Source organism: Mesorhizobium comanense (assembly GCF_005503535.1).
GTDB lineage: Bacteria > Pseudomonadota > Alphaproteobacteria > Rhizobiales > Rhizobiaceae > Mesorhizobium > Mesorhizobium comanense.
Window position 1 is genome coordinate 170,744 of the sequence record NZ_SCNN01000011.1, and the last position, 56,950, is coordinate 227,693.

51 protein-coding genes (2 of these 51 cut by a window edge) are annotated in these 56,950 nt (G+C 63.9%); 26 read left to right on the forward strand and 25 right to left on the reverse strand.

Annotation, left to right across the window (positions count from 1 at the left end; genetic code table 11):
- On the reverse strand, nt 1-310 hold the 5' end (the start) of the coding sequence (locus FFS37_RS19850; RefSeq protein WP_232375715.1) for a GntR family transcriptional regulator. 371 nt of this gene lie to the left of the window's left edge; 310 of the gene's 681 nt are visible here — the first part of the coding sequence; its start codon is at nt 308-310; its stop codon lies off the left edge, out of view.
- Between the two features lie 293 nt (nt 311-603).
- On the opposite strand from FFS37_RS19850, the gene FFS37_RS19855 reads away from it, so the two are divergent.
- From FFS37_RS19855 to FFS37_RS19865, 3 genes are all read left to right on the forward strand, one after another.
- Nucleotides 604-2,097 (forward strand): NAD-dependent succinate-semialdehyde dehydrogenase, encoded by a 1,494-nt coding sequence (locus FFS37_RS19855; protein ID WP_137932659.1) that lies wholly within the window; start codon nt 604-606, stop codon nt 2,095-2,097.
- Between the two features lie 35 nt (nt 2,098-2,132).
- Nucleotides 2,133-3,512: an aspartate aminotransferase family protein gene (locus FFS37_RS19860; protein ID WP_137932660.1), complete on the forward strand. Its 1,380-nt coding sequence runs from the start codon at nt 2,133-2,135 to the stop codon at nt 3,510-3,512.
- Between the two features lie 161 nt (nt 3,513-3,673).
- Entirely contained in the window at nt 3,674-5,170 is a 1,497-nt protein-coding gene (locus FFS37_RS19865) for an HAL/PAL/TAL family ammonia-lyase (protein ID WP_137932661.1), read from the forward strand.
- Between the two features lie 28 nt (nt 5,171-5,198).
- On the opposite strand, the gene FFS37_RS19870 is transcribed toward FFS37_RS19865, so the two are convergent.
- Nucleotides 5,199-6,185, reverse strand: coding sequence for a helix-turn-helix transcriptional regulator (locus FFS37_RS19870; protein WP_137932662.1), 987 nt, complete (start codon nt 6,183-6,185; stop codon nt 5,199-5,201).
- A gap of 211 nt (nt 6,186-6,396) precedes the next feature.
- Here FFS37_RS19870 and FFS37_RS19875 point away from each other — a divergent pair, with 211 nt between their 5' ends.
- From FFS37_RS19875 to FFS37_RS19885, 3 genes are read left to right on the forward strand one after another with little or no spacing between them, the layout of a single operon-like run.
- A complete protein-coding gene (locus tag FFS37_RS19875) occupies nt 6,397-8,565 on the forward strand; it encodes a TonB-dependent receptor (RefSeq protein ID WP_232375716.1) in 2,169 nt (722 codons plus the stop codon).
- Between the two features lies 1 nt (nt 8,566).
- Entirely contained in the window at nt 8,567-8,947 is a 381-nt protein-coding gene (locus FFS37_RS19880) for a hypothetical protein (protein WP_137932664.1), read from the forward strand.
- Nucleotides 8,944-10,206 (forward strand): RhtX/FptX family siderophore transporter, encoded by a 1,263-nt coding sequence (locus FFS37_RS19885; RefSeq protein ID WP_137932665.1) that lies wholly within the window; start codon nt 8,944-8,946, stop codon nt 10,204-10,206. Before FFS37_RS19880 ends, FFS37_RS19885 begins: the two co-directional genes overlap by 4 nt.
- Before the next feature lie 35 nt (nt 10,207-10,241).
- Here FFS37_RS19885 and FFS37_RS19890 read toward each other — a convergent pair whose 3' ends face one another.
- From FFS37_RS19890 to FFS37_RS19935, 10 genes are all read right to left on the reverse strand, one after another.
- Complete coding sequence (locus FFS37_RS19890) at nt 10,242-11,681, reverse strand: NAD(P)-dependent oxidoreductase (protein ID WP_137932666.1); 1,440 nt, start codon at nt 11,679-11,681, stop codon at nt 10,242-10,244.
- 53 nt (nt 11,682-11,734) lie between these two features.
- Nucleotides 11,735-13,000 (reverse strand): NAD(P)/FAD-dependent oxidoreductase, encoded by a 1,266-nt coding sequence (locus FFS37_RS19895; protein WP_137932667.1) that lies wholly within the window; start codon nt 12,998-13,000, stop codon nt 11,735-11,737.
- A gap of 23 nt (nt 13,001-13,023) precedes the next feature.
- Nucleotides 13,024-13,806 (reverse strand): HpcH/HpaI aldolase family protein, encoded by a 783-nt coding sequence (locus FFS37_RS19900; RefSeq protein ID WP_137932668.1) that lies wholly within the window; start codon nt 13,804-13,806, stop codon nt 13,024-13,026.
- Nucleotides 13,807-13,823: 17 nt separating this feature from the next.
- Nucleotides 13,824-15,518 carry a GMC family oxidoreductase gene (locus tag FFS37_RS19905; protein WP_137932669.1) on the reverse strand — a complete coding sequence of 565 codons (1,695 nt, stop codon included), beginning with the start codon at nt 15,516-15,518 and terminating at the stop codon, nt 13,824-13,826.
- A gap of 14 nt (nt 15,519-15,532) precedes the next feature.
- The gene (locus FFS37_RS19910) at nt 15,533-17,011 is read right to left on the reverse strand and encodes an aldehyde dehydrogenase family protein (RefSeq protein WP_137932670.1); all 1,479 of its coding nucleotides are present in this window, start codon (nt 17,009-17,011) and stop codon (nt 15,533-15,535) included.
- 99 nt (nt 17,012-17,110) lie between these two features.
- Nucleotides 17,111-17,971 carry an amino acid ABC transporter ATP-binding protein gene (locus FFS37_RS19915; RefSeq protein ID WP_137932671.1) on the reverse strand — a complete coding sequence of 287 codons (861 nt, stop codon included), beginning with the start codon at nt 17,969-17,971 and terminating at the stop codon, nt 17,111-17,113.
- Entirely contained in the window at nt 17,968-18,624 is a 657-nt protein-coding gene (locus tag FFS37_RS19920; protein WP_137932672.1) for an amino acid ABC transporter permease, read from the reverse strand. Before FFS37_RS19920 ends, FFS37_RS19915 begins: the two co-directional genes overlap by 4 nt.
- Nucleotides 18,625-18,698: 74 nt before the next feature.
- Nucleotides 18,699-19,541 carry a transporter substrate-binding domain-containing protein gene (locus FFS37_RS19925; protein WP_137932673.1) on the reverse strand — a complete coding sequence of 281 codons (843 nt, stop codon included), beginning with the start codon at nt 19,539-19,541 and terminating at the stop codon, nt 18,699-18,701.
- Nucleotides 19,542-19,570: 29 nt separating this feature from the next.
- Nucleotides 19,571-20,563: a proline racemase family protein gene (locus tag FFS37_RS19930; RefSeq protein ID WP_137932674.1), complete on the reverse strand. Its 993-nt coding sequence runs from the start codon at nt 20,561-20,563 to the stop codon at nt 19,571-19,573.
- A 3-nt stretch (nt 20,564-20,566) separates the two neighbouring features.
- Complete coding sequence (locus tag FFS37_RS19935) at nt 20,567-21,247, reverse strand: GntR family transcriptional regulator (RefSeq protein ID WP_064987884.1); 681 nt, start codon at nt 21,245-21,247, stop codon at nt 20,567-20,569.
- A 113-nt stretch (nt 21,248-21,360) separates the two neighbouring features.
- Here FFS37_RS19935 and FFS37_RS19940 point away from each other — a divergent pair, with 113 nt between their 5' ends.
- The 3 genes from FFS37_RS19940 (at nt 21,361) to FFS37_RS19950 (ending at nt 26,723) form a co-directional block, all read left to right on the forward strand.
- On the forward strand, nt 21,361-22,791 hold the full coding sequence (locus tag FFS37_RS19940) for an NAD-dependent succinate-semialdehyde dehydrogenase (RefSeq protein ID WP_137932675.1): 1,431 nt from the start codon (nt 21,361-21,363) through the stop codon (nt 22,789-22,791).
- Between the two features lie 156 nt (nt 22,792-22,947).
- On the forward strand, nt 22,948-24,831 hold the full coding sequence (locus FFS37_RS19945) for an ABC transporter ATP-binding protein (RefSeq protein WP_408631440.1): 1,884 nt from the start codon (nt 22,948-22,950) through the stop codon (nt 24,829-24,831).
- The gene (locus FFS37_RS19950) at nt 24,831-26,723 is read left to right on the forward strand and encodes an ABC transporter ATP-binding protein (RefSeq protein WP_137932677.1); all 1,893 of its coding nucleotides are present in this window, start codon (nt 24,831-24,833) and stop codon (nt 26,721-26,723) included. The genes FFS37_RS19945 and FFS37_RS19950 overlap by 1 nt, the downstream gene beginning before the upstream one ends.
- Before the next feature lie 36 nt (nt 26,724-26,759).
- On the opposite strand, the gene FFS37_RS19955 is transcribed toward FFS37_RS19950, so the two are convergent.
- A complete protein-coding gene (locus tag FFS37_RS19955) occupies nt 26,760-28,214 on the reverse strand; it encodes a DHA2 family efflux MFS transporter permease subunit (RefSeq protein WP_137932678.1) in 1,455 nt (484 codons plus the stop codon).
- Between the two features lie 322 nt (nt 28,215-28,536).
- On the opposite strand from FFS37_RS19955, the gene FFS37_RS19960 reads away from it, so the two are divergent.
- A complete protein-coding gene (locus FFS37_RS19960) occupies nt 28,537-28,875 on the forward strand; it encodes a hypothetical protein (protein ID WP_137932679.1) in 339 nt (112 codons plus the stop codon).
- Nucleotides 28,876-29,151: 276 nt separating this feature from the next.
- Nucleotides 29,152-29,472, forward strand: coding sequence for a hypothetical protein (locus FFS37_RS19965; RefSeq protein WP_137932680.1), 321 nt, complete (start codon nt 29,152-29,154; stop codon nt 29,470-29,472).
- An 83-nt stretch (nt 29,473-29,555) separates the two neighbouring features.
- Here the strand turns inward: FFS37_RS19965 and FFS37_RS19970 are convergent, their stop codons facing one another.
- The 8 genes from FFS37_RS19970 to FFS37_RS20005 form a co-directional block, all read right to left on the reverse strand.
- Nucleotides 29,556-30,338: an ABC transporter ATP-binding protein gene (locus FFS37_RS19970; protein ID WP_137932681.1), complete on the reverse strand. Its 783-nt coding sequence runs from the start codon at nt 30,336-30,338 to the stop codon at nt 29,556-29,558.
- A 10-nt stretch (nt 30,339-30,348) separates the two neighbouring features.
- On the reverse strand, nt 30,349-31,212 hold the full coding sequence (locus FFS37_RS19975) for an ABC transporter permease (protein WP_137932682.1): 864 nt from the start codon (nt 31,210-31,212) through the stop codon (nt 30,349-30,351).
- Between the two features lie 27 nt (nt 31,213-31,239).
- Nucleotides 31,240-32,250 carry an ABC transporter substrate-binding protein gene (locus FFS37_RS19980; RefSeq protein WP_137932683.1) on the reverse strand — a complete coding sequence of 337 codons (1,011 nt, stop codon included), beginning with the start codon at nt 32,248-32,250 and terminating at the stop codon, nt 31,240-31,242.
- A gap of 246 nt (nt 32,251-32,496) precedes the next feature.
- Nucleotides 32,497-33,789: a hypothetical protein gene (locus FFS37_RS19985; RefSeq protein ID WP_137932729.1), complete on the reverse strand. Its 1,293-nt coding sequence runs from the start codon at nt 33,787-33,789 to the stop codon at nt 32,497-32,499.
- Nucleotides 33,790-33,895: 106 nt separating this feature from the next.
- On the reverse strand, nt 33,896-34,627 hold the full coding sequence (gene hutC, locus FFS37_RS19990; RefSeq protein ID WP_137932684.1) for a histidine utilization repressor: 732 nt from the start codon (nt 34,625-34,627) through the stop codon (nt 33,896-33,898).
- Nucleotides 34,628-34,659: 32 nt separating this feature from the next.
- Nucleotides 34,660-35,685, reverse strand: a complete 1,026-nt coding sequence (locus FFS37_RS19995) for a zinc-dependent alcohol dehydrogenase (protein WP_137932685.1) — start codon at nt 35,683-35,685, stop codon at nt 34,660-34,662.
- A gap of 15 nt (nt 35,686-35,700) precedes the next feature.
- Nucleotides 35,701-37,023 carry a histidinol dehydrogenase gene (hisD, locus tag FFS37_RS20000; protein WP_137932686.1) on the reverse strand — a complete coding sequence of 441 codons (1,323 nt, stop codon included), beginning with the start codon at nt 37,021-37,023 and terminating at the stop codon, nt 35,701-35,703.
- Between the two features lie 81 nt (nt 37,024-37,104).
- Entirely contained in the window at nt 37,105-37,878 is a 774-nt protein-coding gene (locus FFS37_RS20005) for an SDR family NAD(P)-dependent oxidoreductase (protein ID WP_137932687.1), read from the reverse strand.
- Between the two features lie 222 nt (nt 37,879-38,100).
- Between FFS37_RS20005 and FFS37_RS20010 the strand changes: the two genes are divergently transcribed.
- The 7 genes from FFS37_RS20010 to FFS37_RS20040 all read left to right on the forward strand — a co-directional run bounded on the left by FFS37_RS20010 (nt 38,101) and on the right by FFS37_RS20040 (nt 46,258).
- Nucleotides 38,101-39,204 carry a histidinol-phosphate transaminase gene (locus FFS37_RS20010; RefSeq protein WP_137932688.1) on the forward strand — a complete coding sequence of 368 codons (1,104 nt, stop codon included), beginning with the start codon at nt 38,101-38,103 and terminating at the stop codon, nt 39,202-39,204.
- Nucleotides 39,205-39,333: 129 nt separating this feature from the next.
- Nucleotides 39,334-40,617: an NAD(P)/FAD-dependent oxidoreductase gene (locus FFS37_RS20015; protein WP_137932689.1), complete on the forward strand. Its 1,284-nt coding sequence runs from the start codon at nt 39,334-39,336 to the stop codon at nt 40,615-40,617.
- Between the two features lie 362 nt (nt 40,618-40,979).
- On the forward strand, nt 40,980-42,332 hold the full coding sequence (locus FFS37_RS20020; protein ID WP_137932690.1) for an extracellular solute-binding protein: 1,353 nt from the start codon (nt 40,980-40,982) through the stop codon (nt 42,330-42,332).
- Between the two features lie 93 nt (nt 42,333-42,425).
- Nucleotides 42,426-43,364, forward strand: a complete 939-nt coding sequence (locus FFS37_RS20025) for a sugar phosphate isomerase/epimerase family protein (RefSeq protein ID WP_137932691.1) — start codon at nt 42,426-42,428, stop codon at nt 43,362-43,364.
- Nucleotides 43,361-44,293, forward strand: coding sequence for a carbohydrate ABC transporter permease (locus FFS37_RS20030; RefSeq protein WP_137932692.1), 933 nt, complete (start codon nt 43,361-43,363; stop codon nt 44,291-44,293). The genes FFS37_RS20025 and FFS37_RS20030 overlap by 4 nt, the downstream gene beginning before the upstream one ends.
- Nucleotides 44,293-45,186, forward strand: a complete 894-nt coding sequence (locus FFS37_RS20035) for a carbohydrate ABC transporter permease (protein WP_137932693.1) — start codon at nt 44,293-44,295, stop codon at nt 45,184-45,186. The genes FFS37_RS20030 and FFS37_RS20035 overlap by 1 nt, the downstream gene beginning before the upstream one ends.
- A 1-nt stretch (nt 45,187) precedes the next feature.
- The gene (locus FFS37_RS20040; RefSeq protein WP_137932694.1) at nt 45,188-46,258 is read left to right on the forward strand and encodes a Gfo/Idh/MocA family protein; all 1,071 of its coding nucleotides are present in this window, start codon (nt 45,188-45,190) and stop codon (nt 46,256-46,258) included.
- Nucleotides 46,259-46,286: 28 nt separating this feature from the next.
- Here the strand turns inward: FFS37_RS20040 and FFS37_RS20045 are convergent, their stop codons facing one another.
- A complete protein-coding gene (locus FFS37_RS20045) occupies nt 46,287-47,093 on the reverse strand; it encodes an SDR family NAD(P)-dependent oxidoreductase (protein ID WP_137932695.1) in 807 nt (268 codons plus the stop codon).
- Entirely contained in the window at nt 47,090-47,944 is an 855-nt protein-coding gene (locus FFS37_RS20050) for an NAD-dependent epimerase/dehydratase family protein (protein WP_137932696.1), read from the reverse strand. The genes FFS37_RS20045 and FFS37_RS20050 overlap by 4 nt, the downstream gene beginning before the upstream one ends.
- A 234-nt stretch (nt 47,945-48,178) precedes the next feature.
- On the opposite strand from FFS37_RS20050, the gene FFS37_RS20055 reads away from it, so the two are divergent.
- Genes FFS37_RS20055 through FFS37_RS20065 form a run of 3 tightly spaced genes read left to right on the forward strand, consistent with a single transcriptional unit; the run spans nt 48,179 to nt 50,646 of the window.
- Complete coding sequence (locus FFS37_RS20055) at nt 48,179-48,823, forward strand: cysteine hydrolase family protein (protein WP_137932697.1); 645 nt, start codon at nt 48,179-48,181, stop codon at nt 48,821-48,823.
- 41 nt (nt 48,824-48,864) lie between these two features.
- A complete protein-coding gene (locus FFS37_RS20060; RefSeq protein WP_137932698.1) occupies nt 48,865-49,413 on the forward strand; it encodes a MarR family winged helix-turn-helix transcriptional regulator in 549 nt (182 codons plus the stop codon).
- Nucleotides 49,414-49,452: 39 nt separating this feature from the next.
- A complete protein-coding gene (locus FFS37_RS20065) occupies nt 49,453-50,646 on the forward strand; it encodes an amidohydrolase family protein (protein WP_137932699.1) in 1,194 nt (397 codons plus the stop codon).
- Nucleotides 50,647-50,709: 63 nt separating this feature from the next.
- Here the strand turns inward: FFS37_RS20065 and FFS37_RS20070 are convergent, their stop codons facing one another.
- A complete protein-coding gene (locus FFS37_RS20070) occupies nt 50,710-51,294 on the reverse strand; it encodes an amino acid synthesis family protein (protein WP_137932700.1) in 585 nt (194 codons plus the stop codon).
- Nucleotides 51,291-51,875, reverse strand: a complete 585-nt coding sequence (locus FFS37_RS20075; RefSeq protein WP_137932701.1) for an amino acid synthesis family protein — start codon at nt 51,873-51,875, stop codon at nt 51,291-51,293. Before FFS37_RS20075 ends, FFS37_RS20070 begins: the two co-directional genes overlap by 4 nt.
- Before the next feature lie 254 nt (nt 51,876-52,129).
- Here FFS37_RS20075 and FFS37_RS20080 point away from each other — a divergent pair, with 254 nt between their 5' ends.
- The 5 genes from FFS37_RS20080 to FFS37_RS20100 all read left to right on the forward strand — a co-directional run.
- The gene (locus FFS37_RS20080; protein ID WP_137932702.1) at nt 52,130-53,134 is read left to right on the forward strand and encodes a BMP family lipoprotein; all 1,005 of its coding nucleotides are present in this window, start codon (nt 52,130-52,132) and stop codon (nt 53,132-53,134) included.
- Between the two features lie 152 nt (nt 53,135-53,286).
- A complete protein-coding gene (locus FFS37_RS20085) occupies nt 53,287-54,810 on the forward strand; it encodes an ABC transporter ATP-binding protein (RefSeq protein WP_232375717.1) in 1,524 nt (507 codons plus the stop codon).
- Entirely contained in the window at nt 54,810-55,850 is a 1,041-nt protein-coding gene (locus FFS37_RS20090) for an ABC transporter permease (RefSeq protein ID WP_137932704.1), read from the forward strand. The genes FFS37_RS20085 and FFS37_RS20090 overlap by 1 nt, the downstream gene beginning before the upstream one ends.
- Nucleotides 55,838-56,824, forward strand: coding sequence for an ABC transporter permease (locus FFS37_RS20095; protein ID WP_137932705.1), 987 nt, complete (start codon nt 55,838-55,840; stop codon nt 56,822-56,824). The genes FFS37_RS20090 and FFS37_RS20095 overlap by 13 nt, the downstream gene beginning before the upstream one ends.
- Before the next feature lie 10 nt (nt 56,825-56,834).
- Nucleotides 56,835-56,950: the start of a nucleoside hydrolase gene (locus FFS37_RS20100; protein ID WP_137932706.1), read on the forward strand. The gene runs 898 nt beyond the window's last position; only the first 116 of its 1,014 coding nucleotides appear in the window; it begins with the start codon at nt 56,835-56,837; its stop codon lies beyond the right edge, outside the window.

Consider the following 56,950-nt stretch of genomic DNA (forward strand, 5'->3'; position numbering starts at 1 on the left):
CGGACAGCCGGAGCGCTTCGCATTCGAGCAATTCGCGCACCGCGTAGATTTCGGCGATCTCGGCGCCGTCTATTTTAGCGACATGGGCGCCCTTTGTCGGATGAATGGAAACAATGCCCTCGGCCTCCAACTGGCGAAGCGCATCGCGGATCGGCATGCGGCTGAAGCCGAACCGTTCGGCCAGATCATCCTGACGCAGAGCGATGCCGGCCTTGAGAGCGCCGCTGGCTATCGCCTCGCGCAGGACATTGGCGACCTGCTCGGCGACCGTCAGCGGCCTGTCGATCAGCCCTTCCGTGAATCCGCGCACCCTATGCTCCCTCCACCACGCAGCCTCAGCGTAGAGGAAAACGAACAGGCTGGATATGCGTATCCTCGTGTACGAACCGCGCTGGGTGCGGAAATCCGTCATCAAGCCTGTGAAGAACGACTTCGCCCGTCACTCGCTGTTCTGCTGGCGGCGGCGACATCGAGCCGGAGAGATCGTCTTGGCGATCGACGCAATAGAGAGATTCTCTCTATCGGCGAGCATCCAAACAGCCTCTCTGTCCGCCCGCGATGGATAATCTCCCGACATCCATTTTTGAACGGGAGGCTTCGACCATGTCCGCGCATTTCGCCCGCCCGCATCGCCACCAGGCGCTCGAGCGGCTCGCCGACCGCCGCCTGCTGCGCGAGCTCGCCTATATCGACGGCCATTGGACAGCGAGCGAGACGGCCGAGAGTTTCGAGGTCACCGATCCGGCAACCGGCGACACTGTCGCTTTCGTCGCCGCGCTCGACGCGCGCCAGACGACAAAGGCGATCGATGCCGCCGCGCGTGCCTTCGCCGGCTGGCGATCGCTGCTGCCGCAGGAGCGATCAGGAATTCTGCGAAAATGGTTCGAGCTGATCGTCGCGGCGAAGGACGATCTCGCGCTGCTGATGACGCTCGAACAGGGCAAGCCGCTGCAGGAGTCGCTGGGCGAGATCGACTACGCCGCCTCCTTCGTCGAATGGTATGCCGAGGACGCAAAACGCCTCAATGCCGAAAGCGTCACCAGCCATCTGCCCGACGCGGAAATGATGGTGCGGCGTGAGCCGCTCGGCGTCGTCGGCATCGTCACCCCATGGAATTTTCCCTCGGCGATGCTGACCCGCAAGGCGGCGGCCGCCCTTGCCGCCGGCTGCACCATCGTTGCGCATCCGTCTTCCGAGACGCCGCTGTCGGCGCTGGCGCTGGCCGAACTCGGCGAACGCGCCGGCCTGCCCGCCGGCGTCTTCAACATCGTCACCGGCAATGCCGCGACAATCGTCGGCCGCATGTGCGAGGACGCGCGCGTCCGTGCCATGAGCTTCACCGGTTCTACCGAGGTCGGCAGGCTGATCGCCGCACAGAGCGCGCCGACCATGAAGCGGCTGGTGATGGAGCTTGGCGGCCACGCCCCGCTGATCGTGTTTGCCGACGCTGATCTCGACAAGGCGGTGACCATCGCCATCGACGCCAAGTTCGCCACGTCGGGCCAGGACTGCCTTGCCGCCAACCGCATCTATGTGCAGCGCCCGGTCTACGACCGTTTATGTGCCGCTTTCGGCCGCCGCATCGAACAGCTTCGCACCGGTAACGGCCTTTCCGGCGACATCGACATCGGCCCGCTGATGCATGAGCGCGCCATCAAGAAGGTCGAGGAACAGGTGGCGGATGCGCTCGCCCTCGGCGCGCGTTGCCTGGCCGGCGGCAGGCGCCATTCCGCCGGGCCGCTGTTCTATCAGCCGACGCTGCTCGTGGACGTGCCGGACGATGCGCTGATCATGCGCGAAGAGACGTTCGGTCCGGTCGCCGCCGTAACACCGTTCGACAATGAGGCCGAGGTGATCGCCCGCGCCAACGCCACCGAATACGGCCTTGTCGCCTATGTCGTGACCGAGAATGGCGCGCGCCAGCAACGCATGGGCCGGGCGCTGGACTATGGCATGGTGGCGATCAATCGTGTGAAGATCACCGGCGCGCCGATCCCCTTCGGCGGCGTCAAGCAGTCCGGCATCGGCCGTGAGGGCTCGCGCCATGGGCTGGAGGCTTTCACCGATCTCAAATATCTCTGCCTGGATGTGGCTTAAGCCCGCGCCGGGTCTGTCTTTCAAGGAGTCCAAAAATGCTCGACCAATCCAACGAACTCAACGCCTGGGATCGCGACCATTTCTTTCACCCCTCGACGCATATGGGCACCCACGCGCGGGGAGAATCGCCGACGCGGATCATGGCCGGCGGCGAAGGCGTCACCGTCTGGGACAACAACGGCAGGAAGAGCATCGATGCCTTCGCCGGCCTCTATTGCGTCAATGTCGGATACGGCCGCCAAAAGATATCAGATGCCATTGCCGAACAGGCAAAGAACCTCGCCTATTACCATGCCTATGTCGGGCACGGCACCGAGGCCTCGATCACGCTTTCCAAGATGATCATCGACCGCGCGCCGAAGGGCATGAGCCGGGTCTATTTCGGCCTCTCCGGCTCGGACGCCAACGAGACCAACATCAAGCTGATCTGGTACTACAACAATGTGCTCGGCCGGCCCGAGAAGAAGAAGATCATCTCGCGCTGGCGCGGCTATCACGGGTCGGGCGTGATGACCGGCTCGCTGACCGGTCTCGAACTGTTCCACAATGCCTTCGACCTGCCACGCGCGCCGGTGCTGCACACCGAAGCACCCTATTATTTCCGCCGTGCCGACCGCTCGATGAGCGAGGAGCAGTTTTCGCAGCATTGCGCCGACAAGCTTGAAGAGATGATTCTCGCCGAAGGCCCCGAGACGGTGGCAGCCTTCATCGGCGAACCGATCCTCGGCACAGGCGGCATCGTGCCGCCGCCGGCCGGCTATTGGGACAAAATCCAGGCCGTCCTGAAGAAGTACGACGTGCTGCTGGTCGCCGACGAGGTCGTGACGGGCTTCGGCCGACTGGGCACCATGTTCGGCTCCGACCATCACGGCATCAAGCCGGACCTGATCACCATCGCCAAGGGCCTGACCTCGGCCTATGCGCCGCTGTCCGGCGTCATCGTCGCCGACAAAGTATGGCAGGTTCTGGTGCAGGGATCGGACAAACTCGGCTCGCTCGGCCATGGCTGGACCTATTCGGCGCATCCGATCTGCGTTGCCGCGGGCGTGGCCAACCTCGAGCTGATCGACGAGATGGATCTGGTCAAGAATGCCGGCGAGACCGGCGCTTACTTCCGCGCCGAACTGGCGAAGGCGCTCGGAGGCCACAAGCACGTCGGCGAAGTTCGCGGCGATGGCATGCTGGCGGCGGTCGAGTTCGTCAGGGACCGCGACGACCGCGTGTTCTTCGATCCGTCGCTGAAGATCGGTCCCCAGGTGGCCACCGCGCTCGCGGCGAGCGGCGTCATCGGCCGCGCCATGCCGCAGGGCGACATTCTCGGTTTCGCGCCGCCGCTGTGCCTGAGCCGTGAGGAGGCCGATATCGTGGTGGCCAAGACAGCCGATGCGGTAAAGAGCGTGTTCTCCAGCCTCTGAGCCTGGCCTCGAGCAATCAGTCCGAAAGCCGGAGCGTTCGGCCTGCGGCCCTCCCGTGGCTGTCATAATCGGAATGGCTTGCAGTCCAGGCTGCAAGCCGCCACAAACTGTGATCCAAGCCGCGAGGCCGGCGGAACTGGGTCACAGGATTAAGGCAGGACATGACAAGCCGGATGATACTGCTCGACGCCAAGCCGCTTGGCGTCGGCGACGTCGCCGAGATCGCACGGCGCAAAGCCCGGCTGATGCTGGGCGAGGAGGCGATGCGACGGATTCGCGCGAGCCGCTCGCTCATCGAGCACCTGACGGGGCTCGGCAAGCCAATGTACGGCGTCACGACGGGTCTCGGCGCCTGCGTCGACACACCGCTGGCGCAGGCCGACCTCATCGCCTTCCAGCACAGCGTGCCGCTCAGCCACAGCATGGGCATCGGCCCGGCCTTGCCGATCGAGGCGGTGCGGGCGCTGATGACCGCGCGAATCTCCGGCATGGCTGCCGGCGGTACCGGCACCTCGGAACGCGTGGTGATGGGTCTGGTGGCAGCACTCAATGCAGGCGTTCACCCGGTGATCCCCACATGGGGATCGGTCGGCGCGGCGGATCTCGCCCATCTCGGCCATATGGCAAGGGCGCTGCGCGGTGACGGCGAATGCGAGTTCCAGGGCAGGATCATGCCCTCCCCCGAGGCGCTCTCCCTTGCCGGGCTCGAACCGCTCGACCTGCGCGAGAAGGACGGCCACGCCATTATCGTCGCCAACAGCCTGTCGACCGGCACGGCCTGCCTTTGCCTTGAAGACATCGCCAACCTCATCGACTGGGCGCTCGCCGCGGTGGCGCTCAACTACGAAGCGTTCCGCTCCTCGCTCAGCGCCATCGACGCCGATGCGCTCGCCGCGCGGCCGGCCTTCGGCCAGCAGGAGATCGGCGCAAGGCTGCGCACCGAGCTCGCCGGCAGCGGCCTTTGGAAGGACAAGGCGGCGCGGCGCCTGCAGGATCCACTCAGTTACCGCTGCGTGCCCCAGGTGTGGGGCGGCCTGCTCAACGCATTCGAACAGGCAAGGCTGGCGACCGACATCGAACTGACCCATTCGGGCGACAACCCGGTGATCCTGCCCGACGCCGAGCGCGTCGTCTCGAACGGCAATTTCGACCTCACCGCGATGACGCTCGCCTGGGAGCAGCTTGGCCAGGCGCTGGCGCATTGCGCGGTCGGCACCGCCAACCGCTGCATGAAGCTGATGTCGCCGATCACGGCGGAGCTGCCGCGCTTCCTGTCGGCAAGGGGTGGCAGTCGCCAGGGCTATGCGGAGTTGCAGAAGCCGCTCGCGGCGCTGGAAGCCGAAATCCGGCACCTGGCCAATCCGATGTCGCTCAGCCCGCTCGCCGTTTCCGACGGCATCGAGGATCAGTCGTCAATGGCGCCGCGGGTGGTTGCCAAGACCGCCGAGATCATCGAGCGGATGCGCTACCTCGTTGCTATGGAACTGATCTTCGCGGCAACCGGCGTGGAACTGCGCGGCGTGGTCGACAGTATGGGTGAAGGGCCGAAGCGCACCTTTGCCGCCGTGCGCTCACTCGTCGCCCCGCTCGACGACGACCGCGAGATGAGCACCGACATGACGCGGATGGCGCGAATGGTTTCCGGAGCCCGGGATTGAGCAGATAAGGACGCCGGGTGGGCTTCCTTCAGCCATCCGCCGTGGAAATGCTCTCCGCTCTTTCCCTGACGGCGGAGGGCGCCACGCCATAACGCTTCCTGAAGGTGCGATTGAAGTAGGAAATATCCCCGAAACCGACATCGTAGGCAGTGGCGCCGATCGGACGGGCGGGTCCGTTGCGCAACAGCAGCTTGCGCGCCTCGGCAAGGCGGCGCTCAAGAAGATATTTCGAAAAGGTGGTGCCCTCGCGCTGAAACAGTTTCTGGACATATCTCGGCGTCACATTGAGCACGCCAGCCACCCTGGAGACGTCGAGGTCGCCGTCGCGCAGGTGATCGTCGATGTAGCGCTTTACAGGCAGCAGCCGATCGCGATCCGGCGCCGGCGGGGCTTCCAGATAAGCGACCACAAGCGGCAGGATTTCGTTGAAATGGGCATTCGCCATCTCGGCCTCTCCCGCGGAATGCGGACCGCGCATCAGCAGATAGGCGCCGTAGGTGATCAGAAGCTGGAGCGGCGGGAATGTTCTCGGGATCGGCCGCAGCATCAGCCTGGAAAGCGTGGCGCCTGGAACGCGGAAGGCACCCGCGGGCAGACTGCCGCAATCAAGACGGCCGCCCTCGGGCAGGTACCAGTCATACGGCAACTCGCCTGAGACAAAGAGAAAATCGCCAGGCTCGGCTTCTATCGTTCGTCCGTCCTGCGCGACGATCAAGGGGCCTTCCATGCTTCTCAGCATCAGCACCCTGCCCGAGCCTGGCGTGCCCGAGGCCTTCAGGCGCAGCGGCGACGACGGGAAGAAGCATGTCATGACACTCAAACCGGCCAGGCCGCACCTGATTCCATGCATGCCGGAAAGCACGCCTCTTTCCACCTCGACCGTGGCGCCTCCGATAATCGGAGAGAAATGAGCGGCGCATAGCCGCCGCGCCTCCGCGTCGTCGTGGCCGGCCATGTCGAAGCTGACCGGGCTGGCGCCGCTGGCGTTCGCAGGCGTGTGATATAACTGCAACATTCTCGATCTGGACTGTCTGAGTTCGTTTTCAGCAGTGCCGGTTTCGCTTCCCCCCAAGCGCTCCACCACCCCTGGTCAATAACATGAGTAATTGAGACATGTTTATTCGATCCGGAATGAACGGGCCAGCGATTTGTGGCCCGTTCATTGCGGATGGCAAATTGGGGGTGCCACTATGAATCGCAAGCTGCTCGCGGGGACCTGCCTCGCAGTGCTTCCACTTGTTTTCATCACGCTGCCGGCGCGAGCCCAGGATCAGGCCGAAGACGCGTCCACGACACAACTGAAGACGATCCTGGTGACGGCAGGGCGGACAGAGCAACCGATCTCCAGCATCCCCGGTTCGGTCCAGGTCATCGAAGGCGATGAACTCGCCGCCCAGCTCAAGATGACGAGCGACGCAGCAACGCTGATCTCGAAGCTGGTCCCAGGTTTCTCGATCGCCAACCAGACGATTTCGGGTGCATCGGAAGGCTTTCGCGGACGCGGCGTGCTCGTGCTGGTCGACGGCATTCCTCGCAACACGCCGCTGCGCGATGTTTCGCGCACGCTTTCCCTGATCGATCTCGGCAAGGTCGAGCGCATCGAAGTGGTCAACGGGGCAAGCAGTCTCTACGGCTCCGGCGCGACCGGCGGCACCATCAACTTCATCACGCGCCGCGACGCGTCCGAAAAGCCGACGGTCACGGTCGAGACAAAGGTCAAGGCATTCACCGCCAACATAGGCAAGTCGGCCGCACCGGAAGTTTCGGTTTCGGCCACGCAGAAGATCGGCAAGTTCGATTATCTGTTCTCTGCCAGCGGACAGCGCACGCAACGGACCTATGACGGAGCGGGCCGCGAACTGCCTTCCGACGCGATGCTCGGCCAAGGCGGCGGCGATCGCACCGACTTCGGCAATCTGTACGCAAGACTTGGGTATGAGGACGGCCCGCGCCGCTTCGAAGTGTCGGGCGAACTGGTGCGCATGGACCAGAACCCGGACTGGTTCTCCAATTTCCTGGCCTCGCCCGCGGTGCCGGACTTCACCGCGCCCTATACCGGCGATTCCGTCATGGAGAATTCAAAGTACTTCACGGCGCGCTACACGGACACGGCCTTCGCGCTCGGGTCGCTCGAAGTGAAATCCTTCTACAACGACATGGAGAAGCGCTTCCCGTTCTCGCGCTTCGATCCGTTCGTGAACAACCAGGTCTACTATTCAGGCAATCCGCTGAACCCTCAGGCCAGCTTTGCCCAGACCACACTCTTCAGCAAGCGTGCGGGAGTCACCGCAACCGTCGAAACCCCGCTCGACGTCCTGCTGCAGGGTTCCACGCTGACCTGGGGTCTGGACTTCGTCCACGACAACACCTTCCAGAAACTGGCGAATGGCTGGGACGTCATCAGCCCGATGAAGCAGAATTCAGTCGCCGGCTTCGCCCAGCTGCAGGTTCCGGTGACCGACCGGCTGCGCCTTCAGGGCGGGTTGCGCTACGAGCGCTACTTCCTCGACATCGAGGATTTCAACCGTCCCGCCATCTTCTACATCAACAGACCCTATCCGGCGATCAACGTCATTGGCGGCTCGTTCGACTACGACAACTGGACATTCAACATCGGCGGTACGCTCGACCTGACGCCGGACGTCCAGCTCTATGGCGGCTTCTCGCAAGGGTTCTCGCTGACCGACATCGGCAGCTTCACGCGCCGGGCCGGCGCCAACAGCAGCGCCGAACTGTGCGACGCTTACGGATCATTGGCATGCCCGGGGGCCGGCGCGCCGGACTTCACGGTGAGCTACGCCGACATCGCGCCCAGCCCGCAGGTGGTCAACAATTACGAGATCGGCATTCGCGGCGGCGAAGCCGACTATGGCGGGTCGCTTTCGGCATTCCTTTCCACTTCCGACCAGGGCGTCAATTACGACATCGCGTCCAATCGCGTGTCGCAGCAGAAGGAGGAAATCTGGGGTGTCGAGGCGACGGCCTGGTGGAACCTGACCGGCAACCTGACCGTCGGAGGTCTCGTCGGCTACACCGAGGGCCGCTACGACAAGGACGGCGACGGGAAGATCGACGCATGGCTGCCCAACAACAGGATAGCCACGCCGGTGCACGGCACCGTCTATGGAACCTACGTCTTCGACAATGGGCTCAATCTTCGCGGCGAGGTCCAGTTCTTCGCTGGCCGCGACAAGATCACGACGGTGCCGGAGATCAAGGGCGCGGCGCTGGTCAACATCCTGGCCAGCTACAAGGTCGGCAAGGGCGATCTCAGCTTCGGCGTCGAGAACCTGTTCGACACCGACTACATGAACCCGACGGCGAGCGCGACGCGCAACAACGTCGTCAACGGTTTCGGCCGCACGGTCTCGCTCGGCTACAAGGTCACCTTCTGAGATGGTCAGCTTCGAAATGCATGAGAGCGGGATCGTCGATCTCAGGCTTTACCCTCCGCATGCGGAGACCGATGAGGCCGACTATCTCGCGGCGCTCGATCGCATCGGCCGTCTCGATGGTCCCTACGCCATCGTTGTCGACATTGCCGGTGGCTCCCACCTTTCCCGCGAGGGCGAAATCCGTCAGGCGGCATGGGCAAAGGCGACACGGCAGCGCATCTCGACTTCATGCCGGGCCCTGGCACTGGTGCGGGAAAATCCCAATCCGAGGTCGCGCCAATCCTTCGAGCGCCTGTGGTCGATTCCGGTGCACGTCACCCGCGACCGCGAAGAAGCACGCCAGTTCGTAGCCAGCCACCTCAATACGGCGGGCCGACCATGACCGATCTGGCATCACAGGCCTCGGGAGTACCCATCGGCCGGCGCGATTCCGGGCGACTGCGCCTGTTCGCCGTGCTGGCCGGCCTCTATCTCGCCCAGGGCATTCCGGGCTACCTCCTGGTTGCCGCCGTGCCGCCGATCATGCGTGAACTCGGCGTATCGCGGACCGCCATCGGCATGCTTGCCGTACTGATGATCCCACTGACGGTGAAATTTCTCTGGGCGCCGCTCGTCGACCGGATCAGGCCAATGGCGATCGGGCATCGCCGCGGCTGGATCCTGCCGACGCAGATCGGCACCGCGCTCGCCATCGCGGCCCTCGCCCTGGTCGATCCGACCGACCTGAAAGCGATATTCGCGATAGGCCTGGTGATCGCCATACTGACATCGACGCAGGATATCGCCACCGACGGTTATGCCACGCTGGCGCTACGGCAAGAGGACCGCGCCATGGGCAATGCCATCCAGGGCGGAGCAGTCGCTTTCAGCGTCATCATCGGCGGCACGGTTTCGCTGCTGCTCTATGGCTGGGTCGGCTGGCAGGCGATGGTGCTGACGATCGCAGCGATCTCGGCATTGCCTCTGATCGCAATCGCCTTCATGCCGGAAGACATATCCACGAGAAGCGCGGAAATGAAGGCAAGGCCCTCGCTTTCCAGTTTCCTGAAACGGCCGGAGGCCGTCACCGTGCTGATGATCGCCCTGACCTATCGCGCGAGCGAAGGGCTGGTGAAATCCATGGAAGGCTCCTATCTGGTCGACGCCGGTTTGCCGTTGTCGGCGATCGGATATCTGAGCGGCATCTCGGCGGCGACCGCCGGCATAGCCGGATCCTTCATCGCGGCGCTGCTCGTCCGGCGCTCGGGAGCTGGCGGAACACTGCTTCTGCTTGGCGCGCTGCGCACCGTCTGCTTCCTGCTTTTCGCGCTGCACGCGGCGGGCCAGGTGACAGGCATGTGGACGCTGCTTGGCGCGGCCGGATTTCAGACCCTGATCCGCTACATGGAGATCGTGGCGCTCTACAGCCTGTTCATGGCGGTATCTTCCAAGGACCAGCCTGGAACAGACTTCACCATCCTGTCCTGCGCCCAGATCATCATCTATCTGGTCGGCTCGATGATGGCCGGCGCGATTGCCGACCGCGTCGGCTATTCCGTACTCTTCTTCGCCGCCACGCTTGTTTCCGGCCTCGCTGTAGTCTTGACCGTCCATCTTCTGTCGAGGCTAGCCTCGAAACGCAGCGAACAGGAAGCGACCTGAAATGATGTACGCGGCTGAAAAGCCGCCGCGTCATCCTATTGGTAAGGGCCTCTGAGATTCAGTTTCTCGGCCAGAAGGCAGAAGCTGTCGATCAGCCTGACGAGCTGCTCACCCTTTTCAGCGACGATCTTGCTCTGCGCAGCGGGCTGCGCGTCCGAGAGCCCCCGCCAAAGACCGGCTTGCTGCTCGCAAATATCCGCCAGTGCCGAATATTGGTCGGCGGTCAGTTTCAGCAGATCGCTTGCCGTCACCGGTCCGATACCCGGCGGCGTGCTCGCTCCCATCGAGACATAGCCGGGCGGCACGGTGCCTTTGGCGTTGACCACCCGTTTGCGCAGTATGACATCGAATATCTGGTCGACGGCCTGCCTGGCGCCGGCAACGCGTGACGGATGATCAGTATCGGCGGCGGCGTGCGGCAGAAGTTCAAGCCTGCCGCCATGTCTTTCGACGAGAGCGAGATAGGGCAGCATGGGGCCGGACAGACTGCCGGTCGAGGCATTGCTGAAGAGGTCGGCATCGATGGCCGCGTGGCGCACCTGCCCGACGTCCAGCGCATGAGCGAGCGCGGCAACATCGACGAGTTCGCCACGGTCGTAATTGACCAGCACCGCGCCCCTGTTCAGCCGGGACAAGACGTCCGCGCCGACCAGCCCGGCATTGGCGTAGCGCCCGCTCTGCGCGTCCTGCTTGCCGAGGCCGACATGAATGCTGAGCACATTGGCGCCGTCGGCCGCGTCGGCAAGATCAGCCGCATAGACAAAGCCCTCGGCTTCGATCCATTCGCGATGTCGGGGCCGCGCATGGATCACCACGCGCATGCCAAAGGCGCGGGCGAGTTTGGCAACCTCGCGGCCGATATTGCCGTAGCCGATGAGGGCAATCGTCTTGCCTTCGAGCTTTTCGGTAGGGAAATCGCGCAGTTCCCTGCCGGTGTCGAAAGCGCCGCGCGCCACGCGATCGTGAAGCTCGCCGACCGGAAGGTCGGGCAGCACCTTGAGGATTGCCTTCATCACCATCTGCGCGGTCGCGCGGCTGTTGATGCCTGGTGTGTTCATCAGCACGGCGGTGCCGCCCTCGCCGCTGCCGCCGCCCCACGACAGCGAGCCCATATTGCCGGTGCCGGCGCCGATCCGCACGCCGGCCAGCGGGAAGACGGTCTCGGCCGGCAGGAAGGTCGCGGCCGCAATGACGGCGTCGTAGCGTCCATCGCCAGCGGCTTCGATCAGTTCTTCTCTTGCGCTGAGTTCCGGCTGGTAGAAGAAATGCACCCGGCCTCGCTCGAGACCTGCCTTGTCGCCAAGCGCTGCCGCGTGGAAGCGGCCGCCCTTGGCCTCGATATGGGCGCGCACTTCGTTCGGATCGGGCCTGCCGTCAGGTCCGAAGCGCAGGCCGACCAGATCACAGATCAGGACGGTATAGACGCTTTCCGGGTCGATCGGCTCCACGGCCTGTGCGCTGGTGTTTGCGGTCACGTCGTTTCCCCCATGCAAGGCCTGCTGCGACACCAGGGAGGTGTCCTGGATAATCAGAACCTATCCGCCCGGAACGGCGTCAGATCGATTACCGGCGGCAAACCGGCGGCAAGTTGCGACACGATCTTGCCGGTGACGGCGCCGCCGATGAGACCCTGATGGCCGTGGCCGAAGGCGTAGATGACGTTTTTCGCTTGGGATGCCCGGTCGATCACCGGAATGCTGTCGGGCGTGCCCGGCCGATGCCCCATCCAGCGCGTGACCTCTCCGACCTCAAGTCTTCTGAACATCGGCCGCGCCTGCTTCAGGAGAACGTCCGCCCGGTTCATGTTTGCCGGCGCCTTCAGGCCGGCGAATTCGACATTGCCGGCGATCCGCAGGCCATCCTCCATCGGCGAGGCGACGAACTTGCGGTCGGCCGAGATGGTCTGGATGCGCAGGCCGGTATCGGCGCCCCTGGCCATGATGTGGTAGCCGCGCTCGGTCTCGATAGGGATGCGGTCGCCAAGCTGGCGGGCGAGATCGCCCGACCAGGCGCCGGCGCACAGCACCACGGTCTCGACCGGCATGCGCCCGCCGTCTTCGAGCCGCAACGCCGAGGGACCGTTGGCTCCCATGTCGAAGCCGACCACCCTTGCCCTCACGAAGCGAGCCCCCTGGCGCGCCGCGTGTTCGGCGAGCCTGGCGACAAGCCGACCGGGATTGGGACACTGCCCCTGTTCGGGGAGATAAACCGCGCTCTTGAAGATCGGCGCCAAGGCGGGTTCGAGCTGGCGGATTTCGTCGGCATCGAGGATGTCGACCCTGACGCCGTGCTCGCGCCGCAACCCGAGGCCATAGGCGCCCTTTGAAGGGCCATCGGCCGTTTCATGAACGAAGAGCTGGCCGCGTTTCTGCAACAGGTCCTCGCAGCCGGCTGCCCTGATCAGCGGTTCGTAGCACTCGAATGTGTAGCGGTGCAGCGAACGCATCGCCGTGGATATCTCTTCCACGCGCGGCTTGCGGCTGGCGGCGAGAAAACGCAACAGCCAGGGCAGAGCGTGCGGCAGATAGGCCAGCCGCACGATCAAGGGACCTTCCGGGTCCATCAGCCATTTCGGCACATTGCGCAGCACCCCCGGCATGGAGTTCGGAATGCACGATCCCGGACAGATGCCGCCGGCATTGCCGAAGGAGCATTGCTCCTCCGAGCCCGGCAAGGCCGGATCCACCACCTCGACGGCAAAGCCTTGCTCGAGCAGATAGTTGGCGGTGCAGACGCCGATGATGCCGGCGCCGATGACCGTCACCTTGCCGCGCGGCATGCCTGTCGATGTCATGGCGATCGATCCGGGTATGGCGATCAGGGTGCGATCGCGCTCGGCGTTCCGGCACGGAAGGCCGGCAACGAGCGCGACACCATCTGCTGCAGCATGCGGAAGTCGGAGAGGTAGGCCATGAAGCGGTAGCCCATCCTGCGCATGTCGACGCCATAGGCGACCGAGCCGCAATGGATGCCCGGTATGACGCCGGCTTCCTTGCATTTGGCGGCGATGTATTCGATCGCCTCGTAGACCGCGGGATAGCGCGGATCGAAACCGGGCGCCTCGCCCATGGTCACCGCGAGGTCCGACGGGCCGACGAAGATGGCGTCGAGGTTCGGCGTCTTCAGTATGTCCTCCAGGTTCTTCACCGCCTGTTCGCTCTCGATCATCGCCATGGTGATGATGGTGTCGTTGGCGTGCTGGAAATAGTCCGCGCCGGCATAGAGCGAGGCGCGCAGCGGGCCAACGCTGCGCCCGCCCTTGGGGAAGTAGCGGCAGGCCTTGACGAAGGCATCGGCTTCTTGCGCCGTGTTGACCATCGGGCAGATCACGCCATAGGCGCCGGCATCGAGCACCTTGCCGATGATGGCCGGATCGTTCCACGGCACGCGCACCATCGGCGTCGTATCCGTCGTCGAGATCGCCTGCAGCATGGGAACCGCGTCGACATAGTCGGTGGCGCCGTGCTGCAGGTCGACGGTCAGCGCGTCCCAGCCCTGCTGGGCCATCAGCTCCGCCGAGATCGACGACGGAATGCCGAGCCAGCCCGTCACCACTTCGCCGCCGGCGGCCCAGATGTCCTTCACCTTGTTCTTACGCATGGGAGTCTAGTCCTTTGCTATTGTCGGGAATTCAAAATCAGGTCCGCCGCTTTCTCAGCGATGGCGATGGTCGTGATGTTGGTGTTGGCGGCGATGATCGTCGGCATGACCGAGGCATCGACGACGCGCAGCCCCTGCACGCCGCGCACGCGGCATTCGGCGTCGAGCACCGCCAGCGGATCGCCGTCGGCGCCCATCTTGCAGGTGCCAGAGACATGCCAACCCGACCAGACGGATTGCCTGACCCAATCGGCGATCAGGTCCTCGTTGGCCAGCATCGCCTGGATACGGTCTGTCGTGCCGAATTTGCGCTTGAGCAAGGTTTCGCGGAAGAACGGCGCGTAGTCGAACAGATATGCGGCCGTCGCGGTCTTGATCCAGTTGGATGGCTTGCGCACGCTGAGCGCGCGCGCCTCGTCGCTGTAGCCGGCCAAGAACCAGGTGTTGACGTGCTGCTGGACCTCGGGCGACTGCATGATCCTGCAAATGCGCTTGAAGCCGTCGACAAGGCGCATCAGGTCACGGCCGTCGGACGCCATGTTCAGATCGACGATCGGCTCATCGGTCTGGACCGCAGACTTCAATGTCACGGTGCCGCGCGAATAGGATTTGTTGACACAGACATTGAGTGCGCCCATCGCCTTGCCGAGCGGGTGCCAGCCGGCGCGGTTGACGGGCATCAGCAGCATGTCGCCGGGATGGCAGTCGGCATAGTTCGAGGAATATCTGACGCCGAGAAAAATGTGGCGCCGCTGGCCGGGCTTCAACCGCGCCGACTTCTTGAAATGCGCGCCGACCGCCAGATGCGGATGGTCGGTCAGGTTCTCGCCGACGCCGGGACGGTCGGCGATGACCTCGATGCCCAGCCGCCTCAGCTGCGCGACAGGCCCGATGCCGGCGCGAAGCAGGATGGCCGGCGAGTGCAAGGCACCGGCCGAAACGATCGTCTCGCCGGCACTATAAGTCTTTGTCTGGCCATCGATGGTGACCTCGACGCCGGTGATGCGCGTTCCCTTGGTCACCAGTCTCTCGACGAAGGCATTGGCGAAGATGTGCAGGTTCTTGCGGGTGCGCACTTCGCTGTCGAGGTAACCGATCGCCGTCGAGACGCGGCGGTCGTTCTCGTTCGACAGCGGCAGCGGAAATGAGCCGTCCTCGAAGCTGGCGTTGTAGTCCGGGCGGTAGGGGTATTCGCTGTCCGTCACCTTGAGGACGGATCTGGTGAATCCTGCCCAGTCCTGCGGAAAGACGCGGCGAATCGGGATCCGCCCGGTCTTGTTGTGGAGATCGCCGTCGAAATCGAGATCGCGCTCGAGCTTCTTGAGATATGGCAGCATGCCGTCCCAGCCCCATCCCCTGAGGCCGAGCCCTTCCCATTCGTCATAATCGTGCGGCAGGCCGCGCACCGCGAACTGGCCGTTGATGCTGGAGCCGCCACCCATCACCTTGGCCTGTTCGAGCTTGGCTGTCTTGACCGCCTGCGCGTTCTGCTTCGGCGAGCGGTTGAAGACGCGCAGTTCCGTCCAGTGATATTTCGGATCGAAATAGGAAAGGCCGGGATAGCTGTCGGCGATCACGTCGGGAACGTCGTCCGGCGGCGTGTCGGGACCGGCTTCGAAAAGCGCCACCTGCCTGGTACCGCTTTCCGAGAGACGGCTGGCGAGCACGGCGCCCGCCGAGCCGCCGCCGACAATGATGTAGTCGAATTGCATGTGCTTGTGCTCGCTCAGGCGTAATTGGCCCAGATGGCCTTCTGGCGCAGGAACGCCTCGATGCCGGCCCGGCCCATATCCTTGCCGAAGCCGGAGCCCTTGTAGCCGCCGGCCGGATAGGTGAACTCAGGGCCGCGCCCGTGCTGGTTGATCCAGACCATGCCGGCCTCGATTGCTTCAGCCGCCTTGAGAGCCTTCTTCAAATCCGTGGTGTGGACGCTGGCGGCGAGCCCGTAGACCGGATGGGCGGCCATGGCGAGACCCTCTTCCAGGTCCGTGAAGCTGCGCACCGTCAGCACCGGGCCGAAGAACTCGTCCTTGAACCCGATATTGTCGTCGGAAACATTCTCCAGGATCGTCGGCGCGTAGAAGCTGCCTTCGTTGCGGCCTTCCAGAACCGTGCCACCGGTGACGGCCGAAGCGCCCTGGCTGATGCTTTCGCGCACCATCGTGTCGATGCGCTCGAGCTGCTTGCGGCTGATGATCGGCGCGAAGGTGGTCGTCTCGTCCCAGGTCGGGCCCGCCTTGATCGCCTTGGCGCGAGCGATGACGCGCTCGACAAGCTGGTCCGCGATCTTGTCCTCGACGATCAGCCGCGACCCCGCCGTGCAGACCTGGCCGGCATTGTCCATGAAGGCCGCGGCGACACGACCGGCCACCACGTCGATATCGCCGGCATCGGCCAGCACGAGCTGCGGGCTTTTGCCGCCGAGTTCAAGCGTGACCGGCTTGATGCCGGACTGGGCGGCCAGCGTCATGATGGCCGCACCCGTCTGCGTCGAGCCGGTGAAGGATATCTTGAGGATGTCCGGATGGCGCACGATCGCCGCGCCCGTCGTGTGACCGTAGCCGTTCACGACATTGAACAGGCCGGCCGGAACGCCGGCTTTGGCGGCAAGATCGGCCAGCGCCAGAAGGCTGTGCGGGGTCAGTTCCGATGTCTTCATCACCACCGCATTGCCGGCGGCCAGCGCGGGGGCGAATTTCCAGGCCGCGGTGATCATCGGGAAATTCCAGGGAACGATCGTGCCGACGATGCCATAGGGCTCGTGCCTGACGATGCTCAGCGCATTCGCTTCGGTCGCGGTGACCGTGCCTTCGATCTTGTCGCAGAACTCGGCGTAGTAGCGCACGACGCCGGCGGTACGGACCGCGTCGCGGACAATCGTCATAGAGATCAGCCGGCTCGATCCCATCGCCTCCAGCTGTCCGAGATAGACGGCGTTCTCCTCGATCAACGCCGCGAAGCGCATCAGCAAGGCGGCCCGTTCGCGCGGCGCGACCTTCGCCCAGCGACTCTGCGCCAGCGCCCTCTTCGCGGCATCGACAGCCTGCTGCACCGCGGCTTCGCCACCGTCGGTGATGATGCCCATGGGCTGGAGATCGGACGGCCTCAACACCTCGATTTCCGTGCCGGGCAACTCGACGAACTGGCCGCCTATGTGATGCCCCTTCGGGACGGCGATCGTGGCGGGATCAAAACTCAGCGTCATTGATACTCTTCCTTCTGCGGCCAGATCGAGCGAACCGCGCCAACGGCGCGGTCCTAGCCGGCTGTGGCTACCTGACTGTTTGCGTGAAGCGGTGCCCTGTCAGCACGTTTTCCCGGCTTCACGCGCTTCGAGGAACGGGCGAAGCAGATCCGCCGATTCATGAAAGCGTCCGACAAATGTCTTCAGACGCGGATGTTCGGGATGCAGCAGTATCCTGGCGGGCGGCCCCTGCTCCGCAACGAGCCCCTGATCGAGAAACACGACGCGATCGGCGACCTCGAAGGCAAAACCCAGTTCGTGGGTGACGATCACCATGGTCATGCCGCTCTTGGCCAGTTCGACCATCGCCTTCATGACTTCGCCGACCAGTTCGGGATCGAGCGCCGAGGTCGGCTCGTCGAACAGCATCACCTTCGGCTGCATGGCCATGGCCCTGGCGATCGCGACGCGCTGTTGCTGGCCACCCGAGAGCTGGCGCGGATATTTTTCCACGTGCTGCGCCAGCCCCATGAGGTCGAGCAGTTGCAGCGCCTTCTGACGTGCCTGCTCCTTCGGCTCCCTTTTGACGATGACCGGACCTTCCATGACATTTTCGAGCGCCGTCATGTGCGGGAACAGATTGAACTGCTGGAAGACCATGCCGGTCTTGGAGCGGATGCGGTTGACTTCGGGGACCGGTATCTGGGCCCCTTTGCCATCGACCTGCCTGTCGAACAGCGTCTCTTCGTCGATGACGATGCTGCCGCTGCTCGGCACGTTGAGCAGGTTGATGCAGCGTAGCAGCGACGTCTTGCCCGAACCGCTGGCGCCGATCAGCACGACCACCTCGCCCTCGACGACCGACAGATCGATGCCGTTCAGCACGCGCTTGTCACCGAACTTCAGACAGATGCGGTCCAGCCGCAGCACGGGCTTGCCGCTTTTGTCCGGCACGGCATTGTTTGTTTGGATGGTGCTCATCTTGCGCTGGCTCCGCTCTTTTCGAGTTTCCGGGACAGCAGCGTCAGCGGCACCAGGATGATCAGGAAGATGACGCCAACGGCGGTGTAAACTTCCATCGGCCGATAGGTGAAGCTCGAGATATAGCTCGCCTGATAGAGCAGGTCGGGAACCGTTATCATCGACAGCAGCGTGGTGTTCTTCATCTGGATGATCGACTGGCCGGCGAGCGGCGGGATCATCTTGCGGAAGGCCTGCGGCAGGATGATCCGGCGCATGCGCTGGCCGTAGGACATGCCGATGGCGGTCGCCGCGTCGATCTGGCCGGGATCGACCGACTGGACGCCGGCGCGCAGGATTTCGGCGTAGAAGGAGCCGACATAGCAGCTCAGCCCAATGAACCCGGCCCAGAATTTGGTGACGTTGATGCCGGCGAAGATCGGGAAGGCGTAGTAGACCCACAGAAGCGTGACGAGCAGCGGAATGTTGCGGAAGAACTCGACATAGATCTGGCCGAGGATGACCAGCGGCTTGAACGTGCTCAGCTGGATAAGCCCGATGAACAGGCCGATCAGCATACCGGCGCCGATGGTGATGACGGTGAAGTAGAGCGTCATCAGCAGGCCCTGCCAGAGCAGGCCGATATTGTTGGTTATGACTGTGTAGTCGAACATGGCGTCCTCACTGGTTCGATGCACGTCCAGTGGTGGCCTGACCGCCGCGCCAGGCGGCGGTCAGGCTGTTGCGATCAGAAGGAGAAACCTGCCGGAAGGATCGACAGGTCGATGCCGCGGGCTTCCCAGGAGCGGGCAAGCTTGCCCTGGGCGAGGCCGAGCGAACGCTCCTGCAGGATCCAGTTGGTCAGGAAGTTGATGTAGCCGGCATTGCCGGGCTTGCGCGCGACAGCGAGCGTTGCCGGATTGCGCAGGATCGGCTCAGGCAACGAGACGTTGCCGATCTTCTGGTTGGTGATCTGCAGCGCGTCGAAGATGGACAGCACGACGCCATCGGCGCGGCCGGCCTGCAGTTCCATCAGCGCCAGGCCGCGATCTTCCACCGGCGTGATCTTGGCCTTCGGCAGCAGCGCTTCGGCGACCACCTGCATGGTGCTGCCTTTCTGGACGACGACGGTCTTGTCGGGCGTGTTGAGCTCGGCCCAGGTCTTGACCGGCTTGCCGGGAGGCGTCAGCACGGCCCAGGCGTCGGTAAACAGCGGCTCCCAGAGATAGTCGACCACAAGGCCACGCTTCGGGTTCGGATTGACGCCGATGGCGATGTCGATCTTGTTGGACTGGAAGTCGGCGGCCAGGTTGCCCCAGGTCGTCTCGACGGGCTCGAGCTTGACGCCGAGTTGGGTCGCGATCTCGCCCAGGAATTCGTAGTAGAAGCCGCTCCACTGGCCGGTGGCCGGGTCCTTGATGTAGCCGGGCTCCTCGCCGGTCATCACCGGAACCTTGAGCACGCCGCTGGCGCGGATCTGGTCGATGACGGCGGATGGATTGTCGTCGGCCGAAGCCGCGATCGGTGCGGCGAGCAGGCCGAGGCCAATGGTCAAAGCGGCCATGAGCGTACGCATCACTTTGAATTTCATGTCATTCCCCTTTCTGAGTTTCTTGATGGTTACCGGGCTAGAAATCCCTTCGAGAGAGGGTCGCTCTTCTCGAAGTAGATCGTCTGGGTCGAGGTGATGAAGGCCGAGCCTTCGATCTCGATGATCATCGCCTCGCGGCCTTGCTCCTCGACGCGCCTTTGCAGGCGCGCCTCGAACGGAATGCCGAAGATGTTTTTTGCGTGATAGGTCTGGTCAGGGCCGATCAGCCCTTTGCCGAGCAGATAGGTCAGGCGCGCCGAGGTTCCGGTGCCGCAGGGCGAGCGGTCGTACTTGTTCGATTCCAGGACGAGAAAATGCGTCGCCGACGTCTCGCTTTCGGCATGGTGGAAAAGCACGCTCGGCGCCGCCGCGCCCGCCAGCAGCGGCAAATCCTTCGTCGCCGCCTTGATCGCGTCCTTGATCCTGGCGCCGGCCTGCATCAGGGCCGACGCATTGTCCGGGACCAGCCTGAACCCGAGAGAGGTCGCGTCCACCAGCGCATACCACATGCCGGCATAGACGATCGCGGCGTCGACCTTGCCTATGCCTTCGACGGAAACGCTCAGGTGATCGAGCCCGACATAGCTCGGCACATTGGCCAGCCGCACCCGGTCCAATGAGCCGTCTTCGCTCCAGATAAGATGGACAGTCACCACTCCGGCCGGCGTTTCCAGCGTGAAGCTGTCGCCCGTTTCGACGGAGATCTGGCCGGTAAAGGCCAGCGTCCTGGCAAAGCCGATCGTGCCATGACCGCACATGTCGAGATAGACATAGGACGAGATGAAGAACGCGCCATAGTCGGCAACATCGGAGCCGACCGGCACGAGACCGACCATGGCCGCATGGCCGCGCGGCTCATGCAGCAGCGCCGGGCGCAAGTGATCAAGGTGCTGGCGGAAATGGTCGCGCTTCTCCCGCACACTGGAGCCGGAAAGTTGCGGGATACCGCTGAGGATGACGCGCGTCGGATGGCCTGCTGTATGAGAATCGATGACGCTGAACGCTGACGAGAAGGTGGACACGAACTAGCCCTCGCCGAAGGCGTCGCGAATGCCGGCCCGCATGCTCTGCCAGATTTCCCGGATCAGGTTTTCTGTCATCGCCTTGGCGCTTTCGCCATCGCCCGCGGTGATCGCATCATAGATGCGGGCCGTGTCGTCGAGCGACAGCTGGATGATCTTGGGATCCTGTTCATAGGCGTGATAGCGGTAGCGCAAGGCCTGCTTTTCCAGGCCGCCGAGCAGGCGCGTCAGGGTCTTGTTGCCGGCAAGCGTGTAGGTCAGGAAAGAGCCGCGCACGTCGACGATGAAGAACTGCCTGGCATCGTTCCTGGCCTGGGCCTGCTTCAGCTCCGACAAGAGGTTCTTGAACTCGGCCTTCTTTTCGATGTCGGCGGATTCCGCCGCCTGCTTGGCGACCAGCCCTTCGAGCTCGATGCGGCAGGTGTAGACCTCGTCGAAATCGCGCTGCGACATCGGCGAGACCCAGATGCCGCGCCTCGCCTCGCGCATCACCAGACCGTCGCGCTCCAGCAACCTCAGCGCCTCGCGCACCGGCGAGCGGCTGACACCGTAGCGAGCTGCGACCATCTCCTCCGTCAGCCGCTCCCGCGACTTGAGGCGACCGAAGATGATCTCCTCCTCGAGCATCTCGGCGAGATTCTCCGGGATGGCGACCGACAATTTCTGGATGCGCGCTAAAATCATGTCGACACCATACTGTATACAATATACAGGTCAAGCCATCGCGGAAACTTTCTTGTGACGTGCAATCTGCCGGCGGCATTCCGCGGACCGCCGGGTCGGAAAAGGGCCAGGACATGTATCCAGAGACGATCGAGCTGCTGATTGACGGGGTGTGGTGCCAGGGGTCGGACGGCAGGTCCGAACCATTGATCAATCCCGCCACCGAGGAGGTGCTGGCAACCGTGCCGCACGCCACGCAGGCCGACCTCGACCGCGCGCTGGCCGCCTCGCTCAAGGGCTTCAAGCTCTGGAAGACGATGACCGCCATGCAGCGCTGGGCGATCATGGCCAAGGCCGCCGACCTGATCGAGCAACGCAAGGAGACAATCGCCCGCACACTGACGATGGAAAACGGCAAGGCGCTGGCCGAGGCTACCGGAGAGGTGCAGTTCGCCGCCGACGCAACCCGCTGGTATGCCGAGGAAGGCAAGCGCGCCTATGGCCGCATCGTCCCTGCCCGGTTGCCCGGCGTGCGGCAGATGGTGTTCAAGGAACCGGTCGGGCCGGTCGTCGCCTTCGCCGCCTGGAATTTTCCGGCCAGCAATGTCATCCGCAAGATTTCTGGCGCGCTCGGCGCCGGCTGCTCGATCATCCTGAAGCCGGCGGAGGAAACGCCGGGAACAGCGGTCGCCATCGCCCGCTGCTTCCAGGACGCCGGACTGCCAGCGGGCGTGCTCAACATCGTGTTCGGCGCGCCGGCTGAGGTGTCATCCTACCTGATCGCATCGCCGATCCCGAAGAAGGTCTCGCTGACCGGCTCCACGGCGGTTGGCAAGCTGTTGCAGAAGCAGGCAGCGGACACGTTGAAGCGCTGCACCATGGAACTGGGCGGCCACGCTCCCGTCATCGTCTACGAGGACGCCGATCTCGACAAGACGCTCGATACGGTCGTCACCTTCAAGTTCCGCAATGCCGGCCAGGTCTGCACCTCGCCGACCCGCTTCTACGTGCATGAGGCTGTCTACGACCGCTTCATCGACGGCTTCGCCTCGCGCGCCGAAAAGCTCAGGATCGGGGACGGCCTCGACACGAGCACGCAGATGGGCCCGATGATCGCGCCGCGGCGTCTCGACGCCATGGACGGTTTCGTCAGCGATGCGACGGCGAAAGGCGCTGTTGTCGTCACCGGCGGCAAGCGGATCGGCAACAAGGGCTATTTCTACGCGCCGACCTTGCTGAAGGACGTGCCAGACACGGCGCGTATCATGTCGGAGGAGCCGTTCGGTCCAATTGCCCCGACGACCACCTTCTCGACCTTCGACGAGATGATCGAGCGGGCGAACGCGCTGCCTTACGGCCTGGCCTCCTTCGTCTTCACCCGCGATCTCAGCCTCGCGCAGAAGACCGAGGCGGCGCTGGAAGCCGGCATGGTCGGCGTCAACCACATGATGGTATCGACACCGGAAACGCCGTTCGGCGGCGTCAACGAGTCCGGCTACGGTTCGGAGAGCGGGATCGAAGGGCTCGACGCCTATCTGCGCACGAAATTCGTGACCGAGATGTAGGACGTCCCGAAGGGCTGCATTCCCTTCGCATGTGAGAACCAATGGCGGCACTGCCTTTCAGGTACAGTGCGATGCCGCCATTGGCCCCTTGAACGAGCTGGCAAGACACGCGTAACATCGGCTATCTCGTTGAGTCTGCTACATTCATCCGGACTAATGTCCGGATTGGTCTGGACGTTTTCCTTGCAAACGGATGCAACCAGCAGCGCGCAGAAGCGCGGCAAATCGTTTGCCCATGTGGCCGAAGCCTCCTGGGGCAAGGGCCTCAGCACGTTGCTGCGCATCGTGCGCATGACGCTGCGCCATCCCTGGCAGGTCGCCATCACGCTCGTCTCGACCTTCATCGCCGCGACGCTGCAGCTTTTCATTCCGCGACTGCTCGGACGCGCCATCGACCAGGCGCAGGGCGTCATGACCGCCGGCGCCGGCACGGCCGCCGAGCAGGCGCTGTGGAACACGGCGCTGACGCTGCTGGTCGTCAGCATCCTGCGCGGTCTCTTCACGATGGCGCAGAATTATTATGGCGAGGCCGTCGGCCACCGGACCGGCTATGAGTTGCGGCTCGCCTTCTACGAGAAGATCCAGCGGCTGAGCTTCTCCTTCCACGACCGCGTCCATACGGGTGATCTCATCACGCTCGGTCTGCTCGATCTCGACGGCGTGCGCATGTTCTTTTCCACCGGCATCCTGCGCGTGGTGCTGCTCGGCGTTTTGATCGGCGTCGGCGCCTACCTGCTGATCAGCACCGATCCCGTGCTCGGCCTGCTCAGCCTGAGCTTCGTGCCGTTCGTCGCCTGGCGCTCCTCGGTGACCCAGCTCAGGCTGCGCAGCACCTGGCTGACCCTGCAGGAGCGCCTGTCGGTGCTGAGCCGGGTGATGGACGAGAACCTTGGCGGCATCCGCGTCGTGCGCGCCTTCGCTGCCCAACTGCATGAGCTGGCCAAATTCGATCGCGCCAAGCAGGCTGCGCTGGAGCTGGCCAATGAACGCGTCGACATCCGCGTCTCCAACACCAGCGCCATGAATTTTTCCTTCCTGGCCGCCATGGGGCTGGTTCTGTGGTTCGGCGGCCAAAAGGTTATCGTCGGCCAGATCAGCGTCGGCACGCTGGCGCAGTTCCTCACCTTCATGACCATCCTGCAGATGCCGGTGCGCCAGCTCGGCCTCATGGTCAATTCGTTCGCGCGCGCCTCGACCTGCGGCACGCGGCTGTTCGAACTGCTCGACGCCGAACTCGATATCGAGGACGCGCCCGATGCCAGGGAGCTCATCGTCACCTCAGGTGTGCTGCGCTTCGATAATGTCGGCTTCACTTATGAAGGCGCGGGCGGCAGGCCGGCGCTGTCGGGCATTTCGTTCGAAGCCAGGCCCGGCGAGACCGTCGGCATCGTCGGTCCGCCCGGAAGCGGCAAGTCGACCATCGCGCATCTGATCCCGCGCTTCTACGACGTGACCTCGGGCGCGATCACCATAGACGGACAGGACATTCGCACCGTCACGCTGCAATCGCTGCGCAAGACGGTCGGCGTGGTGCAGCAGGATGCGTTCCTGTTCACCACCTCGATCGAGAACAACATCGCCTACGGCAATCCATGGGCGCGCGAGACCCGCATCGGCCAGGCCGCCGAATACGCCCAACTGCACAATTACATCATCGGGCTTCCGGCGGGCTACACGACGGTCGTCGGTGAACGCGGCGCGTCGCTCTCCGGCGGCCAGCGGCAGCGCCTGACCATCGCGCGCAGCCTGATGCTGCGGCCGTCGGTGCTGGTGTTCGACGATTCCACGGCGGCCGTCGACGCCGGCACCGAGCAGCGTATCCGCGCGGCGATGAAGCGTTTTGCCAGGGATCGTGTGACGCTGATCATCTCGCACCGGCTGAGTTCGCTGATGCATGCCGACCAGATCCTGTTCGTCGAAGGCGGGCAGATCGTCGAGCGCGGCACGCATGAAGAACTGCTGGCGCTCGGCGGACGTTACCGCGCGCTCTACGACCTGCAGCTGCGGCCGGACGAAGATCGGCTCGAGGGAGCCGCATGATGTCGACGCAGGACGACGACGACAAGGAAGACAAAAGCGGGCGGCCGACAAGGGCTGTCGTCGGTTCGCATCGCGACGAGGAAGAGGTCTTCGGCAAGGCCTATGATCCACGCATCGTGCGGCGCATCTGGAGCTTCGTCAAACCTTACCAGGCCCGGATCTTCGTCTCGGTCGCGGCGGTGCTGGTGTTCACGCTGACGCAGCTGGCGATACCGCTGGTCATCCGTTACGCCATCGACCACGGCATGGCGCCCGGCAGGCTCGACCGCTCGGTCATGATCTGGTCGATTGTCTCTTTCACCGCGATCATCCTCATCAACTACGCCGCCAGCCATGTGCAGGAAAGCGTCGTCGGCAAGGTGGCCGAGAACGTGCTGTCCGACCTGCGCCGCGCCATGTTCAGCCATCTGCAACGCGTCTCGCTCAGCTTCATGGACAAGACCGAGGTCGGCCGGCTGATGTCGCGCCTGCAGGGCGATGTCAATTCGATGCAGGAGTTCCTCGAAACCTCCGTCATGTCGGTGGGCGACATAGTGCTCCTGTTCGGCATCGTCACCGTGCTTTTGTGGCTCGACTTCCGGCTCGGGCTGCTCACCTTGTCGACCATGCCGATGCTGTTCGTCGTGCGCCTGTTCTGGCTGCCGCGCGCCAAGGTCGCCTTCATGGCCGCCCACGAGACCAACTCGATCGCCAACGGCGCATTGGCCGAAGGCATTCACGGCGTGCGCACGGTCCAGAGCCTGGAGCGTCAGCATGTCAATTTCGACCTCTATGACGAGAAGGTGCTGGCCAATCTCAACGCGCATCTGCGGTCGGCGAAATACGCGCAGGTTATGGTGCCGATCGTCGACACGCTGACAGGCATCGCCATGGCGACCGTCATCGTCGTCGGCGGCTCAATGGTGCTGTCGCACAGCCTCGATGTCGGCGTCATGGTGGCGTTCCTGTTCTACATCCAGCGCTTCTTCGACCCGATCCGCTCGCTCACCATGCAGTACAGCGTGATGCAGCGCGCCATGGCTTCGGGCCAGCGCATCTCCGAAGTGCTCGACGTGCCGGTGGATGTCAGCGACAAGGAGAACGCGGTGGCGCTGTCGCGCGACATGGACGGTTCGGTCGAGTTCAGGAACGTCACCTTCGGCTACCGGCCGAACCAGCCGGTGCTGAAGAACATCTCATTCCGGGTCAATCCGGGCGAGACGGTGGCGCTCGTCGGGCCGACCGGATCCGGCAAATCGAGCTCGATGGCGCTTGTACACCGCTTCTACGATGTCTGGTCAGGCGAGGTGCTGGTCGGCGGCCATGACGTGCGCGACCTGACACAGGATTCGCTCGGCGACCAGGTGGCCATGGTGCTGCAGGAGCCTTTCCTGTTTTCGGGCACGGTGCTTGAGAACATCCGCTACCACAAGACCGGTGCAAGTCGCGAAGAGGTGATGCGCGCGGCACAGGCCGTCGGCGCCCATGACTTCATCGAACAGCTGTCCCACGGCTACGATACCGAGCTCGAGCAGCGCGGCGGCAATCTCTCGCTTGGCCAGCGCCAGTTGATCAGCTTCGCGCGGGCGCTCGTGGCAGACGCCAAGATCCTGGTGCTGGACGAAGCCACCGCCAGCATCGATTCCTACACGGAGATGTTGATCCAGAAGGCGCTGGTGACCTTGCTGGAAGGCCGCACCGGTCTCGTCATCGCGCATCGCCTGGCCACAATACGCGGCGCGGACCGCATCATCGTCCTGCAGAATGGCGAGATCGTCGAGAGCGGAAACCACGAACAGCTCATGGAAAGAAAGGGCCTTTACGCCCGTCTCTACAACATGAACTACGCGTCCTTCGACGACATTTCCGAGGAGGAGATCGGGATGGATGCGGCGGTCGGCAAAGCGACGTGACATGCGGGCAAGGTGCGGCAGCGGACCGCCTGCCGCTCAGTCCTGGCTTTGTCCTGGCCGTCTGGCATGGCCGCTGACCTGCGCACCGTCCTCCACATGCAGGAACAGGAACCCTGGGATGGAAAGCAGGGGAATGACCGCGGTCAGCAGGAATACCTGGTGAAAGCGCTCCGGCGTGAGTACATGGCCCTCGCCCGCGATCAGGCCGAGCAGCATGGCGGCAATCGAAACGCCAAGCGAAACGCTGAGCTGCTGCAGCACGCCGCCCAGGCTGGTGGCGCGGCTGAGCCTGTCGGCCGGCAGATCGGCATAAGACAGGGTGTTTGAGGTCATGAACTGCGCCGACCGGACGATGCCGAACAGGAAGACATAGAAGCCGATCAGCCAGTGCGGCGTGTCGGCGCTCATCAGGGCGAAGCCAGCAACGGTCGCCGAACCGACCACCGCGCTGCCGATCAGCACGACGCTGAAACCGAAGCGCCGCAGCAGCGGCGACAGCAGCGGGCGCATGAGCAACGCCCCAAAACTGCCGACGAATGTCAGGGAACCCGAGGTGACCGGGTTCATGCCGAAGCCGACCTGCAACATCAGTGGCACGAGAAACGGCACGCCGTTGAGGCCGACGCGGCACAGGCCTCCCGCCAGTGTGCCGACCCAGAAGGATCTGAACCGGAAAAGCGTCAGGTCGACCGCCGGCGCCGCGACGCGGCGCGCGTAGCGGCCGAAGGCGAGCAACAGCAAGACGGCGGCGGCCAGCACGATCAGCGTCGCATAGGAAGGGATGATCGGCCGGCCGATGTTTTCCAATCCGAACTGGAGAAGCGCCACGCCGATCCCCACCATCAGGAAACCGGGGATATCGAAGCGTTGCACTGCCTCGCCATGGAAATCATCGACGAAGCGCAGCGCCGCCAGAATGCCGATACAGCCAAACGGCACGTTGACGTAGAATATCCAGCGCCAGGACGCGTAGGTGGTCAGCAGTCCGCCGAGCAGCGGCCCGATGACCGGTCCCATGATGGCCGGCAGGGTCATGTAGGTCATTGCGGTGATCAGCCCGCTGCGCGGAAAGCTGCGCAACAGGATCAGCCGACCGACCGGCGTCATCATCGCGCCGCCCAGCCCCTGCAGGCCGCGCATGACCAGGAGCATGCCGAAACTGTCGGCCATGCCGCACAGCGCCGAGCCAAGGGTGAAGGTGAAAAGCGCCAGCGCGAAAACCCTGCGCGCGCCGAACCTGTCGGCGAACCAGCCGCTGACGGGAATGAACACGGCAAGCGTCAGGATATAGGTGGTGATTGCGAGGTTCAGCCGGACCGGCGTCGTATCGAGGCTTTGCGCGATGGCCGGGATCGCGGTGGTGATGATGGTGGAATCGAGCTGCTCCATCAGAAAGGCGATGGCGACGATGATCGGAATGATCAGCCGCAGCCTCGGGTCGCGATCGGTGGCAAATTGCGGCTGTTCCAATGCTGTAGCCAGTTCCGTCATGCAAATAGCTTATGTTTTCCAGCCGAGGTGCCCTGGTTCGAGGGCAGGAAGTGCCCTGGCTGTGTCAGCCGAGGTCCGAGATCATCATGCGGTCGTCTTATGGTCCGACAAATAGGCCAGGAGTAGGTTTTTCCATCTCGGTGGAAGTCAACTAATCTTGACCGGCGCTGGCGACTGCAGGGCACATCCCGGCGTCGAGGTCACGAGGTGTCCGGGAGCACCTTTACGCCCGAGTTCCCGCCGTCCCGATTTTGTGATGGAAAGTGTGAGGCCAGACCGCAGGCTCCTTCCCATATATTCTGAACGCAGAGGAGACATGCTCATGAAAAGGCAAAGCGTATTTCTTGGTTCCATCGCCTTGATGCTGGTTGCCGGCGCCAGCCCGCTCGCCACCAGCGCCAATGCAGCCGTCATCAAACACAACAGGCACCATCTTGTCGGCGCTTCCGCCCGTGAAGGAGCGGGCTATACGGACGCCTCTCACCGTGGGCACGAACGCCGCGGCGGCTGGTTGGGTGGCTGGACCGCGGAGAATTCTACCGGCGACCAGGGATGGATGGGCAGCTACTACAACGGCTATGGCAGCTATCGCGGCCAGCCGGGCGATATCTGCGGAACCATCGAATGGACGATCGGGTTCTGTGGTCCTCACGGCCCGTGATTGCCGACTGCCTGACGTCCGCCAGGTTGTCAACGTTCAGCGTTCCAGGGATTTCTGGACGGCTCCAACGCTTTGTTTTTTAGGCATTTCCCCAGGGGACCCGTTACACGTTTTTCACAGCACTGCTCCGGGGCGGCCGCTCGGCAAGTTGCCGGGCCGCTCCCCGTGATTTCGTGCCGCTCTTCCATCCCCGTCCCGATTTCGTGAAGGAACGTGTGCCCTGACGAGGCCGTTTTTCTCCCATGCGAGACATCGCAAACAAGTGGAGTAAAGCTCATGAAACGGCAATTGATCCTGGCAAGCTCGTTCGTACTGGCATTGGCTGCCGGCGCGACGTCATCCACCACCTCCGCCGACGCCGCCGTCTTCCGGCATAATGGCGGCGGTCACGCCATGAACCATTTCCGCGGCAACCATTTCAATGGCGGGCATCGATATGCCTATCGTCGTGGCTACGGTCACCGGCACTGGGCTGGCGGCGGCTGGAGGGGCGGCGGTTACTACGGCGGCTACTACGACTATTGCGGGCCTGTTCAACTGGCGCTCGGGCTCTGCGTCCCCTACCGGCCCTATTATGGCCCGTTCGGAATACTGTAATCCCTGTCCGGCCATGGTCGCCTAGTCAAGCACCATGGCCGATGGGACCGGCAGGCCTTGATCGCCCGGAGGCTGGAATTGCTCTACGCCATTTCGGGACGCTTCGAGGCTTCGCGGATGGCCTTGTGAACGTCGCGCTGCAAATCCATGAAGGCCGGGGTTTCCATCACCTCTTCCCGGCGCGGACGCTCGATGCCGACGTTGAAGGTCCGCATGATGCGCCCCGGGCCGATACCCATGACGACGATGCGGTCCGACAGGTAGACGGCCTCCTCCACGTCATGGGTGACGAACAGCACGGTCAGCCTGTGCTCTTCCCAGATCTGGGTCAGCAGTTCCTGCATCTGGTGCCGGGTCAGGGCATCGAGCGCGCCAAAGGGCTCGTCCATCAGCAGCATCTTGGGGCGATAGGACAGCGCACGCGCGATGGCGACGCGCTGTTTCATGCCGCCTGAAAGTTCAGACGGGAAGCGGTCGGCGCTGTGCGACAGCTTGACGAGGTCGAGATGCTCCAGCGCGATTTCGCGGCAGGCGGAGCGATCATAGCCCGCGGCCTTGAGGGCGAACTCGATGTTCTGCCGCGCCGTCAGCCACGGAAGCAGCGTGTAGGACTGGAAGACGACGCCGCGGTCGAGGCCCGGCTGCAGGATCGGCGCGCCATCGATGCTGAGTTCGCCGGCGTCGAAATCCTGCAGCCCGGCGACGATCGACAAGAGCGTGCTCTTGCCGCAGCCCGACGTGCCGACGAGCGAGACGAACTCATTGTCGGCGAGGTCGAGATTGATGTCGCGCAGCACTTCGGTGCGGCGCTCTCCCGTGCCGAAGCTCTTGTGGAGGCCGGCGATGCGCAACTTGGGAGCATTCATCGGCTGGTCCTCATTGCGAGTGGCCTTCCTGCCGGAACAGTATCTTTTCCAGGGCCTTCATGACCTGGTCGGTGATGAGGCCGAGCATGCCGAGCAGCAGGATGTAGCCGATGATGGTGTTTGTCTGGAAATAGCGCTGCGACACGGTGATGCGATAGCCCAACCCGGACGTCGCCGCGACAAGTTCGGCCAGCACAAGCCAGGTCCATGCCCAGCCGAGGCTGATGCGCAGCGTATCCCAGATACCCGGCAGGGCGCTGGGTACGACGATGCGCGTCAGGATCTTGCGGTCAGGCAGGCCGAGCGTGCGGCCAAGGCCTATGAAATCGGCGGGCACACGCTTCACATTGTCCATGACCATCAGCACCTGCTGGAAGAAGGTGCCGATGAAGATGATGAGGAATTTCTGCGTGTCGCCGGTGCCGGCCCAAAGGATGGAAAGCGGCACGAAAGCAACGACCGGCATGTAGCGGATGAAATCCACCAACGGCTCGATGGCGGCTTCCCAGGTACGGAAACTGCCGATCAGCACACCGATCGGTATGGAGAGTGCCGAGGCGAGAAGGAAGCCGATCGAGATGCGGTAGATCGAGGCCTGAAGGTCCAGCAGCAAGGTGCCATCGGTTGCGAGCTTGGCGATCTGGGCCGCGACGCTGCCCGGCGACGGCAGGAAGATGGGCTTTACCCATTCGAACCCGGTCGCCGCCCACCAGGCAAGGCCGAGGCCGACAAAGACAGCCACCGCTATCATCAGGAAGCGGGACCTTGAGATCGGCACGCCGATCCCGGAGGATCGGCGGCGGGTGGCCTTGCCGGCCACCGGGCTCGGCGAAGAAGGCGCCGGGCCGGCTTTCGCGGGGTGTTCAGCGGACATCTGCGTTACCACCCCGATCCGGCCTTGTCATTGCGCCGCCTTGACGAAAGACGGGTCGATCATCTGCTCCGGCGTCACGTCGGCCTGGAGCAGCTTGGCGTTCTTCGCGGCCGCCTCGACGTCGCCGAAGGTCTTGGTGGTGAACTCGCCGGTGAGCGCGGTCTTGTTTTCGGCAAGCGAGTAGTAGCGCACGCCGTCGAAAGCGGTGTTGAGGTCCTTGACGTCGGAGCCGACCGCCTTGGCGATGATGGCGCGGCCTCCCGCGGTGTCGGCGTTATAGTCCTTGAGCGCGGCGTCCCAGCTCTTGATCATGGCCAGAACCTGGCCGGGCTTCGACTTGATCACGTCATCGCGCACCACCAGCACGTCACTGATCAGGCCGGGATCCTCACCGGCGGTGAAGAGCAGCTTGACGTCCTTGTTCTGCGCCATGGCGACCGTGAGGTACGGCTCGTAGGTGACGGCGACCGGCACGCGGCCGGCGATCAAGGCGCCGCCCGCATCGGCGGCGGGCATCGGGACCGGCTGGACGTCGGCGACCGACATGCCGTTTTTCGCGAGCGCGTATTTGAGCAGGATGTCGCTCGTCGTTCCTTCCTCGAAGGCGACCTGCTTGCCCTTGAGGTCGGCGATGGACGTGACGTCCTTGCCGGCGATGATGGCATCAGCCGTCATGGAGACATCGAGCAGGAGCACGATCTTCACCGGCAGTCCGGCGGCGACCATGCCCATCGCGGTGTGGGTGGCGATGTTGGCGGCGTCGAGCTGGCCGCTCGCAAGCGCGGCGTTGATGTCCTTGTCCTCGGCGAAATTGACGATCTGGACGTCCGAAAGGCCGTTGGCCTTGAACAGTCCCTTGGCGTCGGCGACGTGCCATTGGCCATATCCAAGCCAGGGCTCGATGCCGATCTTGAACGACCCGGCCTCTGGCGTGGTGGGAATGGCCGCATCGGCCGCGCGAGCCGCCGGCGCGGCGGCGAGCCCAATGGCGGCGGCCATTACGAACGCGCGGAATTGTCCTGTCAGGTTAAGCGTCATCTCTAGTTCCCCTTGATGATCGGACCGCTTTTTACCCAGGCGCGCGGTCTGGTGAGAATGCGGGTTTCAGCTCTTGCGGCACTGTGCCTCGGCGTCTTGCCCGCCACTTCATGGTGAAATGCAGGGATATTTCAGCGTCAGCGACAGCGGATGTCAAGGCTAAAATACATACATGCATATACAAGTTAAGGTGACCTTCTTTTCCCGCCCGACCTGATGCATCGCCCCGCCTTGCGTGGTACCGGTTCACGCTCTTTCAGGATCTATCCGATCGAGAAAATCGGTCATCCGGTCGGCTCCGCCATCGGGTTCGCTGCCGACCATGACCGCGACCGAAAAGGCAATGAGCGAGGAAACCGGCGTGTGGCTGCGCGCGCCTGCCCTCAGGTTCATCACCAGGGTCGGCGACAGGAAAAGTCCTAGGCGCAACACCGTTCGCCAGTCGGCTGGAAGCATGTCACGACGTTTGAGCTCCAATAGCAGGGGTCGCCACAACGCCGTCGCCTTGACCTCCAGCAGATCGCGCCGGACAGGACTGAGATCCCAATCCGTGTCGACATGAAGATGATCGCCCTCCAGCCGCGCCTGGGCGCGAAAAGCCTGCGTCGCGGCAACCGGATCGTAGAGCCAGAACGGATGAGCAAAGATGTTGTGGAACGTCGCCTTCACCTCAGCCAGCAGCGTGGGGACATGCGAGCCGGCAAAGGCCGGATCGAAGAAGGACAGTTGCGCCCTTCCCGCTCTCTCGACGTACCAGACATTGGCGTTGTGGGCATCACCATGCGCGACCACGCCGCCGGCATCGGCCAGCCTTTCCGGCCGCAGCCTTGTCGCCGCCGCGTCGAAGAGTTCGCCGATACTGCTCTGATAAGGCCGGCCATTGACGACGAATTTCAACCGGCAGAGCCGACCCCAGTCGAGTTCGACATCCGGAAAGATGAACCGTTTGCCGATATAGAAATCGGCGAGGCGGCCACCGGGCGACGCGCGCGTATCGGCATCGATCAGCCGCTCGTGGAAGAGCCTGTGGATCGGCTCCGCCGACACTTGCGCGATGGTCACCGGATGCAGCGTCTCTCGATAGACATCGAGCAGTTTGGCGCAGAGATCGCGTTCGGCAAGCACCGCCTGGCGCCGCTTTTCGGGATCATCCTCGGCATCCAGCGCAAACAGCACATCCGAAAATCTGGGATCCGTGCGTCTGTCATAGACGAGAATCTGTTCGCCCGGCTCGGTGGACATATGGACCGGCTGGTCGACCGGCAGGCCGGCGCTCGTCAGTATCTCGGCCCGGTAATACTCCCCCGCCATCGCCTCTTCCCGCTCCTCCTGATGGAACTTGAAGAAGTAGGCCTTGCCGTCGCTGTCGAAGAACCCATTCAGCGAATTGAGGCTGTACTTGTCGAAGTTGATGCGGACGTTGTCCGGATTCATCCCGAACAGGTCGCCCAACAATGCTGAAAGCGCGCGCTGCGCCTCCGCAACATCATGCTGCGCGAGAGCCCGGATCCGCGCCGTGCGGCTCGAAGTGGGCGTCATGGGTCGGTCCTTCCGGCGGAGCAGACCGCCGACGGCCGAACTACCATCATCAATACATGTACATACATTTGCAATGAAGCCTCTGCGTTTCGCCTTGCTCGTCCTGTCAGCTTGCTCTGGAAGGGGAATACCGGCTGCCGAGCGAGTAGCGGCTGCCGGCATAGGTCAGCTTGCTGATCGTGGCCACGACCGCGCCCGTCCATGTCCGGCGATGCAGGAACAGGCAGCAACTGCCGACATCTATGTTCAGGTGCCGGGCCGTCTCGGCGTCCGCCGGTACGGCGGAAATGATGTGCTCGACCTCGGTCACCGGCGTCTTCTGCATGAGGTAGTCGTAGGTCGCCGTCTTTGAAAAATCCTGCTTGTCGTAGTCCGGTATCAGCCCCGGATTGACGAAACGCTCCTCCAGTTGCACCGGCAGGTCGTTCTCGAAATTGACAACGACCGAATGATAGATCGAACTCTTTTTGGCGAGTTCGAACGACAGGGCGAGTTCCTTCGTCGGCGTGATCGTTTCCAGGATCAGGACTTCGGAACGGTGCCTGTTGCCGCGCTCGACGATCTCCACCGCGATGTTGTTGATCTCGATCAGCGTCGATTGCGGCCGGGGCGGCGCGATGAACGTGCCGACGCCTTGCAACCGGATCAGGAAGCCGGCCGCGGTCAGTTCCCGCAAGGCGCGATGGACGGTCATGCGCGAAACACCAAGGGAGACCACCAGCTCGTTCTCGGACGGCAGCTTGCGGTCCTTGCCCCACCGGCCCGTACCGATGTTGGACAGGATGTAGTCCTTCACCTTCTCGTAAAGGGGGCTCGCCGTATCGGGCAAATCGATCATTTCAAAAATCCTTTCCGGCAATTTATCGGAAATCACGCCGGCTCAACAGGTTGCCGCATGCGGATGATTGTTTTCAAGCCGTCGCTCTCCCCCGCCAACAGCCGCTGATAGGCGGCCGGAATGTCGTCGAGACCGATCTCGCGATCGATCAGGGCGAGCAGCGGGTCGCTCAATTCGCCCAGCATCCGCACGGCGTCGGGCAGTTCGTCGGCGAAGGCATGGCATCCCAGCAATGCGATCTCGCGTTCGACCAGGAGGTTGGGGTCGATGTCGAGACGACCATGGAAAATGCCGACCATCGCCACCGCGCTGCCGGAATCAAGAACGCCGAGCAACTGAGTGAATGCGGCGATGCTGCCGGTCGCCTCGACAGCTGCAAGGAGCGGCGCATTGGCGGTAGCGGCGGCAATGGCATCGCGGTCCAGATCGACAATCGTGGCGCCGGTCACCCGCGCCACGCGGGCGCAGCGCGCCTGATTGCGGTCGGCGACAAGAACCGTGCCGGGAAAGGTCCGGGAAAGCAGCAGCGCGGCAAGGCCGCCGATCGGCCCGCAGCCGACCACAAGCACCGAGCCGGCCGTCTTCGGCAGGCGCTGCACCGCGTGCAGCGCCACTGCGAGCGGTTCGGCCATGGCGGCCACCCGTTCATCCAGCGCGGCATCGATGACATGCAGCAGGCGTGCCGGCAGCACGGCTTGCTCGGCGAAGCCGCCGTCGCATATCTCGCCGACGAAGCCCAGTGCGGCGCACAGATGCCGCCTGCCCGCACGACACTGCGCGCACTCTGCGCACCAGAAGCGGGAATCGGCAATCACCCGGTCGCCAACGGCAACGGTATCGACGCCCTCACCGAGTGCGACCACCGTCCCCGTCAACTCATGGCCGGCTGTCGAAGGCGACCGGCTTATCCATTGGCCGGTACGGAAATTGTGCAGATCGGAACCGCAGATGCCGGCGGCATCGATCCTGAGCTTCACCCAGTCCGCCTCCGGAAGGCCTGGCGCTTCGATCTCCTCCACGCGCAGATCGCCAGGTCCGTAAAGCCGTGCCGCCTTCATCGCGATCGTCTCCGCTCAGCCGGCGAGATAGCGGTCGCGAATTTCCGAGACCGCGTTTTCGTGGGAGCTGAAACCCTCGTAGCGGGCGAGCCTGCGGGCATGCTTGGCGAGTTCCGGATAGGCTGCCGAAGTGACGTAGCCGACCGACGAGCGCTTGACGAAATCCGTCACCGAGAGCGGCCCGTAAGTCCGCGCCCAGCGGCTGGTCGGCAGCACGGCGTTCGGCCCGAGGACGAAGTTTGCAAGGGTAACCGGCGTGTGCGGGCCCATCAGGATTTCGGCCGCTTCGGTGATGTGCCCGAGATGCGCGAATGGCTCCTTGGACAGGATTTCGAGATGCTCCGGCGCATAGTCGTTGATGAAACGGTAGGAGTCTTCGACCGAACCCGTCAACACGATGCCACCGCGCTTGCCTGTCAGCACCGCGCGCGAAAACTCCACGCGTTGCTCGGTCATGCCCGACCAGTGCTGCGGGATCGCCGCAAGGGCGGCTTCGGCGACCTTGCGGCTGTGCGTCACAAGATAGGCCGAGGAATCCGGGCCATGTTCGGCCTCGATCAGAAGGTCGAGCGCCGCAAGGCCGCCATCGACGCTGTCATCGGCAAAGATGACTGCTTCGGAGGGGCCGGCGGGCAGACCGGTGTCGATGATCGACGACAGGACACTCTTGGCGGCCACCACCCACGGACTGCCGGGGCCGACGATCTTGAGCGCCGGCTTCACCGTCTCGGTGCCATAGGCGACGGCCGCCACCGCCTGGGCGCCGCCGCATTTGTAGACGGTATTAACCCCGGCAAGGCGGGCGGCGACCAGCGTGGCCGCATCCACCGAACCATCCGCCGTCGGCGGCGTCACGATGGCGATCTGCGGCACGCCGGCGATGACGGCCGGGACCGACGTCATCATCGTCACCGAAGGAAAAGCCCCCTTGCCGCGCGGCACATAGAGCGCGACGGAAGCGATCGGCGTGTATCTGTCGCCGGCATAGGCTCCGGGACGGACTTCCTTCAGCCACATCGTTTCGGGCTTCTGCTCCTCATGGAAATGCTTGATGTTCTCGATGCCGAAGGCGATGCTTTCCACGACGTCCTTTTCGACCTTGTCGAATGCCGCGTCGAACTCGGCTTCCGTGACCTTCAGTCCGCCCTCAGCCACATTGGCCTTGTCGAGTTCCCGGGCGAAACGGACAAGGGCGGCATCACCCTCGTCCCTGACGGCCTGGATGATCGGGCGGACCTTCTCGACGAAAACCGACAGATCGCTCTCGGCGCGCTTGAGCAGGCCGGCCCGCTGGGTGGCATCGAGGGATGACAGGTCATGGAAGCTGATGTCGGACATGGATTTTCCTTCTGTTCAGAGCGATGCGCCGGCCGGCCACACATGCGCAATATGTTCAATTCGAACCATCGGCGAGCCGCCTCAGATCGACGCGAGAAAACCGCCATCCACCGGAATGGACTGGCCGGTGATGTAGGCTGCCGCATCCGATGCCAGGAACACGGCGATGCCGTGCAGGTCACGGAGGTCGCCGAAACGGCGCTGCGGGATCTTGGCGAGCATGGACTGCTGCCATGCCTCGTTGCTGTAGAAGACATCGGTCATGTCAGTCCGGAAATAGCCCGGAGCGATGGCGTTGACCCTGATGCCCAGCTCCGCCCACTCCGCCGCCAGCGCCCGCGTCATGCCGAGCAGGCCCGACTTCGACGAGCCGTATGGCACCGCCGTGGGGATGCCGACCTGCGACGTCAGTGAACAGAGATTGATGATGGCGCCCGGCCGCCCGGCGTCGCGCATCTGCCGGGCCGCCGCCTGGGCGCAGAAGAAGGCCCCCTTGAGATTGGTGTCGACGATCCGATCCCACAGCGCTTCGTCGACATCGAGCGAGGGGCGGACTTCTTCCATCCCGGCATTGTTGACGAGAATGTCGAGACCGCCGAGCAGGCGTGCCGCCTCTGCGGTGGCCGCCCGGCACCTTGCGACATCGGTGACGTCGAGAGCAACGGCATGCGCAACGCCGCCGGCCGCACGAATAACCCCTGCCGTTTCCTCCAGGGAAGCCAGGCTGCGCGCGGTGACAGCGACCTCGGCGCCGGCAGCGCTCAGCGCTTCGGCGATGCCACGCCCGATGCCGCGGCTGGCGCCGGTGACGAGCGCCTTCCTCCCGGACAGGTCAAAGAGAGAAGCGTTGCGCATGTAATCCTCCTTGGCAGCCGCGCCCCCAACAGGCCGAGACTAACAGATCAGGTTACATATACAAGCATATACAAACTGCTTCGGCTAGGCTATTTGTGACATCCTCCGCGGTAGAGGCGCCCATCGGCGGCCGGCCTGCTCCGGGCAGGATGCAGCGGAACCCGGCGTTTGAAAAGCCGGCCGGCGACAGGTGTCCGTCGGCCGCCCAGGAGGAGCCCGCCCATGTCGAAATCGCTGGATATGGTCCGCACCGAAGTCACGCGCCTGTCGCCCTACAATTCCGGGCTGACCATCGGCGAGGTCATGCGGCGATACGCTCCCGCCAGGATCGCCAAGCTGGGCTCGAATGAAAATCCTATCGGCCCGAGCCCAACCCTGGTCAGGATGATGCAGGGCGGCTCGGAAATGTTTCGTCTGTATCCGGACCCGTCGGGGCGCGAACTTCGCCAGGCCATCGCGGCCAGACATGAAGTCGAGGAGGACCAGATCATCCTCGGCAACGGCTCGGAAGACCTTCTGTCGGTGATCAGCCGCGCCGTGCTGCGGCCCGGCGATGCCGTGGTGACGCTTTATCCGTCATTCCCGCTGCACGAAGACTATGCAACGCTGATGGGCGCCAGCGTCAAACGCGTCGGCGTCAAAAGCGATCTCAGCATAGACGTCGACGCTCTGACCAAGGCCGTGCGCGAAAGGCCTCGCATGCTGCTGTTCTCGAATCCCATGAACCCGGTCGGCAGTTGGCTGTCGGAAGGCGACCTGTCGAGGGTTCTGGACGCAACCGGCGACGAGACGCTGATCGTCGTGGATGAAGCCTACGCCGAATATGCCGAGGGGGAGGACTATGTCTCGTCCCTGCCCTTGCTGGGCAGGACCGATCGGCCCTGGATGGTGCTGCGGACGTTCTCCAAGGCGTTCGGCCTGGCAGGGCTGCGGATCGGCTTCGGCATTGCCTGCGACCCGGAGTTGCGCGGATTGCTCGACAGGGTGCGCACGCCCTTCAACGTCAACGGCATGGCCCAGGCCGCCGCGCTGGCGGCGCTCGCGGATGAGGACCACCTCGCCAGGGTGGTCGCTTTGGCCAGGAAGGAGCGCGCGCGTGTTGCGAATTTCCTTATGGACAAGCGGCTGGAAGTGGCCCCGTCCAGAGGCAATTTCCTGTTCTTCAACTGCCGGCAGAATGCATCGGCCTTTGTCGAGGGCCTGTTGCGCCAGGGCGTCATCGTCAAACCGTGGAAGCAGGAAGGCTTCGACACCTATGTGCGGGTCAGCATCGGCTCACCGTCCGAGAACGACCATTTCATGGCAGCCCTCTCGCAGTTGTTGTGATTTCCGCAAAGCCATGCAGAATTGCCCCGGGCATCTCCCCCGATGTCCGGAAGGCCAGCCGTTCCGCACGAGATTTCTCGTTGTGCGCGGTCACGCCCGTTGAGCCGCCTGCCTTAAGAGCCTTGCCACATGTCCGGAAGCAATCCACCCAGGAGCCTCTACCGCGATACGGCGGGCGGCACCGGCGACTATCCACCGTTTGCCGGCGCGCAGCGGGCGCGGGTCGCGATTGTCGGCGGCGGCTTCACGGGCCTGTCGACCGCCTTGCATCTGGCGGAGGCTGGCGACGACGTCGCGGTGCTGGAAGCCCATCAGCCAGGCTGGGGCGCCTCGGGCAGAAATGGCGGCCAGGTCAATCCCGGCCTGAAATACGATCCCGACACGATCGAGGCGATGTTCGGTCCTGACCTCGGGCCGCGGATGATCGACTTCTCCTATGGCGCGCCGGATTTCACCTTCGGCTTGATCAGGCGCCTGTCCATCGCCTGTGGTGCCCGGCAGAACGGAACCATACGCGCCGCCATACGGCCGAAGCCGGAAGCCGCCGTGCACGCAACGGCGGCACAATGCCAACAGCGGGGAATGCCGGTCAGCATGCTGGACACCCAGGCAATGGCCGCGCGAACCGGAACCGACCGCTATATATCCGGCCTGTTCGACGCCCGTGGCGGCGATCTGCATCCGCTGAAATATACGCTTGGCCTGGCGGCCGCCGCCCAGAAAGCCGGCGCGCGGATATTCGGCGACAGCGAAGTCCTCTCGCTCGGCCGGGAGGCAGGACGATGGATCCTCAAGACGGCAAACGGCTCGCTCAGCGCCGAAAAGGTCCTTGTCGCGACCAACGGCTACACCGGAAGCCTGTGGCCGGGCCTGGAGCAGTCGCTGGTTCCGGTGTTCAGCGCGATCGCGGCGACCGAACCGCTGCCGGCGTCCGTAGCAGCCACGATCCTCCCCGACAGGCCGGTCGTCTACGAAGCGGGCAACATCACCGTATACTACCGCGTCGACGCGCAGAATCGGCTTCTCATGGGGGGCCGGGGACCGATGAGACCGATCGGCGATGCCGCCGCCATCCGCTACCTTACCGACTATGCGCTGCGGCTCTGGCCGGCACTTGCCGGAACACGCTGGACTCATGGCTGGAATGGCCGTGTCGCGATCACCAAGGATCATCTTCCGCACATTCACGAGCCGGAAGACGGCATTCTGATCTGCCTTGGCTATAACGGGCGTGGCGTTGCCATGGCCTCGGCGATGGGCGCTGCCCTGGCGCGGCGCCTGCGGGGCAACGAGACGCCACCATTTCCAATGCCGATCTCGCCGCTCCGTCCAATCCGCTTCCACCGCTTCTGGCCGATAGGCGTCAAGGCGGCGATCCTTTCGGGGCGCGTGAAGGACCGGCTGGGTCTCTGAGGACCGCCGCAAGTCCATGCACAGGAGCCGATCGCCTGGCGGTTTTTTCGGCAGAGACATCTCACAAACAGCCCGGGCTGCCGCTTGTTTCAAGCAGGAGCCGAGACAAGCTTCCTTGCAGGCGGCGTCCGCGAAGAATGGCGGAGCCCGGCGCAACCGTCAGCACTTTTGCTCTGGCGATCCCGGCATTCTCGAACGCGATCGCGAGCCCATTTCAGCACCTGCAGGGCTCTGCCGAGACCGATCAAATTATAGGCACACTTGCCGATTGACAAAATTCATAACAGGCGACCAAGATCATATGACCATCAACGATATTGGTCCCGAGGTTGCCCCTCGGCATTGGCGAAAGGAGAAGCCAGATGCCCGTTCAGCAGAGAGTGACCCATCGTTCGACAAAAAGCCCAGCCAGCTCCATCCTTGCCACCGCGCTGCTAGGCCTCGGCCTGATCACGGTGCCCGGCATCGGCCACGCCGATGGCATCACGCTCAAGGTCTTCGGCGGCTCCGCCCTTGACGAACTCGCGCCGCGTCAACCGCCGGACGAGCAGAAGAAGATCCAGAAGCAGGTCATCGACGGCTTCCTCAAGGCCAATCCCGACGTCACCGCCGTCGAGTGGGATGCGCAGGGGCCGCAGACCGATTCGATCCAGCGGCTGATGACCGCCAAGCTTGCCAACCAGGAGATGGACCTGATCGCCTGCCCGGCCTTCTACACCAATGGCGCCTATGCCAGGCGCAAGCTGGTCATGCCGATCACCGACAAGATCAAGCCCTTCCAGGACCGGATCGACGCCGCGGCACTCGGTGCCTTCACCATCAGCGGCCAGGTCTACGGCGTGCCGATCTCGACGCTCTCGACATCGACGATCTTCTACAATGTCGACCTTTTCCAGAAGCTCGGCATCCCCACGCCGCCGACCTATGACGACCTCAAGGCAGCCGTGCCGAAGTTCAAGGCCGAGGGTGTCATCCCGCTTCTGCATCAGGGTTCGAACACCGTGATGTGGCCGATGTGGTATTTCGAGACCTTCTCGCAGGCTTCGGGCGACGCTATCGGCAAAACCCAGAAGAACCTCGAAGGCACGGCGAAGTTCACCGACGCGCCCGATGTCGAGGGGTTCAAGCTGATCAAGCAGTGGGTGGACGACGGCATCCTGTCGAAGGATTCGCTTTCGGTCGACCAGGACGGAATGCGCGCCGCCTTCGCCGCCGGCAAGAGCGCCATGTATTATGGCGGAACCTGGGAAATCCCATCGCTCCAGACCAGCGTTAAGACGTTCAAATGGGGCGTCTTCGCCTTTCCGAAAATGGACGGAACGCCGGGCGCGCCGGGCCATGGCGGCGGGGCCGACAACGGCATGTGCGTCTCCTCGTCCATCCCTCCAGAAAAGCTCGACGCCGCGGTCAAGTTCATCGAGTACCTGACCCGGCCTGAAGTGGCGACTCTCTACCTCGCGCCGGAGCAGCCGATCGCTGCCTCCATCAAGGGCGTGCCGCAGGTCGACGACGCCTATGCCGTGGAACTGCGCAAGCAGGCCTTCCCGAACACGATCAAGTTTTTGGACTGGATCTGGCCCTCGGAAGTCGCAACAGCCACGGCTTCGGCCATCGCCGGCATCGTCGGCGGCACGACCACGCCCGAGGATGCCGCAGCCTCGATCCAGACCACTTTCGACGACCTCAAGGCCCAGGGCAACTGGCCGCCCAAATAGGCTCGACTAGGCGCATGTCCTGCCGGGCCACTGGCCGGCACCAAAAACAGAGGCCGCCCGTTCCGGGGCAGCCTCATCAATCGGAGAGACCACATGACGCAGACCCGTGCCGAACGGCAGCGCTTTTCGATCGGCTATCACCTGAACAGTTGGGACCTGACCGGCCTGCCGCTCAGGCCAGCCATCAAGTTCCTGGCCGAACAAGGCTTTGAATGGTTCGAAATCCTCGCCTTCACCAGCCTGTCGGACCAGTACGCCCGCAAATACATGCAGCTCGGCAATCAGCCGCCGATGGGAGTTACCACCGACACCGACATATTGCGCCGCTACGCGCTGCTCTCGGAAGGCCAGAGTGAGCATGGCATCAAGCTCTCCTCCTTCTACGTCAACGCGATCTTCACCAACCCCGTCGCATGGCCTTATGAACGCGACGTGCTGGTGGCGCTGACCCGGATGCTGAAGGGGTTCGGTTCACCGGTGCTGGTTCTCGGCGGTGGCCCCTCGGAAGCGATCGCCGGGCCTCACACGGCCGACGACTACCGCGCCTTCTGCCGGGCCCTCGAGGATATCGGCAGGCGGACGAAAGACCTCGGCATCGAGACGGTCTATCACCCGCATCTCGACACCTTCATCGAGCGCCGCGACCAGCTCGACCGCATGATGGACGAGCTCGACACAGGCCTGGCTGGCCTGTGCATCGATCCGGCGCATCTTGCCCACACCAATTCCGATCCGGTCGACGCGGTCCGGACCTACATGTCGGCGGTGCGCTACATGCACTTCAAGGATACAAGGGTGGATCCCGCCCTGAAGGGCTATGACCGCTATGGCGCCTTTTGCGAACTCGGCGCCGGGGTCGTCGATCTTGCCGGGATCGTCGATGTGCTGCTCGACGCAGACTACGACGGCCTTGCCATCATCGAACTGGATGCGTCGAAGAAGACGGCGGAGCAAAGCACGCTCGAAAGCATTGCCTATATCAGGGATACGCTCGGGCTGGCGTTGACGCCACAGGGCGCGAAGGCCGCATGACCGCGCGATCACAAGAGGCTGCTGCTTCCGGCCGTTCCGATCCCTGGCGCTTTCTTGCCGGGGACGGTGCCGTGGCCTTCTTGATGATCCTGCCAGCCGCGATCCTGTTTTGCCTCTTCTACCTGTGGCCGTTCGTCAACGGGTTCTGGCTCAGCCTGCACAATTGGGACGGGTTTTCCGATCCGACCTGGGCCGGCTTTTCCAACTATCAACGCCTCTTGCACGACCGCATCTTCCTCGGCGCGCTGCGCAACAACCTGATCTTCGTCGTTGCCGTCGTCATCCTGAAGAACGTGCTTGGCCTCGGGCTGGCGTTGCTGCTCGACCGGGCGCTGGTCGGCCGCGCCTTCTTTCGTGCCGCCGCCTTCGTTCCGGTGACGATGTCCTTCGTCGCCGTCGGACTGCTCTGGTCCTGGATCTACAATCCTGTGTTCGGCCTGCTCAACGGCGCCCTCGATCTGTTCGGCATCGGCGGGCTGAAACGGTCATGGCTCGGCGACGCCGACATCGCGCTCTACTCGATTATCGTCGTCGACGTTTGGAAATGGCTCGGCTTTCATGCCGTGATCTATCTCGCGGGGCTGCAGACGATCCCATCGGAACTCTATGAATCGGCTAAGATGGACGGCGCCGGTCCACTACAGCGCTTCCGGCACGTCACCATTCCGATGATGATGCCGATCATCTTCATCAACACCATCCTGGGCCTTTCGGGCGCCTTCGTGCGCAATTTCGACATCGTCTATGTGCTGACCAAGGGTGGCCCCAACCACGCCACCGAAGTCGTCCTCACCTACATGATGAGCAAGGCCTTCCAGGACGGCGCCATGAGCTATGCGGCGGCGATCGGCTATGTGCTGTTCCTGATCGTCGGGCTTGCGAGCGTCGGCCTGCTTGCCCTGATGCGGCGGCAGAGGCTGGACATCTGATGAGCGGCGCGGCCAAATCCTTGCCTGTCCCGGACGATAGCGCCCCGCGCCGGCCACGGCGCCTCGGCCTGAGCGGCCTGCTCGAAATCATCGGCATCTACGCGGCACTCGCCCTGGTGCTCGTCGAGACGCTTTATCCGCTGTTTTGGGTGTTGTTCGGCTCGCTCAAGACCAAGGAAGAGATGCTAAGCAATATCTGGGGCCCGCCGTCGAGCCTCGTGTTCCAGAACTATGCCGACGCCTGGCGCATCGCCGGCATGGGATCGCGCATCGTCAGCAGCGTCCTCGTCACCGGCTCGGCGCTGATCATCCTGGTCGCGGTGGCAACGCCCTGCGCCTATGCCCTGGCGCGCCTGCGGTTTCCCGGGCGCGGCCTGGTGATGGCAATGACGGTGGCTGCCATGCTGGTGCCGCCACAGGTGATGGCCATTCCCCTCTTCATGGTGGCGCGCGACCTTGGCCTGATCAACAACCGGCTCGGCATCGCCTTTGTCTATGCGGCGACGTCACTGCCGTTGTCGGTCTTCATTCTGCGCAGCTTCTTCGTCACCTTGCCCGCCGATCTGGAAGACGCGGCGCGCATCGACGGCGCGAGCCGGCTCGAAATCCTGATCCACATCATGCTGCCGCTGGTCCGGCCGGGCGTGGCACTCATCCTGATCTTCGGCTTCATCGAGATCTGGAACGATTTCTTCCTCGCTTTCCTGTTGCTGCGCGACCCCTCGGTGCAAACCATCCCGCTCGGTCTGGTCTCCTTCTTCCAGCAGTACGATTCGCTCTGGACGCTCTATTTCGCCGCGCTGACGATCACGACACTGCCCGTGATCGTCGTCTTCCTCGCCATGCAACGGCAGTTCATCGCGGGCCTGACGGCCGGCGCGGTAAAGGGTTGACATGAAGGATCGCGTGATTGGCGTCGGCGTCATCGGTTGCGGCGAGATCGCCCAGCTGATGCATCTGCCGTATCTCATGGAATTGCCGGCATTCAGCATCGCCGCTGTGTGCGACATATCGCCCGGCACGGTCGACAAGGTCGCGGCGCAATATGGCGTCACGGCCAGATACACGGACCATCGCGCCCTGCTCGCCGATCCGGACGTCGATGCGGCGGTAATCTGCACCTACGACCATGGCGACATGGTCGCCGACGCGATCCGTGCCGGCAAGCACCTGATCGTCGAGAAGCCGCTCGCCTTCACGCCGGAGGAAGCACGCCCGCTGGTCGAGCAGGCCGAGCGGAGCGGCCTCGTCGCCCTTGTCGGCTACATGAAATTCTACGATCCCGGCTACGAAACCGGCCTGGAGCGCATCGCCGCCATCGGCCGACCGAAATCGATCCATGTCCATGATTTCGCCGGCCGCTTCGACCGCTACGGCAAGCTCTACACGCAGACCCGCGTCAGCGACGTGCCCGCCGACTTGCTCGCGGCGGGACGCGACGCGGTCGCGCGGCGCGTGGAGGCGGCGCTCGGCGCCGATCACGCCGGCTATCGCGACCTCTATCTCTTGCTGCTCGGCCTCAGCAGCCACGACCTTGCCGTCATGCGCGGCGCCTTCGGCACACCGGACAGCGTGATCCATGCGCAGCAGACCGGCCCGAACCAGTTGCTGGCCGTGCTCGACTATGGCGGCGTGCCCTGCCTCTTCGACATGGCGCATGCCCAGTATGAATGGTGGGACGAGTGGATCCACGTGCATGGCGAGCGCGACGAGGTGCGGATCGAGTTCCAGAACCCCTATTTCCGCAATGCTTCGGCGATTGTGCGCCTGCGCGAGGCAACAGGCGACGCCGCGTCCGAGCGCGTGATCCCTGGAATTCCCGACACCTCGTTCCGACGCGAATGGCAGCACTTCGCCGATTGCATCCTGGCCGGAGCGACACCGCGCACGCCGCTATCGGGCGGTCTCGCCGATCTCGACCTCGCGGTCCGGATCATCCAGGCCATGCCGCCGAAGAAACTTTGAGACGCCAGCGGGAACGCGAGATCGTAACCTAGCGATACTTTGGAAACGTGTTGCCTGCCGGCGCGTTGGCCCAGCTCTGCAGCGTCTGGCCACCGTCGATCAGCCAGTCGACGCCGGTGACGTGTCTTGCCTCCTCCGAGGCGAGGAAGGCGACCGCGGCCGCGACGTCGTCCGGCTGACCGATGCGGCGCAACGGGATGCGATCGGCGAAATGCTGGACGCTGCTCTTGAAATCGCCGTCACCGGAAGCCGGCACGCCAAGCGTCGTCTCGATCACGCCGGGGCAGATGGCATTGACGCGTATGCCGTAAGGAGCGGCATCAAGCGCGGCGACCCGCGTCAGCCCGACCACGCCATGTTTGGAGGCGACATAGCCGGCGCCGCCTGAAAGCACGTCCCATCCGGCCATGGACGATCCCATATTGACGATCGAGCCACCGGTGCCGGCCTTGATCATGGCCTGGAGTGAGGCCTGCAGGACCAGGAAGATGCCACGCAGATTGATTCGGATGATGGTGTCCCAGTCCTCGACGGGCAGATCATGCACTGGCGCGACGACGCCCGATATTCCGGCATTGTTGAAAACGGCATCCAGCCCGCCGAATGTCTCGACGGTTGTCTCAACGGCGCCGCGCACACTCTTCTCGTCGGTGACGTCGGCTTCGATGGCAATGGTTTCCTTGCCCAGCGAGCGGGCTAGCTCACGTGCCGCCGCGCCATTGCGGTCGACGATGGCGACACGGGCTCCCTCGTCGAGGAAGCGCCGGACCGCCGCGCCGCCGATGGCGCCGGCACCACCGGTGACGAGAACCCTCTTGTGGTCGAACCGTTTCATCCCCTGGTCTCCGGCTTTGGGTAGGAACGCCATGAATATTCCGGCGCGAACCCTATTGTCTCGCGTGCATGGACCGTATCGAGCACGGACCCGAAACCCGCGATCGGTCGCGACAGAGGGACATCAGGATAGACCCGGCGCACCAGCGCTTCGGTCTCTTCCTCCATGAACGTATCGGCGGCGCTGAGCAGGACGCGCAGATGGCCTTCGCCCCGCCATTCGAGTGCGCGCAGGAAACCCTGGCCGGCATCGCGCGCGTCGAGGTAGCTCCACAGGTCGCGGGCGCTGTCGGCCGTGGCGCGGCGCGGACCGACGCCGGCGAAGAAGGATTGCGGCGTCTGGATCCACGGCATGCGGATGCTGACGGCCGAAAAGGCGCCGCGCCGCACAGCAGCATCGACGATTTCCTCGCCCAGCCATTTCGACAGGCCGTACGGATCCTGCGCACCGACCGGCTGGTTCATGTCGACCGGAAGATAGGGCGGGACGACCGCCTTCTCGAAGAAGGGATAACCGAAGACGCTGAAGGACGAGGCGTAGACGAAGCGCTTGACGCCGGCCATGGCGGCGGCTTCGATCACGTTATAGGCCGTCTCGACGTTCGTCCTGAACACCTCGCCGCCGGCCCGCCCGGTCGGCCGCGGGATGGCCGCGATATGCAAGACTGCATCGCAATCGCGAACCAGCTGCATGGTCGATCCCAGATCGGTCAGGTCGGCGGTGGCGTGCCGCCATTCGGCCCCGACAGGCGCCACCGTATCGATGCCCGTCACATCATGGCCGGCGGCCAGCAGAGCCTCGGCCACGTGACGGCCAAGAAGGCCACTGGCTCCGGTGACGATCGTCTTCATATCAGGGCCTCGGCTGCAAAAGTTCAGCGGCTTGATTATCATTGATGGTCATACAAATCGAGCACATGATTGCAGGACCTTGTCAAGCTTATATCGCGGGCGACAAATAGCGCATACGGTTGCGTGAACCGCATATGCAAGGCCGCCGATCGCAGCTTTGCGTCGAACGGGATTGACTTGGCATTCACCAGGGTTTTTTGTATGAGCATCAACGATCGACCAAAGGAGGCCGCCATGGCCGTGGACGTTTTTTCCTCACATCGGCATGACGATGCGGTGCGTCTCGATCCACGACGCGCCGCGGTCATCGTCATCGACATGGTCAATGAATTCTGCAAGCCCGGCGGGGCCATGGTGCTCCCCGGATACGAGACGCTGGTCGCGCCGCAACTGGCGGTGATCGACGCGGCGCGCGCAAGCGGTGTTCCGGTGATCTGGGTCCACGATGCGCACCGGCCGGGCATGCGCCGCGAACGCGAATGGGTGAAACGCACGCCGCATTGCGTGGAAGGAAGCTGGGGGCCCGAGATCATCGAGGATCTCGGAGCCCGCGACGACGAGATCCATGTCATCAAGCGGCGCTACTCGGCCTTCTTTCAGACCGACCTCGACCTGACGCTCAAGGACATGCAGATCGATCAGTTGATCATCTTCGGCGTGGTCACCAACATCTGCGTGCGCTCGACCGTCCACGACGCCTTCTTCCAGGGCTACGAGGTGGTGGTGCCGAGCGATTGCTGCGCGGCCACGGGTCCACGAGAGCAGGAAAGCTCGCTTTACGACATAGCGACGCATTTCGGCGTGGTCAGCGATTCGGCCGATGTCGTGGCGGCGATCCTGGACGGGACGGCGCTGCAGCCGGCCAGCGTGGCGGCCTGACCCAGGAAATCGGCATCCGAGACAGACAATAGGAGTCCGGTTTGACGACCGAAAAGAAATCCGGAAAGAACGAGACCTCGAAGCGGCAACGCGGCGAGGCGGCGTCTCTCGACCGCGAGCGGGTGCTTCAGCGATACGCCGAGACCGGATACGCGTTGGACCAGCATCCGGCGCACGTCATCCGCAAGGCGCATCAGCGCGCGACGCTGCGGTTCCAGCAGGTCATGGCCGGCGAAGACCTTTCGCCGACCCAGTTCGCTGCACTGGCAACGATCCTCAAACATGGCGAAGTCTCGCAGAACCATCTTGGCCGGCTGACGGCGATGGACCCGTCGACCATCAGCATCGTCATGCGCAAATTGCTCAAGCACGATCTGATCACGCGCAGCGCTTCCCAGACGGACCAGCGCCTGTCGATGATCGCGCTGACCGAAAAGGGCACCGAATACACGCTCGAGCGGCTCGCACGCAGCGTCGAGGTCGGGCGCCGCTTCCTGTCGCCGCTTTCGCCCTCGGAGCAAGCCACATTGCTTCGCCTGCTCAAGCGCATCAACGACGACGATCCGTCGAATGGGGACAGCGGCAAATAGGCCGCGTCCAGATTTTCATACCAGCAGAAGTGAGAACCGATGTCGTCCGACCCCAAGTCGTCTGCCAAAACGCTCGTCGTCCGCAATATCGGCCTCATGCTGAGCGGCGACCTCGCCCGGCCGATCCTCGATGCCGACACCATCGTCGTGGCGGACGGACGCATCACCGCCATCGGCAAGGCAGGCGATGTTGACGCCCACCCCGCCGCGACCACCATCGATGCAATGGGCTGCGCGGTGGCGCCGGGGCTGATCGACAACCATGTTCATCCGGTGGCGGGTGACTGGACGCCCAGGCAAAACCAGATCGGCTGGATGGATTCGACCGTCCATGGCGGCGTCACGACGATCATTTCGGCGGGAGAGGTCCACACGCCAGGCCGGCCGCGCGACCTCGTCGGGCTGAAGGCGCTGGCGATCGCGGCGCAGCGCACCTTCTCCAATTTCCGTCCCAACGGCATGAAGATCCTTGCCGGCGCTCCGATACTGGAGCCGGGCCTGGTCGAAGATGACTTCCGCACCCTGGCAGAGGCTGGAGTGACGCTTATCGGCGAGGTCGGGCTTGGCGGGGTCAAGGATGGCCCGACCGGCCGGCAGATGATCGCCTGGGCACGCAAATACGGCATGACCTCGATGACCCACACCGGCGGCCCTTCCCTGCCCGGTTCCGGCCGCATCGGCGCCGATGTGGTGCTGGAGGTCGACGCCGATATCGTCGCCCACGTCAACGGCGGGCCGACGGCGCTTCCCGACGCCGAAATCCGCCGGATCTGCGAGAACGGCACGCGCGCGCTCGAAATCGTCCACAACGGCAACCTGCGCACCGGACTGTTCGTCCTCGACCTGGCAAGGCAGCGTGGCGAACTTGCGCGCATCGTCCTCGGCACGGACAGCCCGGCGGGATCGGGCGTTCAGCCGCTCGGCATCCTGAGGACGCTGACCATGCTCGCTTCGCTGGGCGGGATCGCGCCGGAAGTGGCGTTCTGCTTTGCCAGCGGCAACACCGCGCGGGTGCGCGGACTGGCCGACCGCGGCATCATCGAGGTCGGCCGCGCCGCCGACCTCATCTTCATCGACCAGGCAATCGGCGGCGCCGGTGACGGCCTTCTCGACAGCGTGTCGCTCGGCAATTTGCCTGGCATCGGCATGGTTGTCATCGACGGCGAGGTGCGCACGGCCCGCAGCCGCAACACCCCGCCGGCGATGCGGGTACCGGAAGTCAAGGCCGCCTGACGGCGGCCTGCTATTCGCATCTCCTGTCACGCAATCGCGAGCGCGACACAGCCCGCGATTGCTCTAGCTTACGCCGTCCTTGCCGACGATCTTGTCCTTGGTCAGCCCGCCGACGCGCGGATGCGGCCTGCCGGAGTCGGTGACGGCAATAGCGACGACGATCTCGTCGGCGCGCGGCGCATCGGGAACGCGAACCTCCATGCCGTCGAAATGGCTGCGCACCCGCGCGGCGTCCTTGTGGCCGAGCGGAATATCGAGCGGCACGCCGAGACCGCCACGTTTCTTCGATGACGGAATGAGCGCCGCACCCTTGCCGAGCACATCGCGAAACGGGGCGCCGAGCTTCGGATGAAGGATGGCGGCAGCATGTTCGAGCTCGCCGTCGGCGCCGACGGCGGCCGCCTTGCCGAAACTTTCGACCTTGTCGCCCTCAATACCGAGGGCTGCGACGGCGCGTTTGGGCAGTATTTCGCCCAGCGCTTCGCCGATGTCGCTCAGTGCCGACAAATCTTCGGCGAACGTGCCGGCATAGGGGTTGCGGATCACGGCGATGGCTGCGGCGCGCCGGGTCGGCGGGTCGACAGGGCGGCCGCCTTCGGTCCGGGTTTCCTCGACGACGGTGATGATGCGGCGGATTTCCACGCTCATCGCAAGCCGTCCTCGCCCTTGATGTCCGCCGCCGCCAGGCCGCCGACCCGCGCGTGGACACGCGCTCCCGTGGTCATCGCCAGGATGACCGCCATCTCGTCGCTGCGCGGCGCATCGCCGACACCGACCTCGATCGCGTCGAAATGGCTGCGCACATAGGAGGCGTTGATGTGCGTGATCGGGATGTCGATGCGCGTTCCCGGACCGCCGACCTTCTTGGTCGATGGCACGATGGCCTTGGCGTTGCCGAGAAGCTCGCGCATGGCATAACCGCCCGGATTGTGCCAGAGCGCGCCATGTTCGAGTTCACCGGCGGCGCCGACGATGGCGCCCTTGCCGTAGCCCTCGATCGCGGCGACCCCTTCCCCCATGGCGTCGATCAGACGCCGCGCCATCTCAAGGCCGAGCGGCTTCAGGTCTTCCATGAAGCCGGTGATCTCTTCCACGTAGCGCCCGGCAAAAGGGTTGGCGATCACGGCAACGATCGCGCCACGCTTGGGCGGGCGTGCCGCGGGCGGCCCGCCCTCATGGAATATTTCCTCGACCTGGACCAGAAATTTCCTGACCACCACAGCTGGCATTGTTCGTATCCTTCGTCCTGTCACGCATGGGAATTCGTTAGAGTATCAACAATTATGCATCGCCAAAGTTTGTCAAGCGCCGAGGTGAGAGACGTGGACCGACGAGCTGAGAAAACCGTGCTCGATGACGATTGACAGCCTGTCGGGCCGCTCCTAAACTCATATGACCATCAACGAACTTATTGCTGTTGAGGCGACATGCGGGGATGGTCAAGGCGTGGCTTGAAAAGCTGAAAAAGCTGAAGGGGAATGACATGAAAAGGGCGCTCAAGAATTTGTTTCTGGCCGGCACGATGCTGGCCCTTTCGTTGGGATCGGCCGCGGCGGAGACCAAGGTTTCGGTGGCGGCGATTTCCGGATATTTCGCGCAGGGCTTCGGCGTTTCCATCGTCAACGGCCTGAACAAGGCAAAGACCGATTTCGGCATCGACCTGAAGCTGGTCGACACCGGCAATCGCGCCCTGGATTACCAGGAGCAGTTCGAGAACCTGGCCAAGGGCAAGCAGTACGACCTGATCTTCGTGATGGGCTGGGAACTGGTCGATTCCCTGCAGAAGGTGAGCAAGGAATATCCCGACCAGCGCTTCGTCTTCATCGACGGTGTGCTCGACAATCCCAAGATGATCTACGCCAACTTCGCCGAGGAACAGGGCTCCTTCGTCGCCGGCGCGCTGGCCGGCATGATCGAGGCCAAGGGCAGCGAATTCCCCAAGATCGATGACGGCAAGGCAATCGGCTTCGTCGGCGGTCGCGACATTCCGGTTATCCGCAACTTCCTTGGCGGCTACGAGCAAGGCGCCAAATATGCCGCGCCCGACGTCAAGGTGAACTCCGTGTTCGCCGGAACCTTCGACGACCCGGCCAAGGGCAGCGAGCTTGCCCAGGCGCTTTACGGCCAGGGCAACGACATCGTCTACAATGTCGCCGGCCCGACCGGCGAAGGCGTGATGCAGGCCAGCGCGGCCGTCGACAAATATTCGATCGGCGTCGACATCGACATGTGCGGCTCGGCACCCGGAAACGTTCTGGCCAGCATGCTGAAGCGCGGCGACATCGCCGTCTACACGTTGATCAAGGACGAGGTCGAGGGCCGTAAGGTCACCGCCGGCACCCGCACCTTCGATCTCGCCTCCGGCGGCGTAGAGGTGAAGGTCTGCGACGACATCGCCTCCAAGCTGCCGGCTGACGTGACCAGCAAGCTGGACGACATCAAGAAGGAGATCGTCGACGGCAAGATCACGATCGCCAAGGCGAAGTAAGCCAGCACCAGCGCATCCCTCCCAAGAAAGCGCTAGACTGATCCGCCGCGGCCTGCCGCGACGGATCAGTTTTCAATCTGCGAGAGCCCCCAATCTACGAGAGTATCGTGTCGAACGCGCCGGGATCGCCGACCCCTCACAGCACTGTCGGAATGGCCGTCGAACTGACTGCCATCACCAAGCGTTTTGGCGCCTTCACCGCCAATGACGGCATCGACCTTGCGGTGCGCCGGGGCGAAATCCACGCCATCATCGGCGAGAACGGCGCTGGGAAGACGACGCTGATGAACATCCTGTTCGGCCTGCTCCAGCCGGATGAAGGCTCGATCCGGCTGAATGGGGAGACAACCGTGGTGGCCGATCCGGCGGTCGCCATCAAGGCCGGCCTCGGCATGGTGCACCAGCACTTCAAGCTGGTGCCGTCGCTCTCGGTCGCCGACAACGTCTTTCTCGGCATGGAAATCCGGCGACACGGGCTGATCGACCACGCCGCGCAGGTCGCCCGCACGCACGAGTTGTCGAAGCGCTTCGGCCTGCATGTCGATCCGACCGAGCGCGTCGGCCTGCTTTCGGTCGGCATCGAGCAGCGCATCGAAATCCTCAAGGTGCTGGTGCGCGGCGCCCGCACCATCATCCTCGACGAGCCGACCGCCGTGCTGACGCCGCAGGAAAGCCGCGAACTGTTCCAGACGCTGCGCAGCTTCGTGGCCGAAGGCATGACGGTGATCTTCATCTCGCATCACCTCGAAGAAGTGATGGAAGTGTCCGACACGGTGACGGTGCTGCGCAACGGCCGCAAGGTCGCGACCCGCCCGACGAGCGAACTCAGCAAGGACGAGCTGGTGCGTATGATGGTGGGCCGTGAGGTCAGTTTCGACCGGCGTCCGCGCGCGGCGCTGAACGGCGATGTCGTGCTGGACGTGAGGGATTTGTGGGCGCGCGACGACCGGCGGCTGCCGGCCGTCCGCGGCGCCAGTTTCACCGTCCGCGCCGGTGAAGTGGTGGGCATTGCCGGCGTGGCCGGAAATGGGCAGACGGAGCTGGCGGAGGTGCTTTCGGGCCTGCGGCCGGCAAGCCATGGCGAGGCATGGCTGAAAGGCCGGGATCTCACCACGCTTGGCCCCGCCGCCATACGCGAGGCGGGCTTTGCCCATGTGCCGGGCGACCGCATGGTTCGCGGCGTCGATCGCAATGCGTCGATCGCGGCCAACACGCTGATGGGCCGCCAGCACCGCGCGCCCTGGAGCCGGAGCGGCGTGCTCGACTGGAAGGCGATTGCCGCAAATGCCGGGACGCTGATCAAAAGTTTCGATATCCGCGCACAGGGATCAGGCGATCCCGTCAAACGACTCTCGGGCGGCAATATCCAGAAGGTGGTGCTGGCGCGCGAATTCACCAACGGCGCCGACTTCCTGCTGATCGATCAGCCCACCCGTGGCGTCGACATTGGCGCCCAGGAAGCCATTCACAGCGAGATCATGCGCCAGCGTGCGGCCGGCCGGGCGATCCTGCTGATTTCCGTGCAGCTCGACGAGTTGGCCGCGCTCGCGGATCGCATCCTCGTCATGTTCAACGGACGCATCATGGGCGAGGTTCCCGGCGACAACGCCGACGAAGACCGCATCGGCATGATGATGGCCGGCGTATTGCCCGAACCTGCGGCGGAGCCCGTTTGATGAGTGAGCGTTTGCGGGCCGTTTCCGGCCAGATCATCGCCCTGGGCGTTGCCCTGCTGATGGGTGCGATCATCATCCTGATGGTGGGCGAGAGCCCGGTCCACGTCTTCATGACGCTGATGCGCGGTGCTTTCGGCGATCAGGAAAAGATCGCCGGCACCCTGCTGCAGACGACACCGATCCTGATCTGCGGCGTCGCCGCCTGCATCGGGCTGCGCGGCGGCATGTTCAACGTCGGCATCGAGGGCCAGCTGTTTCTCGGCGGCTTTGCCGCCGCCTGGGTCGGCTTCACCTTTTCGCTGCCCACAGGCATCCATACGCTTGCCGCGCTGGCGCTCGCGGTCGCCGCCGGCGCCGCCTGGGTCGCCATCCCGGCCTATTTCCGTGCCCGCTACAACACCAACGAGGTGGTCTCGACGATCCTGTCGAACTACATCGCCGTGCTGCTCACCTCCTACTTCACAATCTTCCTGTTCAAGCGGCCCGGCGGCTGGTCGGAGACGCCGCCGATCCTGGCGACGGCCTACCTGCCGGAAATCTTTTCCTTCTCGCGGCTGAACTGGGGGCTTTTCATCGGCCTGCTGCTGGCGGTCGGCGTCGCGCTGGTCTTCCGCTACACCAGTTGGGGCTATGGCGTGACGATGGTCGGCTCGGCGCCCAAATTCGCCGAGTATGGCGGCGTCAACGTGAAGCGGCAGGGCTTTGTGGTGCTGCTGCTTTCCGGCGCGGTCGGCGGACTGGCCGGAGGGGTCGAGACGCTGGGCGTGCATCACCGGTTCATGGAGGGCTTTGCTCCCGGCTTCGGCTTCGACGGGCTCATCGCCGCTTTGCTTGCCAATGGCTCGCCTGTCGCCACGATCGTGACGGCGTTGTTCTTCGGCGCGCTTCGCAGCGGATCGCTGCTGCTCGAGGTCGACACCACCGCCTCGCGCGAAATCATCACCGTGATCCAGGCGCTGATCATCCTCAGCGTGTCGGCGCAGGTTCTGGTCAGACGCCGCGGCGACAGCCAGGCGGGGGAGCGTCGATGGAAATTCTAGACAAGCTCATCAATATCGCGCTCGTCGCGGCGACGCTTCGCACCACCGCACCCATTCTGCTGGTGGCGCTTGGCGGATCGTTCACCACCAAGGCTGGCATCTTCAATATCGGCCTCGAGGGCCAGATGCTGGCCGGCGCGTTCTTTGCCGTCCTCGGCTCGATCTGGACAGGCTCGGCCCTCGCCGGCGTTGCCTGCGGCGTGGCAGCGGCGCTTGCCTTCGCGCTCGCCTTCGCCGTGCTGGTGGTGACGTTCCGCGCCAACGAGGTGGTGGTCGGGCTGGCGCTCAACATTCTTGCCGGCGGCATGACGATCTCGTTGATGAAGGCGATTTTCGGCACACGCGGATCGATCGTCGGTCACGGCATCGTCGGCCTGCCCAAGGTGCAGATACCGGGCGCGCAGGCACTGCTCGGCTCGTGGGCGCCGCTGATCTCGGGCTTCACCCCGATCGTCTATGTCGCGTTCATCGCGGTGCCGCTGCTCGTGCTGTTCTACAACCGCACCCGGCTCGGGCTTTACATCCGCGTCGTCGGTGAGAAGCCCGAGGCCGCCGAGGCGCTCGGCATCTCGATCACCCGCGTGCGCTACACCGCCTCGCTGCTGTGCGGATTGCTGGCGGGACTGGCCGGCGCGCATCTGTCGCTCGGCTACATCACCATGTTCACGGAGAACATGTCGTCGGGCCGCGGCTTCATGGCGGTGGCGATCCTGATCTTCTCCAACGGCGACCCGCTGAAGGTGCTGGCAGGCTGCCTGCTGTTCGGCTTCGCCGACGCCTTCTCGCTGCGCCTGCAGACGTTCGGTTTTCCATCCTATCTGGTGCTGACCGTACCCTATGTCGTCGCCCTGGCAGCGCTGTTCGCGCTGTCCTATCGGGCGCGGCCAAAAATCATCAGGGAAACGCTGGCGTCGATGCAGAAGCTGCTTTCGACCGACCGGACCAGCGCGCCCGCCGACAAAAATCCCCAATGAAGGAACTCCCATGGAACGCATAATCCTCGACGTGGATTCTGCCGGCGACGACATTCTGGCCGTGCTGTTTGCCGCGGCGAACCCGAATGTCCGGCTCGAAGGCGTCACCACCGTAACCGGAGCGGC

What these genes read in the sequence shown, in the direction of transcription:
- FFS37_RS19905 (WP_137932669.1), bottom strand. Translation starts at nt 15,518, where the DNA reads ATGCAATTCGACTACATCATTGTCGGCGGCGGCTCGGCGGGCGCCGTG.
- FFS37_RS20055 (WP_137932697.1), top strand. Translation starts at nt 48,179, where the DNA reads ATGGCCGTGGACGTTTTTTCCTCACATCGGCATGACGATGCGGTGCGT.
- FFS37_RS19865 (WP_137932661.1), top strand. Translation starts at nt 3,674, where the DNA reads ATGACAAGCCGGATGATACTGCTCGACGCCAAGCCGCTTGGCGTCGGC.
- FFS37_RS19855 (WP_137932659.1), top strand. Translation starts at nt 604, where the DNA reads ATGTCCGCGCATTTCGCCCGCCCGCATCGCCACCAGGCGCTCGAGCGG.
- FFS37_RS20085 (WP_232375717.1), top strand. Translation starts at nt 53,287, where the DNA reads ATGGCCGTCGAACTGACTGCCATCACCAAGCGTTTTGGCGCCTTCACC.
- FFS37_RS19945 (WP_408631440.1), top strand. Translation starts at nt 22,948, where the DNA reads ATGTCCGGATTGGTCTGGACGTTTTCCTTGCAAACGGATGCAACCAGC.
- FFS37_RS19940 (WP_137932675.1), top strand. Translation starts at nt 21,361, where the DNA reads ATGTATCCAGAGACGATCGAGCTGCTGATTGACGGGGTGTGGTGCCAG.
- FFS37_RS19915 (WP_137932671.1), bottom strand. Translation starts at nt 17,971, where the DNA reads ATGAGCACCATCCAAACAAACAATGCCGTGCCGGACAAAAGCGGCAAG.
- hisD (WP_137932686.1), bottom strand. Translation starts at nt 37,023, where the DNA reads ATGTCCGACATCAGCTTCCATGACCTGTCATCCCTCGATGCCACCCAG.
- FFS37_RS20015 (WP_137932689.1), top strand. Translation starts at nt 39,334, where the DNA reads ATGTCCGGAAGCAATCCACCCAGGAGCCTCTACCGCGATACGGCGGGC.
- FFS37_RS20035 (WP_137932693.1), top strand. Translation starts at nt 44,293, where the DNA reads ATGAGCGGCGCGGCCAAATCCTTGCCTGTCCCGGACGATAGCGCCCCG.
- FFS37_RS20040 (WP_137932694.1), top strand. Translation starts at nt 45,188, where the DNA reads ATGAAGGATCGCGTGATTGGCGTCGGCGTCATCGGTTGCGGCGAGATC.
- FFS37_RS20075 (WP_137932701.1), bottom strand. Translation starts at nt 51,875, where the DNA reads ATGCCAGCTGTGGTGGTCAGGAAATTTCTGGTCCAGGTCGAGGAAATA.
- FFS37_RS19950 (WP_137932677.1), top strand. Translation starts at nt 24,831, where the DNA reads ATGTCGACGCAGGACGACGACGACAAGGAAGACAAAAGCGGGCGGCCG.
- FFS37_RS19880 (WP_137932664.1), top strand. Translation starts at nt 8,567, where the DNA reads ATGGTCAGCTTCGAAATGCATGAGAGCGGGATCGTCGATCTCAGGCTT.
- FFS37_RS19985 (WP_137932729.1), bottom strand. Translation starts at nt 33,789, where the DNA reads ATGACGCCCACTTCGAGCCGCACGGCGCGGATCCGGGCTCTCGCGCAG.
- FFS37_RS19980 (WP_137932683.1), bottom strand. Translation starts at nt 32,250, where the DNA reads ATGACGCTTAACCTGACAGGACAATTCCGCGCGTTCGTAATGGCCGCC.
- FFS37_RS19955 (WP_137932678.1), bottom strand. Translation starts at nt 28,214, where the DNA reads ATGACGGAACTGGCTACAGCATTGGAACAGCCGCAATTTGCCACCGAT.
- FFS37_RS20045 (WP_137932695.1), bottom strand. Translation starts at nt 47,093, where the DNA reads ATGAAACGGTTCGACCACAAGAGGGTTCTCGTCACCGGTGGTGCCGGC.
- hutC (WP_137932684.1), bottom strand. Translation starts at nt 34,627, where the DNA reads ATGATCGATTTGCCCGATACGGCGAGCCCCCTTTACGAGAAGGTGAAG.
- FFS37_RS19860 (WP_137932660.1), top strand. Translation starts at nt 2,133, where the DNA reads ATGCTCGACCAATCCAACGAACTCAACGCCTGGGATCGCGACCATTTC.
- FFS37_RS19995 (WP_137932685.1), bottom strand. Translation starts at nt 35,685, where the DNA reads ATGAAGGCGGCACGGCTTTACGGACCTGGCGATCTGCGCGTGGAGGAG.
- FFS37_RS19895 (WP_137932667.1), bottom strand. Translation starts at nt 13,000, where the DNA reads ATGACATCGACAGGCATGCCGCGCGGCAAGGTGACGGTCATCGGCGCC.
- FFS37_RS20065 (WP_137932699.1), top strand. Translation starts at nt 49,453, where the DNA reads ATGTCGTCCGACCCCAAGTCGTCTGCCAAAACGCTCGTCGTCCGCAAT.
- FFS37_RS20025 (WP_137932691.1), top strand. Translation starts at nt 42,426, where the DNA reads ATGACGCAGACCCGTGCCGAACGGCAGCGCTTTTCGATCGGCTATCAC.
- FFS37_RS20005 (WP_137932687.1), bottom strand. Translation starts at nt 37,878, where the DNA reads ATGCGCAACGCTTCTCTCTTTGACCTGTCCGGGAGGAAGGCGCTCGTC.
- FFS37_RS20010 (WP_137932688.1), top strand. Translation starts at nt 38,101, where the DNA reads ATGTCGAAATCGCTGGATATGGTCCGCACCGAAGTCACGCGCCTGTCG.
- FFS37_RS19885 (WP_137932665.1), top strand. Translation starts at nt 8,944, where the DNA reads ATGACCGATCTGGCATCACAGGCCTCGGGAGTACCCATCGGCCGGCGC.
- FFS37_RS20080 (WP_137932702.1), top strand. Translation starts at nt 52,130, where the DNA reads ATGAAAAGGGCGCTCAAGAATTTGTTTCTGGCCGGCACGATGCTGGCC.
- FFS37_RS20030 (WP_137932692.1), top strand. Translation starts at nt 43,361, where the DNA reads ATGACCGCGCGATCACAAGAGGCTGCTGCTTCCGGCCGTTCCGATCCC.
- FFS37_RS19920 (WP_137932672.1), bottom strand. Translation starts at nt 18,624, where the DNA reads ATGTTCGACTACACAGTCATAACCAACAATATCGGCCTGCTCTGGCAG.
- FFS37_RS19925 (WP_137932673.1), bottom strand. Translation starts at nt 19,541, where the DNA reads ATGAAATTCAAAGTGATGCGTACGCTCATGGCCGCTTTGACCATTGGC.
- FFS37_RS19965 (WP_137932680.1), top strand. Translation starts at nt 29,152, where the DNA reads ATGAAACGGCAATTGATCCTGGCAAGCTCGTTCGTACTGGCATTGGCT.
- FFS37_RS19970 (WP_137932681.1), bottom strand. Translation starts at nt 30,338, where the DNA reads ATGAATGCTCCCAAGTTGCGCATCGCCGGCCTCCACAAGAGCTTCGGC.
- FFS37_RS20070 (WP_137932700.1), bottom strand. Translation starts at nt 51,294, where the DNA reads ATGAGCGTGGAAATCCGCCGCATCATCACCGTCGTCGAGGAAACCCGG.
- FFS37_RS20095 (WP_137932705.1), top strand. Translation starts at nt 55,838, where the DNA reads ATGGAAATTCTAGACAAGCTCATCAATATCGCGCTCGTCGCGGCGACG.
- FFS37_RS19975 (WP_137932682.1), bottom strand. Translation starts at nt 31,212, where the DNA reads ATGTCCGCTGAACACCCCGCGAAAGCCGGCCCGGCGCCTTCTTCGCCG.
- FFS37_RS20090 (WP_137932704.1), top strand. Translation starts at nt 54,810, where the DNA reads ATGAGTGAGCGTTTGCGGGCCGTTTCCGGCCAGATCATCGCCCTGGGC.
- FFS37_RS19935 (WP_064987884.1), bottom strand. Translation starts at nt 21,247, where the DNA reads ATGATTTTAGCGCGCATCCAGAAATTGTCGGTCGCCATCCCGGAGAAT.
- FFS37_RS19870 (WP_137932662.1), bottom strand. Translation starts at nt 6,185, where the DNA reads ATGTTGCAGTTATATCACACGCCTGCGAACGCCAGCGGCGCCAGCCCG.
- FFS37_RS19910 (WP_137932670.1), bottom strand. Translation starts at nt 17,011, where the DNA reads ATGACGCTGAGTTTTGATCCCGCCACGATCGCCGTCCCGAAGGGGCAT.
- FFS37_RS19960 (WP_137932679.1), top strand. Translation starts at nt 28,537, where the DNA reads ATGAAAAGGCAAAGCGTATTTCTTGGTTCCATCGCCTTGATGCTGGTT.
- FFS37_RS19900 (WP_137932668.1), bottom strand. Translation starts at nt 13,806, where the DNA reads ATGCGTAAGAACAAGGTGAAGGACATCTGGGCCGCCGGCGGCGAAGTG.
- FFS37_RS20050 (WP_137932696.1), bottom strand. Translation starts at nt 47,944, where the DNA reads ATGAAGACGATCGTCACCGGAGCCAGTGGCCTTCTTGGCCGTCACGTG.
- FFS37_RS20020 (WP_137932690.1), top strand. Translation starts at nt 40,980, where the DNA reads ATGCCCGTTCAGCAGAGAGTGACCCATCGTTCGACAAAAAGCCCAGCC.